We start from the raw sequence: 57,671 nt of genomic DNA, 5'->3' as shown, positions 1-57,671 counted from the left end.
GCAGACTTCGCTGGAAAGCTCGTCGCCGATCAATCTCACGATGGTGGGCATCGACGGCAAGCCGACGCAGAAGTCGCTGCGCCAGATGCTCAACGAGTGGATCGCCTTCCGCGAAGTCACGGTCGAGAAGCGCTCGCGCCATCGGCTCAACAAGGTGCTGGACCGCATCCACATCCTCGAAGGGCGGCAGCTGGTGCTGCTCAACATCGACGAGGTGATCGCCATCATCCGAGCGGCCGAGGACCCGAAGGCTGCATTGATCGCGCGCTTCAACCTGAGCGATCGGCAGGCCGAAGACATCCTTGAAATCCGCCTGCGCCAACTCGCACGGCTCGAGGCCATCAAGATCGAGCAGGAGCTCAAAGGGCTGCGCGAAGACCAGAAGAAGCTCGAAGAAATCCTTGGGAGCCCGGCCGCGCTGCGCCGACTGCTGGTGAAGGAGATCGAAGCCGACGCAAAGAACTTCGAAGACCCACGGCGCACGTTGATCCAGGCAGAGAAGCGCGCAGTCGCCGAGGTGCGCGTGATCGACGAGCCGGTCACCGTGATCGTCTCGCAGAAGGGCTGGGTCCGCACGCAGAAGGGTTGGGCGAGCGAACGTGCGGCCGGCGCCGCCGCGCCCGAATACAGCTTCAAGTCGGGTGACGCGCTGTATGGCGCCTTCGAGTGCCGCACGGTCGACACGCTGCTCGTCTTTGGAACGGCCAAGGACAAGAGCGTGCGCGTCTACAGCGTGCCGGTGGCCTCGCTGCCGGGCGGACGCGGCGACGGCCAACCGGTCACCACGCTGATCGATCTGGAAAGCGGCACGCACGTGGCGCACTACTTCGCGGGGCCGCTCGGCGCCAATCTGCTGCTGTCGAGCACGGGAGGCTTCGGCTTCATTGCCGCCGTGGAGAACATGATTTCGCGCCAGCGCGGCGGCAAGGCCTTCATCGACGTGGGCGAGGGCGAGCAGTTGTGCAGACCTTCGCTGGTGGGCGGCGCGGGTGGCGCCGAGCCGATGCCTGCGGCGACGCACGTCGCCTGCGCGTCGACGGGCGGACGCATCCTCACCTTCGAAATCGCCGAACTCAAGGCACTGCCGAAGGGCGGCCGCGGTCTCACGCTGATCGACCTGGAAGCCAAGGACACGCTCGCGGGCGCGGCGGCCTACACGCGCAGCGTGAAGATCGAAGGCGTCGGTCGCGGCGCGAAGGAACGTGAAGAGACGCTGGAGATCCGCACGCTGAACAACGCGCGCGCCACGCGTGCTCGCAAGGGCAAGGCAGCGGATCTGGGCTTCAAGCCCACGAGCATCGCGCGCGTGCTGTAACCCCAGTCACGAAAGAAAAAGATGGAAGCCGGCGTCATCGGACTTTTCATAGCGGTCGTGAGCGGCTTCGGGAGCTTCATGTTCGGCCGCTGGCTTTCGCGCAAGCGGCGCGAGAAAAAGGCGGCACAGGCGCGCGCGGCTGAACACGCATCGCAGAGCCGGCAGGTGCGGCGCGCCCGCGAGCGCCAGCGCCGCTGAAGGTGATGAAGGACCGCTAACGCAAGCCCTGCCACCAGCGGACGTTGGTCCGCGGCTGGCCGATCGTGAGCACTTCGCCGAGTGTCGGCGTCGCCAGGACGATGTGCTTGCCTTCTGCCGTGGCCGCGATGCGGTCAAGCGGGTCGTGCCAAGTGTGGAACGCGAGATCGAAGGTGCTGTTGTGCACCGGCAAGAGCACCTTGCCGTTCAGGTCTTCAAAAGCCTGCGCGCCCTGTTCGGGTGTCATGTGAATCGAGGGCCAATAGGCATCGTAGGCACCGTTCTCGATCATCACCAGATCGAAGCCGCCAAAGCGCTCGCCAATCTGCGCGAAGTGCTTCGAATAGCCGGAGTCGCCGCTGTAGTAAATGCGCTGATCGCCGCTCTGGACCACCCATGAAGCCCAGAGCGTCTTGTCGCGGTCATTGATGGTTCGCCCCGAGAAGTGCTGCGAGGGCGTGGCCGTCACTTGCACGCCGCCTTGGGTGCGGGTCTGCCACCAGTCCAGTTCGGTGATGCGATCCGCGGGGACGCCGAGCTCAATGAGCCGCGCCTTCACGCCAAGCGGAACGAAATAGCGCTGCACGCGCAGCGCGAGGTACTCGATGGTTCCGGCGTCGAGATGGTCATAGTGGTCATGCGAGATAACCACCCCTTCGATGGGTGGAAGTTGCTCCAGTGTGATGGGCGGCTTCTCGAAACGGTGCGGCCCGATCCACTGGAAGGGCGAAGCGCGTTCGCTGAACATCGGATCCGTCAGCCAGTATTTGCCATGCAGCTTGAGAAGGTTCGACGAATGCCCGATGCGCATCACATGATTGGCTTTGGGGTCCAGTGCTTCGAGCTCTTCGATGGTGACGGGTCGAACCGGAATGGGATCGACCGGCACTGCACCAGTCTTGGTCTCAAAGAGAAAGCGCGACCAGATCTTCCATTGGCTTTGGGTAGGTAACGCGTCTGGATTGGGCGGATTTCGAAAGCCACAGCAGTCGAATTGCGGCGATGCCGCGTAAGGGCTTTCGCAGGCGCCGTGCGTTGCGCAACTGGCGAGCAGCCCGCAGAAGGCAATCAGCAGGCTCGCAAACGCGCGGCGAGGCCATTCTGGGGGCAAGAGGAGTGGTTGCATTGGGTGCGGAGCTTAACCAACCTGGCGAGCACCACCCTGCGCTCCGGCATAGGCCGTTAGAGCCATTGATGCACGGCGTCAACCATGAAATATTGCAATCCACACGACGAGGAGCGGCATGGACGAGACCATCCAGAAGCTGGTTGCCGAGCGTCGCCGCGCACTCTATGGCGACGATGACGGACGACGGCCCTGGGGTTTGGCGCTCTCCGGCGGAGGCATTCGCAGCGCCACTTTTTGCCTTGGGCTTCTCAAGGCGCTGGCCAGCCATCGGCAACTGCTGAAGTTCGACCTGATCTCGACGGTGTCGGGCGGGGGCTACATCGGCGGGACGCTGGGGCGCTTGTGTACCAATGCCAATAGTCCCGACGAAGTGCGCGAGATCGAGCGCGCGCTCGGCGATGTCGATCGCTCCAGATTCGGATGGTGGCTGCGCGCCAATGGCCGCTACCTGATCCCCGGCGGCCTGCGCGACTCGCTCTTTGCGGGCGCGCTCTATCTTCGCAATCTGCTGGGCACGCACATCGAACTCGCGATCGCGGCGAGCCTGATCGGCATGGTGCTGGCTGCGACCAACCTGCTGCTGTGGGACGCGGTGTTCCGCGCGGTCGATCTCAACAGCGTGCCGCCCGACGTGGTGAGCAGCGTGGCCCAACTCGATTCGTTCCAGTACCTGCGATTGCTGGTGGAGTGGGCCACGTTATGGCCGACGCTGTGGTTCACGCTCGTGGGGCCTTTCCTTGCGTCTGTCGTGCTGGCATGCGCGTATTGGTCGGTGCGCGACAAGCCGTCTGCTTCGTCGATGCTTCTTCAGATCGCGATGTGGCTCGCACTCGGCGCGGGCGCGTGCTGGATCGGCGGGCCGCTGGTGGAGCGCTTCAGCGGACCCTTGTGGATTGCGCCCGCTTTCGTGGGTTTTGCGCTGTGCTGGGTGATTGCACTGCTCTGGGTGCTGTACTACAGCCGAAAAAAGAACGCGGCGGCCTTGCGCAATGAACTCACGGACCGCTTGGCGTCGGTGATCAACACGGCATTGCTGATCGTGATGCTGGGCCTTCTCGACCGCACGGCCTGGTGGTTGGCCGCCGAAGACCAGCAGCAGCGCGTCTCATACGGTGCGGCGTTGTTCGTGGTTGCCGCGGCGCTGCGGGGGGTGCTGCCAATGCTGCTGTCGCACCGGCAGGAAATCCCCGGGGTCGGCAAGACGCTCGTGTTGACGCTGGCAAGCCTGCTGGGGCTTGTCCTGGCCTTCTGCCTTGCGGCTTGGTGGGTGTCGGTGGTTTACGTGGCGGTGCTGCTCCCCGTGTTTACGCCCGCGGGACTTCAGTTCACGCGAGGCTGGGCCTGGCTCGGAACAATCGCGGTGATCATCGGCAGCTACGCGCTCGTGACAGGGCGCAACTTTGCCTTTCTCAACGTGTCGTCGTTGCACATGTTCTACAAGGCACGCATCGTCCGGGGCTATCTGGGCGCCGCCAATGCGAAGCGTCTCGGCGCCAGTCCGACCGATCAGGTGTCGGGGCTGGAGCCACCGGAAGTGCCGGTGGGCGAGGTCGATCCGCATGACGATATCTCGCAGCACGCATATGCACCGCAGACCCACGGCGGGCCCGTGCATCTCGCGAACGTCTGCATCAACCAGACGCACGACACCAAGGACCGGCTCTTCAACCGCGACCGCAAGAGCCAGCCGCTGACCATCGGTCCGCAGGGTTGGATGCAGGCCGGTGGCGCGAAGTGGATGCAGGCGCATGGCGATGGCGCGCTCACGCTCGGCGCGTGGATGGCGATCTCAGGCGCGGCCTTTGCACCGGCGATGGGCCGCCTGACCAAGCGCGGGCTTGCCGCGTTGTCGGTGTTCGCGGGCCTCCGGCTCGGCTACTGGTGGAACAGCGCCGAAGCCGGCATCGCACAGCGTGGGGCGGTCGTGCATGCGAGTCCGCTGCTGATGAAGACGCGGTTCCTGCTCCTGGAGTGCTTTGGCGCATTTCCAGGCAGCAGTTCGACCAACTGGTACCTGAGCGACGGCGGCCACTTCGAGAACACCGGCGCCTATACGTTGCTACGCCAGGAAGCCGCGTTGATCGTGATCGCGGATTGCGGCGCCGATCCCGAATATCGCTTCTGCGACCTCGAGGTCCTCATCCGGCGTGCGCGCATCGACCTCAATGCAGACATCACTTTCATGAAGCCGCGTCCCGGCGCGGAATGGACGCACCTGGAAGCCTTTGGCTCGCTCAATGATCTGTCGTCGCCGAGCAGCCAGGCCTGCCTCGCATTGGCTCAAGTGCGCTATGCGAGCGGGGCGACGGGGCAGATCGTGCTGGTCAAGCCCAACGTGTCGGCTTCGCTGCCGGTGGATCTGGTGAACTTCAAGGCGGCCAATCCGCTGTTTCCTCAACAGCCGACGACGGACCAGTTCTTCGACGAGGCGCAATGGGAGAGCTACTTCCGCCTGGGCGCGGAGATCGGCTACAGGCTCGAAGACGAGATGCTTGCGCACGTGGCCATGGGCGCGCCTGGCTTGTTCGTGCCCGACGACGGTCAGCCGAACGCCGCGGCGCATCCGGCCAAGGGCGACGACAAGGACAGCACTGCGGCGGCCGCTGTCGGATCGATGAGCCGCCTGCAGGCGCGAGTGCTCAGGGCGGGCGCCGTGACCGCCTCGATCGGCATCGGCACGGCTGCAACCTTCGGCGTAGCGGCCTGGCAAGGGATCGACAGCTGGCGCGTACAGCGCGCGGACCAGGAGAAGGCCGAGAACGCAGCCTTCAAGGACCTCACCGAGCGTTGGGCGCATCTGCATTCGGGCAACGCCACGGGCGACGCGCCTGCGTTGCTGGCGGCCGAATTGCTTCGCACGGGCGATCTGCTGTGCAGGGAAGGCAGCGACAACTTCATGGCCAAGTTCCGGTTGTCCGTGCGGATGGTGGACGACGCGAAGCAAGCCTGCTTCAACGAGGCGTTGCCGCAGCGCTCGCCCGCATGCGCTCGATTGCTCGATCCGGGCAATGGCATCGACTGCCTCCAGCCGGCGCAAGCGCCTCCGTGCGCACCGCTGTACTGGGCACGCGACTACAGCGGCCAGACGGGTTCGAAGCAGAACTGCAGCGGAATCCTGCCCGAGCCGTGGCCGATCGCGGCATGGGTGCGCGATGTGGTGACGGAATTGCGCGACAAAGTACAGGTGGCCGCGGCCCCGCCATCCCCGCCACCCCCGCAGCCTGCGCCTTCGGCCACGCCGCCGCTGGATTCGGCGAACGGCGTCCCATCGTACGGCTCGTCGTCGCCCGCCACGCCTGAGCCAGCACCTCCGGACGTCTGTGCCGGCGCGGTGATCTACATCCAGACCTACGGCACTGCACTGCGTGACAAGGCGCGCACGTGGCGAGGTCCCTGGCGCGCGTTGGGCGCTTCTGTACCGCCGATCGAAGATGTGCTGAGCACTTCGCGGCGTGCGGGCCGCTCGCCGCCGGTGGGGCATCCCGACCCGACGGTGGTCATTCGCGAGGAGTCGTCACGGGCTTGTGCGCAGGCACTGATCCGGACCGCGGCGTCGCCCACGGGCCAACCCTGGGTCATCAAGCTGCTGCCGAGGGCGATCACGGCCGATCCCGGTTCGATCGAAGTGTGGCTGCCCCGGATCAAGGATCCGGCAGCGAGTTGAAGTCGAACATCAGTCGGAGCCTTGTCGCCAGACCTTCGCCAGCACGCCCAGCTTGCTGCGGAAGGTGTGGCGTTCGTCGGAAAGCACGTCGATGAAGTCGGACAGCCGCCGCGATTTCACCATCGTGTAGACCGTGAGCCAGGTCGTGAACGCGAAAGTCACGCCGAACCAAAGCAGCTTGCGCCACATCGGCGAATCCGCTTCGGCCAGGAGGTTCATGCCGAGGAACCCGGTCGTGATGGTGCCGATCAGACCGAACAAGGTCACCACCGTGAGCCGCACGACCGTGTTGGCCTGCCGGCGAAGGCTGTCGGCTTCGAGGTAGGTGTTCATGTCCGCGATGCGCTCTTTGAGCTCGTCATAGAGCGGATCGAGGCCGAGGTGCGTGGTGCACAAATGCGATAGCGCACGCACTTGTGCCTGCTCGGAGATTTCGTGGAACCAGTAGCGATGCGTGAAGCGCAGGAAGCCTTCGAAGCTCCCGCGGATCGCACGCTTGAATCGCTTGACGCTGGCAATGTCGTGGATGTCCAGGTTGCGCAATGCTTCGACGAGCTTGTCCGAATACATCAGCAGCGCCGCCTTCTGGAAATGCGCGATGAGGAACAGCAGGAAGTGCTGGTGACGAAACTGCGCCAGAACGCCTCGGTCGCGGCAGCAGAAAAACTCCGAATCGGCTTGGCCCACCACGATGAGCGCGCGGCCATTGCACAGGTAGCGCGTGTTCGGTGCCGCTCCGGCGTTGACCCAAAAGCGGTCGTAGCAATAGCGCTGCTCGAAATCCACCATGAGATCGTCCGGCAAGGGCAGGGGGCCTGTGCCCGACACCGCGGGCTCCGCCGCGCCCGAAACGAGGGCGAGCCGGATGAAATCGGAACGCGACAGCCGTCTCGGATCATCGAGCGCCAGATACGCCATCACGGGCATGCGGTAGTACTCGATCTGCCGATAGCGCAACTCGCCGTGCTCATCGGAATGATCGATCACCAGCGGCCGCATCAGCCACGCCCAATGCGCGGCAATGCGGGGCGCACGGTGCTCCGCGACGTGAGACAGGAAGGGCTCGCGCTGCTGCGCGTCGGAGGCTGACAACACCGTGCCATCCGCGGCCAGCCACTCGACGCTGTGCATGCAATGCAGCGCAGCGCCTTTCGCGTCCCACCCGCCGGGGTATGCGCGGCCAAAGCGATAGAGGATCTCCTGCGCTTGCGGCAGGCTGAGGTTGTCGGCCCCGACTTCCATGTTGAGGATCACCACGTCGACGTCGAAGAAGAAGTAGAGATCGACGTGCACCATCTTCAGTGTGATGGGCGCGTCGCCCGATCGCGCCACCACCCGCACGGCTGCCACATCGCTGCGGCGAAATACGCGCATCGGCGAATCGCTCCCGGAGCCTGTGCCGCCGCCCTGTTGCCCCTTGCGCCCGTCGCCGTAAAGAAAACGCTGCACGTAGGGCAGGAAGCTCACGAACTCGTTGTAGTGCCGCTCGTGAAAGCGATCGCTGCCGCCGGTGTATTCGTCGATCTCTTCGCGCCATGGCGATGCATCGCCGAGATCGCGCAAGACCTGCCACGGGCCGCGATGCGCGTGGCGCGGCTGTGCCGTCGGCATCAGGCGCAAAGGCCAGAGCAGCGTCTGGCGAAGGTGATGCACCGCGGGCGCGTTTTCGCCGGCGGCGTGCTGCGTTTGCGCTTCCGATGTTTCGGTGATCAGCATCGCGCCAGTGTAGGCACGCCGGGGTCTTAGGGGAATCCCTAGGATGGTGCTGAAACCGGTTTCACATATACTGACTCGCACCGCGGCGACGTTCGCTCGACGCGCCAACGCACCATTCCGAACCCGCATTCAGTCGCCGCTCTTCCGTGCACTATCAATTCCAGTTCGACGCTGTTTTTGCGGCATGGCCGCTGCTGCTGAAGGGCACGTGGATCACCATCCAGCTCTCGCTGGTCGCCACGTTGCTGGGCCTGGTGGTCGCCATCTTCTGCGCCTGGGGCAAGACTTCAGGCCCTGGCTGGCTGCGCTTCATCGTCAACGCCTATATCGAGATCATCCGCAACACGCCATTCCTGGTGCAGTTGTTCTTCTTTTTCTTTGCGCTGCCGGCGATCGGCTTGCGTTGGTCGCCGTACACGGCGGCGCTCACGGCCATGGTGGTGAACCTTGGCGCCTACGCCGCCGAGATCGTCCGCGCCGGCATCGAATCCATTCCCAAGGGCCAGATCGAAGCGGGCAGGGCGCTCAATCTCAAGCCTTGGGAGATCTTTCGCTTCGTGATCATCAAGCCGGCCCTCAAGGCGATCTACCCGGCGCTCACGAGCCAGTTCATTCTGCTGATGCTGAGTTCGGCGGTGGTGTCGGTGATTTCGGCTGATGACCTCACATCGGTCGCCGCCAACCTGCAATCGCAAACGTTCCGCAGCTTCGAGATCTACATCGTCGTGGCGTGTATCTACCTGGCGCTGGCGCTGTCGTTCTCGGCGCTTTTCAAGCTGATCTACAGGCGCACCCTCAACTATCCGGATCGGCGCTGAGCACCATGCGTACCTTCGGTTTTCCAGAATTCTTTTTCATCCTCCAGGCCGCTCAATGGACGCTGGCGCTGTCGCTGATCGCGTTCATCGGCGGTGCGATCCTGGGGCTTGTGATCGCGCTCGCGCGCACGTCCGAGAACAAGATCGCGCGTGTGCTCTCGACGGGCTTCATCCAGATTTTCCAGGGCACGCCGCTGCTGCTGCAACTGTTCCTGATCTTCTTCGGCGCGCCAGTGCTGGGCCTGGACATCAATCCATGGATCGCCGCGGGCGTGGCGCTCATCCTGAACAGCGCGGCCTTCCTCGGCGAAATCTGGCGCGGGTGCATCGAAGCGATTCCGCGCGGCCAGTGGGAAGCCGCGCAGGCGCTCAATCTCAACTACACGTCACGCATGCGCGACGTGGTGCTGCCGCAGGCTTTCAAGATCGCGCTGCCGCCGACGGTGGGCTATGTGGTGCAGATCATCAAGGGCACCTCGCTCGCGGCCATCATCGGGTTCACCGAAATCACGCGGGCCGGGCAGATCATCAATAACGCGACCTTCCAGCCGCTGCAGGTCTTCACGACAGTCGCCGCGATCTATTTCGTCATCTGTTGGCCGCTGTCCTTGGTCGCCGCGCGCATGGAGCGCAAGCGAGCGCGGACCCTCGGTAGATGAAGTACTCCCCCATGCTTCGCGCACTTCGTGTCTCTGCGCAAACCCCCTCGCCGGGGGCAACACCAGCGGCCCGGCAAAGCCGGTTCCGCGGTGTTTCGTGAATTCCATTCTTCTCGTCCGTTCAATGAAGGAGCTTTTGACATGATCCGTTCTACTACCCGCCGCGCTGCCATTGCAGCGTTGGGCCTGGGCGCCGCGCTGACCGTATTCGCGCCCCTCGCATCCGCGCAGTCCGTGGCCGACATCAAGAAGAAGGGCGAAATCACCATCGGAATGCTGGTCGACTTTCCGCCTTACGGCACGACCAACGCGCAGAACCAGCCCGACGGCTATGACGCCGACGTCGCCAAGCTGCTCGCGAAGGACTGGGGCGTGAAGGCCAACATCGTGCCGGTCACCGGCCCCAATCGCATTCCCTTCCTGCTGACCAACAAGGTCGACTTGCTGGTTGCTTCCCTGGCGATCACGCCCGAGCGCGCCAAGCAGGTCCAGTTCTCGCAGCCTTATGCGGCGGCGACCATCGTGCTCTACGGCAAGACCAGCGCGCCTATCAAGAGCGCCGCCGATTTGAAGGGCGTGCGCGTGGGTGTCGCTCGCGCCAGCACGCAAGACGTCGCTGTGACCAAGGCCGCGCCCGAAGGCACGGAGATCCGCCGCTTCGACGACGACGCGTCGGCCATGCAAGCGCTGATGTCGGGGCAGGTCGATGCGATCGGTGCGTCCACCACCGTTGCCGCGCAGATCGCCAAGCGCGTGCCCGCCAACACCTACGAAAACAAGTTCACGCTGGTGCAGCAGAACATGGGCATCGCGATGCGCCCGGGCCAGGAAGACCTGCTCAAGAACGTGAATGAGTTCGTGCAGAAGAACACCGCCAATGGCGAGCTGAACAAGCTCTACCAGAAGTGGTTGCAGACCGACCTGCCCAAGCTGCAGTAAGCGCCAGGCCTTTCCAGGGAACATCCATGACCGACGCAGTCACGACCGACGCCGGCACCGATCCGATCATTCGGATGGATGCGGTGAACAAGTGGTACGGTACTTTCCAGGTGCTGACCGGCATCGACCTTTCGGTGCGCACCGGCGAACGCATCGTGATCTGCGGGCCTTCGGGCTCGGGAAAGTCGACGCTGATCCGCTGCATCAACCGGCTTGAGACAGTGCAGCAGGGGCGCATCGTCGTCGACGGCATCGATCTCACCGCCGGCGGCAAGAACGTCGATGCGGTCCGGGCCGAGGTCGGCATGGTGTTCCAGCAGTTCAACCTGTTTCCGCACCTCACCATCCTGCAGAACTGCACGCTCGCGCCCATGCGTTCGCGCGGCATGTCGAAGGCGCAGGCTGAAGAGGTCGCGATGAAGTACCTCACGCGCGTGCGCATTCCCGAGCAGGCGAACAAGTACCCGAGCCAACTCTCAGGTGGCCAGCAGCAGCGTGTCGCGATTGCACGCGCGCTTTGCATGTCGCCCAAGATCATGCTGTTCGACGAGCCCACTTCGGCGCTCGACCCCGAGATGGTCAAGGAAGTGCTCGACACCATGATCGGCTTGGCCGAAGACGGCATGACCATGCTGTGCGTGACGCATGAGATGGGTTTTGCGCGCAGCGTGGCTGATCGCGTGATCTTCATGGCCGACGGCAAGATCATCGAGCAGGCGCCACCGGCCGAGTTCTTCGGCAACCCCCAGAACGAAAAAACGCGCCAGTTCCTCGGCCAGATCCTCAGCTCGCACCAGGCGCATTGATGCGTCGATCACCCACGGTATGACGCAGGTACTGATTTCTCTCTCATCATTCGGCGCTGCCGAAATCGGCCGCCATGGCCAGCTCTGGTGCGCGCAACTTGCCAAGGCGGCCGGCGCCGACAGTGTCGAAGTGCGCGGCGAGATGCTGCGCGACCCTGCGACCGAACTCCCTGCGCTGGCGGGTCTGGCGTCGGTGTATTCGAGCCCTGAGGGCCTCTGGGCAGAAGGCGGGTGGCTCGACAGCGCAGCGCTGGCGCGGGGCATTGCAGCCGCCACGAGCGTAGGTGCCAAGCGGCTGAAGATGTCGATCGGCGCTTTCGGCTCGTCGTCGCACGGCTCGCTGTGGGGCCTCAAGGTTCAATTGGCCGAGACGCGCATCGAACTCGTCATCGAGAACGATCAAACCGTTTCTGCCGGGACGCTGCCCGCATTGCAAGCGTTCTTCGATGCTGCCGATCATGCCGGGCTCGATCTGGGCATGACCTTCGACATGGGCAATTGGCACTGGGTCGGCGAATGCCCCCTGCAGGCAGCTCAGGCGTTGGGACGCCGGGTGCGCTACGTGCATTGCAAGGGTGCGCAGCGCCTTCCGGCCAAATGGGTCGCTGTCCCTCTGGCCGAATCCGCGGCGCCTTGGCGGGCCGTGCTGCGCGCGCTGCCTGCCGACGTTCCCCACGCCATCGAATATCCGCTGATCGGCGACGATCTCCTGGCCGTCACGCGCGACCAGATCGCGCAGATCCGCGCCGCACGCGCCACGCCGTGAAGTCATGACCAATACCGAGTTCGATGTTGCGCTGTTCGGCGAAGCCATGTTGCTGCTGGTGGCCGATCAGCCCGGCCCGATCGAGAACGCCACCGCGTTCCACAAACGCACGGCCGGTGCGGAAACCAACGTCGCCATCGGCTTGTCTCGCCTCGGGCTCAAGGTCGGCTGGGCCAGCCGACTCGGCACTGATTCGATGGGCCGCGCGCTGCTCGCCGCCATGAAGGGCGAAGGCATCGATTGCTCGCACGTCATCTCCGACGCGACGCAGCGCACGGGCTTCCAGTTCAAAGGGCGCGTGCTCGACGGCAGCGATCCGCCGGTCGAATACCACCGCAAGGGCTCCGCCGCGAGCCACATGGGTCCCGGCGATGTCGATGAGGACTGGCTACGCTCCGCGCGCCACCTGCACGCGACAGGCGTGTTCGCAGCGATCTCGGACACCAGCCTGCCGGCCGCGATCAAGTCGATGGACGTGATGCGCAGCGCCGGCCGCACCATTTCGTTCGACCCCAACCTGCGGCCGACGCTCTGGTCGTCGACGGAGACGATGCGGCACTGGATCAACGAGCTCGCTTCGCGCGCCGACTGGGTCCTGCCGGGCATCGAGGAGGGCCTGATCCTCACCGGCGAAACGACGCCCGAAGGCATCGCGAAGTTCTATCGAAGGCTGGGCGCGAAGCTGGTGGTGGTCAAGCTGGGTGCGGGGGGCGCCTACTACGACAGCGACGTCGCTGGCGTCGGGCTTGTCGAAGGTTTTCCGGTCGCGGAAGTGGTCGATACCGTCGGCGCCGGAGACGGCTTTGCTGCGGGTGTCATCAGCGCGCTGCTCGAAGGCAAGTCAGTGCCTGATGCGGTTCGGCGCGGCGCCTGGATCGGCGCACGTGCGGTGCAAGTGCTCGGCGACACCGAAGGATTGCCGACGCGCGCTCAACTCGAAGAGGCTGGCATCGAAGGCTCCCAGGGGGCGGCAGCCGCCTTGGGGCGGCCCGGCGGCGGTTGGACTCGCAAGAAGGTTCTCGTCTTTCGCGAAATCCCGGACGATCAACTGGCTCGCCTGCAAGCCAGGCACGACGTTACCGTTGCCAATCCGCGCGTGCCCGCGCAGCTTGGGGCCTTCGATGCTGCGCTTGCGGAAGCGCAGGGGTTGATCGGCTCCAGCTATCCGATCGACGATGCGCTGCTCGCGCGCGCACCCAAGCTCGAAGTCGTGTCCAGTGTGTCGGTCGGTGTCGACAACTACGCGCTGCGGTCGATGCACGCCCGCGGGATCATGCTGTGCCATACGCCCGGCGTGCTCGATCAGACGGTGGCTGATACGGTGTTTGCACTGCTCATGGCGACCAGCCGTCGCGTTGTGGAGCTTTCAAATCTTGTTCGCGAGGGCGCCTGGACCAAGAACATCGGCGAAGACCTGTTCGGCTTCGACGTGCATGGCAAGACTCTGGGGCTACTGGGCTTTGGCCGCATCGGCCAGGCGATCGCGTGGCGCGGGGCCTTGGGCTTTGGCATGCCGGTGCTCTATCACTCGCGCCGGCCGGTCGATCTTGCCGCGCACGCGCCCGAACTGCAGGGGCGGGCAACTCACACGCCGCTCGATGCACTGCTTGCCCAGTCCGATTTCGTGGTCGCCATGCTGCCGCTGTCGGACAGCACGCGCGACATGATCGATGCCAAGGTGTTCGGCGCGATGAAGCCGGGCGCCATCTTCATCAACGGCGGTCGCGGTGCGACGGTTCGCGAAGATGCGCTGCTCGCGGCACTCGACCAAGGCACGCTGCGCGCCGCGGGCCTCGACGTGTTCGCGGCGGAACCACTGCCCATGGGTTCGCCGCTGCGTACCCATCCGCGCGTGACGCCATTGCCGCACATCGGCTCGGCAACGCACGAGACGCGCCACGCCATGGCCGAACTTGCCACCACCAATCTGCTTCGCGCACTGGCGGGCGAACGGCCGCTTGCCGTCTACGACACGGCTTCGGCTTGACCGCGCCAATCCCGATGCAGCGAACGGGGCGCGCGACCATTGCCGACGTGGCCAAGGCGGCCGGCGTTTCGAAGGCCACGGTCTCGCGATTCCTGAACCATCGGGAGCGATTGCTGAGCCCCGACATCGCGGTGCGGGTCGAAGCCGCCGTTGCGCAACTCGACTACACGCCGAGTCCGATGGCGCAGGCGCTGAGCCGGGGCCGCTCGCGACTCATCGGGTTGATCGTCGCGGACATCACCAATCCTTATTCGGTGGCCGTGTTGCGCGGCGCCGAGAAGGCCTGCCAGGATGCCGGCTACCTCGTGATGCTGTTCAACCTCGGCAACGATGTCGATCGCGAGCGCGAGGCGATCGACGCGCTGACGGGCTATCAGGTCGATGGCTTCATCCTCAACACACTCGGCCGCGGTGCCGGCCTCGTCGACGCCGATGCGCTGCACGGAAAGCCGGCGGTGCTCGTGGACCGTCGTCATGCCGGCATGCACACCGATTTCGTCTCGCTGGACAACGTGGACGCGATGAAGTCCGCGTGCGGCCATCTCGTCGACGGCGGCTTCCGCGAATTGCTGTACATCACTGAGCCGTTGAAAGGCGTGAGTTCGCGGCGCGAGCGCTCTGCGGCCTTCGGCGCCTGCATGAAGGCGCATGAGCCGCGTGTCTCCGGCGAGGTTTTCGAATGTGCCGGGGAAGACAGCGAGGGTCTCGACGCCGCGTTGCGTGCGCTGCACAAACGCGCTCGCCGTGGCCGCCGCGCTGCCGTGCTGGCTGGCAACGCGGTCGTGACACTGCGCGTTGCCACGGCCATGGCGCGGCTCGGATTGCGCTTCGGTGCGGACGTGGGCTTCGTCGGTTTCGACGACCCGGAATGGGCTCCGCTCATCGGGCCTGGGCTCACTGCTGTCGCGCAGCCGACCGATGCGATCGGCCGCACCGCCGCTGCTTGCCTGATCGAACGGCTGCAAGGCTTGGAGGGTCCGCCGCGGCAGCTGTTGCTGCCTGGCGAACTGGTGATTCGAGGCTCGTCGAGCCCGGTTTAAGACTCCACCAGCGCAAGCACGCGCAGCGGACTCCCCGAGCCTTCCTGGATCTTCAGCGGCGCCGACACGATCAGCGCTCCGGTCGGAGGAAGCTGATCGAGGTTCTTCAGGCACTGCAGCCCATACCGGTTGGCCCCGTGCATCAGCGTGTGGCATGGGTAGGGCACCGGCCAGCCGTAAGACTGACCGGCGTCGGTGTTGATGGTCTCCACGCCGAAGCCGTGCACGTTCCGCTCGCGGATCAGCCATTCGACAGCCGCCTGGGTTGGCCCCGGCGTGTGGGCGCCGTCTTCGCGCATGTTGACGAACGAAGCGGGATCACTGAGCCTCTTGGACCAGTCGGTGCGAAAGAGCACCCAGGCGCCTTCCGGAATGCGACCGTGGGTGGCTTCCCAGGCCTGGAGGAATTCGACCGTGAGCAGCCAGTCGGGGTTGCCCGCTACTTCGGCGCTGGCGTCGACGACGACTGCGGGTGCGATGAAGTTGTCAGGCGCGATGGTGTCGACCGTGTTGCTCTCATGGTCCTTGCCCGTGACCCAGTGCGCGGGCGCATCGAAGTGCGTTCCGGTGTGCTCGCCGCAAGAGAAGTTGTTCCAGTACCAGCCGGGGCCGGCCTCGTCGTAGCGCGAGATGCGCTCCATCTTGAACGCTGCCACCTGGCCGAACTGCGGCGGCAGTTGCAGGGGAGGAAAGTCTTCGCTCAAGGTGTGCGTGAGGTCGATCGTGCGAATCGTCTGGTTGCGCATGGCCTGCGCGAGTTCAGTCAGGATGGTCATCGGGTCCTCTGAAGAAAAAAGAGAAATCAAACGCTGCGCCGCGCGGTCACTTCGAGTTCGACCTTGGCGCCTTCGACGGCCAGGGCGCTGCAGAGTGTGGTGTTGGCCGGACGGTTGCCGCCGAAGCGTCGCCGCAGCACGTGGCTGACTGCGATGACATCGCCTCGATCCGGAATATAGACGCGTACGCGGACCACGTCAGCAAGGCTGGATCGCGCCTGGGCGAGTGCGTTTTCGATGGTGTCGAGAGCGACCTCGCACTGTTGCTCTGCGGTGGCGGGAAACTCGCCGGTCGCGAAGTCCTGTCCCAGCGTGCCGGAGACGAAGACCCACTCGCCGTCGATCACCGCGCGCGAGTAGCCGGCCAGTTCTTCCCAGCGCGAGCCGCTCTGGATGAATTCGCGTGCCATGCCAGAGGCTTCGGTCATTGCGGCTTGAAGCCCGACTCGCGGATCACTTTGCTCCAGGTGCGGTTGGCGTCGATCACCCATTGCGCGACCTCGCGGCCCGGCGCCGGATCGACCTCATTGCCCATCTTGGCGAGCCGTTCCTGCAGTTCGGGCTCCGCGAGCACGGTCTTCACCGCCTTGTCGAAAGACTCGACGAATTCCGGCGACATGCCCTTGGGGCCGAAGAAGGCCAGCCATGGATTCTTGTCGATGCCGCTGAAGCCGAGTTCATGGAAGGTCGGGATGTCCGGCGCCGTCTTGCTGCGTTCCTGGCCCGAACTGGCGAGGATGCGCACCTTGCCGTTGCGGTGGTACTCGATCAGCTCCGTCATGGAGGCAATGCCGATGGGGATCTGTCCGGCCAGCAGGTCCTGCACCATGGGCGCGCCGCCTTTGTACGGCACCGAGTTCATCGTCACGCCAAAGGACTTGCCGATGATGTGGCCGATGAACTGCGGCACGCTGCCGGCCGCGGGCACGCCGTAGTTGGCTTCGTTGGGGTGCGCCTTCACCCAGGTGCCGAGTTCGGCCATGCTTTTGACCCCGATGGCGGCGCTGACGGCAAGCACGTTGTAGTAGCCCGCCACGCCAGCCAGCGCGGTGAAGTCGTTCACCGGGTCGTAGCCGGCGGCGGCGACGGTAAGGGGAATGATCACCTGCGTATGGTCGATCGACAGCATGATCGTCGAGCCATCCGGGGGTGCCGCCTTGAGCAACTGCGCGGCAATCTGACCGCCGGCGCCGGGCTTGTTGTCGATGACGAAGACCTGTCCATTCATGGCTTTGCCCAGCTTGTCGACGATGGCGCGCGCGACGACGTCTGTGGCCCCGCCGGGAGGAAAGCCGACCAGCACGCGGATCGGGCCGCTGTAGGGCTTCGTCGCGGCGAACAAGGGTGACGAGAGCGTTGGCGCGAGCAGGGCGGCGGTGATCGCCTGGCCGAAGTGACGTCGTTTCATGGCTTCTTCCTCGTGGTGTCAATGAACTGGCGGTGCGATACGCGGTGCTATGCGCGGTGCTTCACTAGATCGAGCCGCGCCTGGATCAACAGCACCTCGACCTCGTGGCATCGGACGAGGCGCAGCCAGCGGTCGTCGTCCATGCCGGGCGTGCGCGACGCATGGAGGCTGATTCGGCAGCATTCGTTGTCTTGGCCGAAGATGGTGCCGCGCTCGACCACTGCGCTGATGCGCGGGCTCAAGGCATCAGGCGAACTGCCGACGTGATAGACCACCGTGAGCTGCGCAGCGTCTGCGACAGGGCGGACCCAGCTCGGTTGATCGTCGAACAGCGAGTGGCCCTGAACCACGTCGCCGCCGACCGACCTCGTCTGCCAGCAGCCCATCGCCCATTGGCCAAGTTGCAAGCCGTCGGCAAGAAATGCCAATGCGGCATCCGCGGGCACCCGGCAGACGGCCGAAGCGCAATGGGTTGAGGACGGATGTATGGCCATCAGCGAGTCAGGCGCGCCAGTTCGCGCAGTGCGCCGACGACGTCGTCTGCGGTGTTGTAGAAGTGCGGGGCGATTCGGATCACGTCATTGCGCGCTGAGACAACGTAGCCCCCTTGAAGCATCTGTGCCTCGACCTGAGCGGCATTGGGGATGCGGATTGCCGTGTTCGCGCCCTTGGCTGAAGGCATTGGCGGGCTCGCCACCGACAGGCCCAGGCGCGCAGCCTCTTCGAGCGCAACCGCGGACAGTTGCGCGAGGTAAGCCTCGATGGCGGGCACGCCGATCTCGTTGAGCAGGCCGATGCTGGCGCGCGCCACGCTCGCGCACATCATGGGCGGTGTACCGGTGTTGAAGCGCTGTGCACCGGCGGCGAAGTCGAGCTTTCCGGGATCGAATTCGAACGGGTTCACGCGGCCGAACCAGCCGGTCACTGTCGGCGTGAGCTGCTGGGCCAGTTCGGGCCGGACATAGAGAAAAGCGATACCCGGAATTCCGAGAAGGTACTTCTGTGCACCGGCGGCGAGCACGTCGACGTCCTGCGCGCGGACGTCGATGGCGATCGATCCGGCGGACTGGTAGGCGTCGACAAACTGAATGGCGCCGCGCTTGCGCGCCTCGCGTCCAGTGGCAGCAATGTCGACGATCTGCCCGTCATAGAAGCAGGCGTGCGAGACCGATACCAGCGCCGTCTGCGTGTCGATGGCGGCGGCAATGCGGCGCGTCGAATCTGTGCTGCCGGCATGGCCCTGCACGAAGCGCACTTGCGCGCCGCGCGGCTGCTGCGCCAGCCACACGTGGCAGAGCGATGGGAAATCGAGCGTGGTAGTGACGATGTCGCGGCGATCGCCCTCGAAACGGATCGCCGAAGCGATCGTCGATGCCGCGTCGGACACGCTGCCCAGCACGGCGATGTCGTCCGCATCGGCATGGATCATGCGAGCGAACTCGGCGCGCGCCAATGCCACCTGATCCATCCAGTAGCCCCAATCGGCGCCGCGCCGCACCCAGACGTCGAGGTATTCGTCGATCGCCTGCTTGACCGGCAGGCTGAGTGCGCTTTGTGAGCAACTGGACAGCTGGATCACGTTGTCCAGGATAGGGAAGAGCTTCCGGTACGAAGAGAATGGATGTTTCATGAACTTGCCTTGTGCAACGACAAGGCCTTGAGGCGATGAACAAGATTGCCGAGATGGCAGCTTCCCCTTCGGCATGGATCGAGGTGCCGCACTTCGGCTGGAACACGCTGGTCGCGGACGGTGCGCCCACGGTGTCGTTTCGCAAGGGGGAAACCCTGTATTCGCAGGGCGAGCCCGTCACGCACGTGTATGTGGTGGAAGAGGGCCGGGTGCGGCTGGTGCTGCTGTCGGAGGCCGGCCACGAGAAGCACATGGCGATCGTCGGCACGCACGGCATGGTCGGGGAGTGCAGCGCGTTTCTCGATGGCCGCCACTCTGTCAGCGCCGTCGCATCGTCCGACGTCATCGCGCGCCAAGTCGAGCGCGCGACGCTTTTGCAGCACATGGAACGCGATCCGGAATGCCTGCGGCAAGTGCTCTGGCTGATGAGCGTCAAGCTGCGCGTGCTGGCAAACCAGAACCTGCTGCTGAGCCAGGCGACAGCGGCCCAGCGGGTGATCCATCATCTCGTGCAGCTGGCCGACACGTATGGGGAGGTGCATGCGGCGGGTGTTGCCATCCGCATCTCCTTCACCCACCAGGAGATGGCCAACATCACGGGCCTCAGCCGCGTCATGACGTCGAACGTGCTGATCCAGCTTCAGGACGGGGGGCTGATCGAGATGGCCAAGTCGCATTGCGTGATTCGCGATATGCAGGGGTTGAGGCGTCGTGCGCCGGGTTTGTGAAGCGGTGAAGGCTTGCAGGCCAGTTTAGGAATGCGTCTGTGAGCCGTATGTCAACGGCTTTACATCGGCCTAAGTTTTTTTGGGGGCCGGGCTTTCGGCCCTTTCGACTGTCCTTGTCGTCGTTTCGTCCGAACAGCGCATGTCTTCGCCGCAATGTCAGCTTCCTTCTGCCAGCAGGCAGCTTTAGAGTTTCCTCAGCGCTCAAGAAAGTCGCGCGAGGAGGTCTCATGAACGCTTTCAATCCTCTGATCAACAAGGTGCTGGTGTTGGGGGCCGGCAAGGTCGGCACCACGGTGGCAGACATGCTCGCCGAGTACCACCACCTGCCGGTCACGCTGGCCGACCGTGTCCATCCGCCGCACGACCTGAGTGATGGGTTCGTGTCACGCGCGATCATCGACGTCGAGAACGAGCCGGCGCTCTCAGCGGCTGTCGCAGCTCACGACGTGGTGATCAGCGCGCTGCCCTTCTATCTGGCCGCGCCTGTTGCCGCCGCAGCCCGCGCCAACGACGTTCACTATTTCGACCTGACGGAGGACGTGGCTGCCACGGGCGCGATCCGTGCCATGGCTGTCGGCGCGAAGTCGATCTTCATGCCGCAAAGCGGGCTCGCACCCGGCGTGATCGGAATGCTCGGGAGTCACCTGGCTGGGCGCTTCGACGAACTCTACGACCTGCGCTTGCGCGTGGGCGCGCTCGCCCGTCATGCAACCAACGGCCTGCGCTACAACTTCACCTGGAGCATCGACGGGGTCATCAACGAATACTGCCAGCCGTGCGCGGCCATCGTGCAGGGAAGGCCAGTCTCGGTGCAGCCGCTGGAGGGCAACGAGACGCTGGTGCTCGATGGCGACACCTACGAAGCCTTCAACACCTCGGGCGGGTTGGGGACGCTCTGCGAGAGCCTCGCTGGCAAGGTACGGAATCTCGACTACAAGACGATCCGCTATCCCGGCCACCGCGATGCCATGGCCTTTCTGCTGCACGATTTGCGGCTGATCGAGCGCCGCGACCTGCTGCGACAGGTGCTCGACCAGGCCGTGCCGCACAGCCGCGAGGACGTGGTGATCGTGTTCGCATCGGCATCCGGCTTGCGAGGCGGACGCTTTGAGCAGGAAACCCGCATGGCACGCATCCACGGTGGGCGGCTGCGCGGCGTGGAGCGCACTGCCATCGAGCTGGCGACCGCGGCAGGCGTGGTCGGTGTGTTCGAGTTGCTTCGCAAGGGGCGTTTGCCGGCGAGCGGATTTGTCGGGCAGGAACAGGTGGAACTCGAAGAGTTCCTCGCGACGCGTGTCGGCGGTTGCTATGCCGCGCTGAGCTCGTTGCAAAACGGCGCGGCACCAGCGAGCACCCATCGCAGCCCGAGCTTCGCTCATACTTGGCCGCCACAGGCGCGGCGTCGCGCGAGGAAGGAGCCCAGCGCATGAATGATCTCCACGACATCTTCAAGCGAAGCGGAATCGCCGCGCACGAGCTTTCCGGCGGCACGCTGGCCGTGCGCTCGGCGGTCGACGGCGCCGGACTTGCCCGCTTGCACGAAACACCGATGGCGTCCATGCCGGACGTGATCGCGCGTTCGGCCGCCGCCTTTCGCAAGTGGCGCGAGGTGCCGGCGCCTGCACGCGGCGAGCTGGTCCGGCTGTGGGGCGAAGAGCTGCGTAGCGCAAAGGCCGACATCGGTCACATCGTGTCGGTCGAGGTCGGCAAGATCGCCCAGGAAGGCCTCGGTGAAGTGCAGGAGGGCGTCGACATCTGCGAATTCGCGCTCGGCTTGTCGCGGCAGCTTTACGGCAAGACCATCGTCTCGGAGCGGCCCGGGCACCGCATCATGGAGCAATACCACCCGCTGGGGCCGGTGGCGGTCATCACGGCTTTCAACTTTCCCACCGCAGTTTTCGCGTGGAACGCGGCCATTGCGCTGGTGTGCGGCGATCCGGTGATCTTCAAGCCTTCGGAGAAAGCGCCCTTGTCAGGGCTCGCGACGTTCAGGGCCTTGGAGCGCGCCATCGTGCGATTCGGCGATCGCGCGCCGGAAGGACTCGCGCAGATCGTCGTCGGCCGTGCGGCACAGGCGCAGGCACTCGTGGATAGCGTAGACGTCGCGCTCGTGTCCGCGACGGGATCGACCCGAATGGGCCGCGAAGTCGGGCCACGCGTCGCCGCGCGCTTCGGCCGCCGCATTCTCGAACTCGGTGGCAACAACGCGATGATCGTGACGCCTGCCGCCAATCTCGATATGGCGTTGCGGGCGATCCTGTTCAGTGCGGTGGGCACAGCGGGGCAGCGCTGCACGTCGCTGCGCCGGCTCATCGTCCATCGCACAGTCAAGGACGCTCTGCTTGCGAAGCTGCTTTCGGCCTATGAAAGTCTGCGGATCGGGCATCCGCTGGAAGAGGGCACGCTGGTCGGCCCGTTGATCGACGAGGCGGCCTACGACGCGTTGCGGCGAGCTATCGACGATGTCGAGGTGCAAGGCGGTCGCATCCTCACGGGCGGTGATCGCGTGCTGGCCGACCGCTTTCCGAAAGCCTTCTACGTGCGTCCGGCCATCGCCGAGATGCCGATGCAAACCGAACTGGTCCGCCGTGAAACTTTCGGGCCGTTGCTCTATGTGCTCGGCTACGACGATCTCGATTCGGCCATCGCCATGCACAACGATGTTCCGCAGGGGCTGTCGTCGTGCATCTTCTCGAATGACTTGCGCGAGGTGGAGCGCTTCATCTCGGCGTCGGGGTCGGACTGCGGCATGGCGAACGTCAACATCGGCCCGAGTGGTGCGGAAATCGGCGGTGCGTTCGGCGGCGAGAAGGAAACCGGCGGTGATCGCGAGAGCGGCTCGGATGCATGGAAGCAATACATGCGGCGCACGACCAACACCATCAACTTTTCGGCCGAGCTGCCGCTGGCACAGGGCATCCGGTTCGGGTGATCGTCCCAATCAACCTGGTGGCGGCACCGCGCTGCGGCGGTCGATCTTTCGGCTGAGGACCACCGAGGTGTGGGTGTGCTGAATTCCTTCGATCTGACCGATGCGGTCCAGCAGCGCATCGAGCTGTTCGTTCGTCTCGCACCGCAGGAAGACCATGTAGTCATACGGACCGCTGACTGCCGAAAGCTCCTCGACTTCGGGAAGGAGTTCAAGCGCTCGAACGACGGCAGCGCCAGTCTTCGGAGCCACCACGAGACCGCAATAGGCGCGCACCGCCGCGCGTTCGAGCCGCTGGCCGAGCCGCACGCCATAGCCGGCGATCACGCCTTCGCGCTCCAGCCGCGCGATGCGCGCAACGACAGTGGTTCGCGCCAGCTTGAGCTTGCGCGCCAGCGTTGCCGCCGGCTCACGTGCATTGGCCTGGAGCAGGCTCAGCAGATGGCGATCGGTGTCGTCCAAGACGGTCCAGAAAGGATGCGGCTTCAGTCCAGTTCAGCGATCAGATCGATTTCGACGCACGCGCCCATCGGGACCTGAGCGACGCCAAAAGCGCTGCGGGCATGGGCGCCTTTTTCGCTGCCGAAGACTTCGGCCAGCAATTCGCTCGCGCCGTTGGTCACGAGGTGCTGCTCGGTGAAGGTGCCGACGGAGTTGACCAGGCTCATGACCTTGACGATGCGCTTGACCTTGTTGAGGTCGCCGATGGCCGCGTGCAGTGTGCCGAGGAGATCGATCGCGATGGCACGCGCCGCCTGCTTGCCCTCCTCTGTGGTGAGCGTGGCGCCAAGTTGCCCCACCCATGGCTTGCCGTCCTTCTTGGCGATGTGGCCCGAGAGGAAGACCAGCTTGCCGGTCCGCACGAAAGGAACGTACGCTGCGGCAGGCGCCGACACGGGCGGCAGGGTGATTCCGAGGCTGGAGAGTTTGTCGTAGATGCTCATCAAGGCTCCTGGTTCTGGGATAGGGATTGGGCTTGTGTCTGGGATTGCGATTGTGTTTGCGTTTGCGTTTGCGTTTGCGCGACCTGCGCGGCTTCCTCCCGGCGCTCCTCCAGCGGCAGCACCGTGACGCCGACGTGCAGCGTATGCCGGGCGCCGCCGTGCAGCACGCCCCGCATCGGCGACACGTCGGAGTAGTCGCGGCCGATGGCCAGCGTCACGTAGTCTTCACCCGGCTGGCGGCCGTTTGTAGGGTCGAAATCGGCCCAATCGCCTGGGCCGTCTTCGCCCGGGAGATACACCGAAACCCACGCGTGCGAAGCATCGGCGCCGACCAGGCGCGGCTCGCCGGGCGGCGGTTGAGTAAGCAGATAGCCGCTGACGTAGCGCGCCGGCAAGCCCAGCGTGCGCAGGCAGGCAATCATGATGTGCGCGAAGTCCTGGCACACGCCCTTGCGCTGCGCCAGCGCCTCGATGGCGGGCGTGCTGATCTCGGTGCTCTCCGCGTCGTAGATGAAATCGTCGTACATGCGCATCGTCAGGTCCATCGCGGCATCGAAGGCCGGTCGGCCGGCCGGAAAACTGGCGCGCGCATAGGCTGCGAAGTCGTCATGGCGCGGCACGTAGCGAGAAGGGAAGACGAATTCCGATGCCGCGTCGTAGCTCGAATCCTTGACGTAGCGGAAGCGCTCCCGCACTTCTTCCCATGGCAGGTCGCGCGCCACGGCGGACGAAAGCGCCGGCTCCGAGGTCTCGACCACGCTCTCTGCCGTGACGATGAGTTCCTCGTGCGTCGACTCGAGCGCAAAGAATGCGCGCGTGTTGCCGTAGACGTCGGGCGATTCGCTGCTTTGCGCGGGCGTCGGACTGATGGTCAGGGCGTGGCTCACCAGCCGCTGCGACGCCGTGCTCATGGGTTTGAGGTGCGCGAGGTGCTGCGCCGTCTCCACCGGCGGCGTGTAGTCGTAGCGCGTCGAATGCGTAACGTGTAGCAGCATGGTCAGACTCCCACGGACCGCACGGATTCTGAAGTGAGCGTGAAGTAGCGCGTGCCGATCGCGTCGGACACGTGATAAGCGGCCGTCTCGCAAGCGGTAAACAGTTGGACCAGCGCAGGATACTGCCCTTCAGCCCCGGCTTCGCACAGCCGCTCCAGCTTCCATTCGTCCGGGTCGGGCAACTCGTAGGACAGCGCGGTAAGCCTGTCCGGCGCGCTGCCCGCCAATTTGGCGATGCGCTTGCGCAGTGTTTGCGCGACCCACGCCAGGGAGCGTGGGTTGTCGCCATCGAGCACCAGAAGGTCGACCAGTGTGGCGACATCGCGTCGCTGCTGATAGCGTGCGTGGAAGGTGATCGTGCTGTCGAAAAGCGCCACCATCGCCTCGAAGCCGCTCACTTCGTGGACCGAGCCTTGCTCGAATCCCGCCGTCAGCGCGCTCGCCAGGAACGCCAGCCGTTCGATGTGCCGCCCAATGGACAGCAGGCGCCAGGCGTCGTCGCGGGTCATGCGGTCGGTCTGGGCGCCGGTCATGGCCGAAAGCGCGCTGCTGGCCGATTCGAGCAGGCGCAGCGCGGCGCTGGCCTCGTAGCCGGCCTCGCCTTTTTCGCCGGCTTGCTCCGCGCTGCGGCGAAGGAAATCGCTCTCCGCGCGAACGATCTGGTTCCAGTGGTCCTGCGACAAGCGCTCGCGCACCGCAGCGGCGGCCTGCCGGATGCAGCGCAGGCTGTAGCCGACGCTGCCGCCCTGGTCGACATCACCCAGTTCGGCAATGAGCGCGCGTTCGAACACGCGGCGCGACTTGGGAAGGCTCGGCACACCGCGCGGCACCAGCGCATTGCGCAGCGCCAATTGGTGCAGCCAGAGCAGCAGGGCGTGGGACGACGCGTCTTCGCCGCCGAGCAGATCGAGCGTCACGCGCGCGAGCCTCACCGCGTTTTCCGCGCGTTCGGTGTAGCGGCCGAGCCAATACATGTTTTCCGCCGCTCGGCTGGTGACGGGCGCGCGGTGCCGCGCCAGCGATGCCGGCGTGGCGTGCGGCTGCAGCCGCGTGGTCCGGTCGACTTCACCCAGCGTTTGTACCCAGACGTCGGCACTGCTTCCGCCGCGCTGCATCGAAGCGATCTGCGCATCGCGCCCCGCCAGCCGGGCGAGCCCGCCAGGCAGCACGCGCCACGAACGCGGCCCATCGCTGACAGCGAAGACGCGCAGCAACACCGATCGCGGGGCGATGTGGCCGCGGCCGAGATCCTGCGTCCACGTCGGCATTTGCGAGAGCGGCAGGTAGCTTTGCACCGTGTGCTCGTCCCCTTGGCGCATGATGCGGCCCGCCCATTCGTCCAGCTCGCGGCGGGCCATGCGGCTGCCGAGCACGGCGTCGAAACTGGTGTGCGAATCATCGCCGGGATAGGTGGACTTGATCGCGCAGTCGGCCAGTTCCGGCAGTACCGCTTCCATGGCGGCGCGTTCGCCGCACCACCAGGTCGGCAGCGCGGGCAGTTGCAGCTTTTCGCCGATGAGGCGGCGCGACAACGCGGGCAGGAAGCCGAGCAGCGCCGGCGATTCGAGAAAAGCCGAACCAGGCATATTGGCCACCAGCACGTTGCCTGCGCGAATGGCCTGTAGCAGGCCCGGCACACCCAATGTCGAATCCGGCCTCAATTCCAGCGGATCGAGAAACTGGTCGTCGAGCCGCTTGATGAGCCCATGCACCGGCCGCAGCCCCTGCAGCGTCTTCAGGTAGAGCCGCTGGTCGCGCACCGTCAGGTCATTGCCTTCGACGAGCGTCACGCCCAGGTAGCGCGACAGGTAAGCGTGCTCGAAGTAGGTTTCGTTGTAAGGCCCCGGCGTCAGCAAAGCGATGTGCGGCGGCTGGCCGGCCGGGCACATCTGCTGAAGGCCCTCCATCATCGCGTTGTAGGTCGCGGCAAGGCGCTGTACCTGCAGGTTCTCGAAAGCCTGCGGAAACTGGCGTGCGATCGCGAGCCGGTTTTCAAGCAGGTAACCGAGGCCGGAAGGCGCTTGCGTGCGCTGCGAAACCACCCACCAGTTGCCGTCAGGTCCACGGGCAAGGTCGAAGCCGGTGATGTGCAGCCAGGTGTCGCCCGGCGGCGTGACGCCATGCATGGACCGCAAATAGCCCGGATGCCCCTGGACCAGTGCGGGCGGCAGCAGGCCTTCGGCCAGCAACTGCTGCGGCCCGTAGACGTCGGCCATCACCCGGTCGAGCACGCGCACGCGTTGCTGGATGCCGGCCTCGATCTGGGCCCAACTCTCCGGCGAGACGATCAGCGGAAAGAGGTCGAGCGACCAGGGCCGCTGTGGGCCGTTGGCATCGGCATAGACGTTGTAGGTCACGCCGTTGTCGCGAATCTGCCGTTCGAGGCTGACGGCCCGCCGCGGCAGATCGTCGAAGCCGTCGGGGCCGAGATGCTCGAAGAAGTCGGTCCAGGCGGGGGCGAGGGAGGCTTGCTGGCGGGGAGCGTTGTCGTCCTCCTCGGCGGCGGAAGCGCCGGCGGGAATGGATGCGGCATCGTGAAGCGGCGCAGGCGCCGATGGCGCACCGGTGCGATGCGTGCTTTCGGGTGTGGCTGCCCCTCGCAGTTCGTCGAAGTGGCCCGGCGAAGCCGGGGGAGCTAGCGCGGAAGCCAATTCGGCTGGCGCGTCGAGCGCTTGCGCGTCGAAGAGGGATTCGTTCTGTGGGTCCACGGCGTGATTGTCACTCGCCCCCAGGTTGCCCGCACTTCGTGTCGGGCGCCCACCCCCTGCCGGGGGCAATACCAGCGGCCCGGCGAAGCCGGTTCCGCGGTATTCCTGGCCTTAGCGGCGTAGGTCCAGCGTGAAGGGGAACTCGCGGCTGCCGGCGATTTCGATGGTGGCCGGCGGCGTGCTGAGCAAGCCCGGCGTGTGCCCCATGCGCGAGAAGCGCGAATGCCGCCGGCTTTCGGCCTCGTAGGCGTTGACGGGAAAGGTGTCGTAGTTGCGCCCCCCCGGATGCGCCACGAAGTACTGGCAGCCGCCCAGCGACCGCTTCATCCACGTGTCGACCAGATCGAAGGTCAACGGAGCGTGCGCGCCGATGCTCGGATGCAGCGCCGAAGGCGGGTTCCACGCCTTGTATCGCACCCCCGCCACGAACTCGCCCGTGACGCCGGTCGGTTGCAGTGGCAGCACCTTTCCATTGACGGTGACGACATGCCGGCTCTCGTTGAGCCCCGTGACGCGCACCTCGATGCGTTCGAGCGATGAGTCGACGTAGCGCACCGTACCGCCTGCAGAGCCTTCTTCGCCCATCACGTGCCACGGTTCCAGTGCATTGCGCAGCGACAGCTCGATGCCCATCGCCTGCACCTGGCCGACCAGCGGGAAGCGGAATTCGAAGTGCGGCGCGAACCAGTTGGCGTCGAAGGCGAAGCCCGCCTGACGCATCTCGCTGATGACGTCGTCGAAGTCCATCTTCACGAAGGTCGGGAGCAGGAAGCGGTCGTGCAGCTCGGTGCCCCAGCGGGTGGCCGGCGCCGCGTAGGGTGCATCCCAGAAGCGGGCGATGAAAGCGCGCAGGAGCAGTTGCTGCGCAATGCTCATGCGCGCATGCGGCGGCATTTCGAAGGCGCGCAATTCAAGCAGGCCCAGCCGGCCGGTGCTGGAGTCCGGCGAATAGAGCTTGTCGATGCAGAACTCGCTTCGGTGCGTGTTGCCGGTGACGTCGACGAGGATGTTGCGCAGTGTGCGGTCGACGAGCCAGGCCGGCATGTTCTGCCCGTAGATCTCGCGGTTACGCGCGATTTCCTTCAGTGCGATTTCGAGCTCGTAGACCTGGTCGTTGCGGGCTTCGTCCACGCGCGGCGCCTGGCTGGTCGGGCCGATGAACATGCCCGAGAACAAATAGCTCAGCGATGGGTGGTTGTGCCAGTAAAGCAGCAGGCTTGCGAGCAGTTCGGGCCGGCGCAGGAAGGGGCTGTCCGTCGGCACGGCGCCGCCCAGCACGAAGTGGTTGCCGCCGCCGGTGCCGGTGTGACGGCCGTCGGTCATGAACTTCTCAGCCGACAGGCGCGTCTCGAAAGCCGCGTTGTACAGAAACTCCGTGTGCTCGACGAGTTCATTCCAGCTGTGAGCCGGATGGATGTTGACTTCGATCACGCCGGGGTCGGGCGTGACCTGGAGCATCTTCAGGCGGGGATCGCGCGGCGGCGGATAACCTTCCATCACGATCTTCACGCCGAGTTGTTCTGCAGTCGCTTCAACGGCCGCGACGAGGTCGAGGTAGTCCTCCAGGCGCGCGAGCGGAGGCATGAAGACGTAGAGCACGCCCGAGCTGTCGCCGACCTTTTCGGCGGCGGGTCCGTTGGCGCGACGCGGATCGCGCACCTCGACGCACAGTGCCGTGCGCGTGACCCAGTGGGCCGACTCGCCGCGCCGGGGATGCCGCGCGCCGGGGTCTTGCGTCGCGCCTCGTTGATCGGCGCCTTCACCAACCGGGCTCTGCATGCGCAGTGTGGCCGGGCCGGCATCGGGATGGCCGAAGGCGTAAGGCACGGCGCCACGGTCGGCATCCGGTGCCGCGGGCGCGGTGGCATACCGCGCCCTGAAGTCGGCAGCGGTAGGCAGACTGCCGCGCGGTGCGGTCGGATCGCGCTCGACGAGATACGGGTAGTCGCCCTTGCTGGCCCACGGCTGCGAATCGAGCGGAAGGCGGTAGCCCATCGGCGAATCGCCGGGGATCAGGTACATGCGGTCGTCGCGCAGGAACCAGGGTCCGGTCTTCCAGCCGGGGCCTGCGAGCGCGGGGGCATCGGCGTCTGCATTCGAGGCCTCGATGGGCAGCATGTAGCCGATGACGGCATCGAGTTTCTGGGTGAACACGCGGCGCAGGCGCACGCGTTCCATCTCGTCTTCGAGCTTGGAATCGAAAGGATCGACGTTGACCGGCAGCCGGCGCTCGCGCCAGAGGTAGTAGTAGACGTCTTCGTAGCCGGGCTGGATGTAGCGTTCGGTCAAGCCGAGGCGATGGGCCAGCATGGTCGTGAAGCGGCGCGCATCTTCGCTCGTGTAGTGCGTGGGCGTGCGCTCGTCGGCAAACAGATCGGGGTTGTGCCACAGCGTTTCGCCGTCGGCGCGCCAGAAGATCGACAGCGCCCAGCGCGGCAACTGCTCGCCCGGATACCACTTGCCCTGCCCAAAGTGCAGGAAGCCGCCCTTGCCGTATTCGGCGCGCAGCTTGTGCACGAGCTCGGTCGCGTAGAAACGCTTGGTCGGGCCGAGGGCGTCGGTGTTCCATTCCGGCGCATCGCGGTCGCTGGTCGCAACGTAGGTCGGTTCGCCGCCCATGGTGAGTCGCACGTCGCCGGCTTTCAGGCGCTTGTCGACCGCTTCGCCGAGCGCGAGCACCTCGGCCCATTGCTCCTCGGTGTAGGGCTTGGTCACGCGCGGCGATTCGTGGATGCGCGTGACGTGCATTTCGTGGCCGAACTCGACCTCTGCGTCGTCCACCACGCCTTCGATGGGCGCCGCGCTGGAAGGCGTGGGCGTGCAGGCGAGGGGGATGTGCCCTTCGCCCGCCAGCAAGCCGGATGTAGCGTCGAGCCCGATCCACCCGGCGCCGGGCAGGTAGACCTCGCACCATGCATGCAGATCGGTGAAGTCGACCGTCGTGCCGCTCGGGCCGTCGAGGGCCTTCACGTCAGGTGTGAGCTGGATGAGATAGCCCGACACGAAGCGCGCCGCCAATCCGCAATGGCGCAGCAGTTGCACCAGCAGCCAGCCAGAGTCGCGGCACGAGCCGGAACCGCTGGCGAGCGTCTCTTCCGGCGTCTGCACGCCGGGCTCCATGCGGATCAGATAGTTGACGTCCTGCTGCACCTGCTGATTGATGCCCACCAGGAAATCGATGGTGCGCTGTTCCTTGCGCTCGATCTTTTCCAGATACGCCTGCACCAGCGGCGTGGCTTCGTCGGCGACGAGGTAGGGCGCAAGCTCCTGTGCCTGTGCCTCGGTGTACTTGAAAGGGAAGTTTTCGGCCTGCGGCTCGAGGAAGAAGTCGAAAGGGTTGTAGACCGCCATTTCGACCACGAGATCGACGGTGACCTTGAATTCCCGCGTTTTCTCGGGAAACACCAGCCGCGCCAGGTAGTTCGCGAAAGGGTCCTGCTGCCAGTTGACGAAGTGCTGCTCGGGCTCGACGCGCAGCGAATACGAGATGACGTTGCTTCGGCAGTGCGGCGCAGGGCGCAGGCGAATGACCTGAGGCCCTAGTTGCACCGGACGGTCGTACTTGTAGTGGGTGACGTGGTGGAGGGCGGCGTGAATTGACATTCTTTTTCCGTGCGTCGAGCGTGCCTCGGGTGAGACGCATACTAGCCGACACAGAAAGCAATTAGCGCGCCATTGAAGCGCGCAGGGAGTGGATTGCTATGCAAGCAGGGGTTGTCTCGTGACGCCGGGCGGGGATGCGCGCGGCTGGGTTGTTTTTGCCGCGATGGCGGGTTCGGTCTGGGGTGCGGCGTTGCAGTTGCAGCAGGCGGCGTTGTGGCCATGGCCCTCGTACGCGGGGATGGTCGCATCTGCGCTCATCGGCGCCTCGACACGGAGATGGCTTCCGCGCATCCGTTTCGGTGCTCTGGCGTCGGCGGTGCTGATGGGGGCCCTGGCTGGCGCGGGCCTCGCGGGCTGGCGTGCGGCTGCCTATGTGAACGATGCAATGCATCCGGCGATGGAGGGTCGTGATGTGTGGGTCACCGGCCTGGTGGCGCAGATGCCCCAGCACAGCGAAAGCGGTCTGCGCTTTGCATTCGAGGTCGAATCGGCGCGCTGGGCGGATGCATCGGTGGAGGGCACGCCGCCTCGAGTGCCGTCGCGCCTTGCGCTGGGCTGGTACGCGGATACGGTTGCCCCTGTCGCCCTCGCCCCTGTGCATGCGGGTGAACGCTGGCAGTTCGTTGTTCGCCTGAAGGCGCCGCACGGGCAGCTCAATCCGCACGGCTACGACCACGAGCTTCGACTATGGGAGCTGGGCGTGCAGGCGACGGGCTACGTGCGCACCGGCCCGCGTGATCCCCGCCCGGAGCGTCTTGGCGAGACGTGGCGCTATCCGATGGAACGTGCGCGCGAGTCCGTGCGCGATGCGATCTTCGAGCGCGTTGCGGACCGGCAGGCGGCCGGCGTGATCGCGGCGCTCGTCACCGGAGACCAGAACGCCATCGATCGGGCCGACTGGGACGTCTTCCGGGCAACTGGTGTTGCGCACCTGATGGCCATCTCCGGACTTCACGTCACGATGTTCGCCTGGCTCGCGGCGCGTGTGGTCGGCGTGCTTTGGCGCCGCAGCGGACGTTGGATGCTGACGTGGCCGGCCCAGCACGCTGGGCTGCTCGGCGGCGTTGCGCTCGCAACGCTGTACGCGCTGTTCAGCGGATGGGGCTTGCCTTCGCAGCGCACGGTGTGGATGCTCGCCGCCGTTGCCTTGCTGCGCTTGTCCGGCAGGCGCTGGCCATGGCCCTGCGTCTGGCTGCTGGCTTGCACGGTCGTGGTGCTGCTCGATCCATGGGCGCTGATGCAGGCCGGGTTCTGGCTGAGCTTCGTGGCAGTGGGCGTGCTGTTCGCCTCTGGGGTGGACGGCTTGGAGGGTGTGAACGGCGCGAATGGCGCTGCTCGGAGCCGACTGGGACGACTGCTTCGAGAGCAATGGGTCGTCACGCTGGGCCTGACGCCACTGACTCTGTTGTTCTTCCAGCAGATTTCAGTCGTCAGTCTGCCTGCCAATGCGGTGGCGATTCCCTGGGTCACGCTCGTCGTCACGCCGCTGGCGATGGTCGGCATGCTCGTGCCCCCGGTATGGGAAGCGGCCGCGTGGGCCGTGCAGGGGTTGTCGGTGCTGCTGCAATGGCTAGCGCGTTGGCCGTTCGCGACCGTGTCGATGGCCGCCCCGCCGCTCTGGATGGCCATCGGCGGAATCGCGGGCGGGCTCCTGCTCGTCATGCGATTGCCGTGGTCGATGCGCGCCCTGGGCTTGCCCTTGCTGCTGCCCGTGCTGCTATGGCAGGCGCCGCGCCCTGCAGCGGGCGAGTTCGAACTCCTCGCAGCCGACGTGGGGCAGGGCAACGCAGTGCTGGTGCGCACGGCCGCCCACAGCCTGCTGTATGACGCGGGGCCGCGCTACAGCCTCGAAACCGATGCCGGCAGCCGCGTGCTCGTGCCCCTGCTGAAAGCATTGGGCGAGCGCCTGGACACCGTCGTTCTGAGCCATCGCGACAGCGACCACACCGGCGGCGCGCCGACAGTACTTGCATCGCAAGCGCAGGCTGAACTGCTCAGCTCGATCGAGGCCGACCATCCGCTGCAGCAGCTGCGGCCCGCCCGGCGGTGCCTCTCGGGCCAGCGCTGGTCCTGGGACGGCGTGGATTTCGAAATCCTCCATCCGGGGGAAAACGAGTACATCTTTTTCACCCGGCCGAATGCGGTCTCGTGCGTGCTTCGCATCTCCAACGGCCGTGCGACTGCGTTGTTGGCGGGAGATATCGAGCGCCTGCAGGAAGCCGCCCTCGTCGTGCGCAACGCCGATCTGCGGGCGGACGTGCTGCTGGTTCCGCACCATGGCAGCAAGACCTCGTCGAGCCCGCTGCTGCTGGATGCGGTGAATCCGCGCATCGCGCTGGTCCAGGCCGGCTGGCGGAATCGATTTGGACATCCGGCGCCGGAAGTGGTGCAGCGCTATGCCCAGCGCGGCATCGCCCTGGTGGACACGCCGCACTGTGGGGCCGCGTTGTGGTCCAGCCTCGTGCCGGGCGAGGTGAGCTGTCGCCGCCAGGCTGCACGGCGCTATTGGCACCACGACGTTTCGTCATCTTCCGCCGTTGTTTGGCCTTGAACTTGCTAAGCTACGGGCAAGGAGATTGGTCGTCCATGCACAAATTCGACGAGATGTATGAGCAGCTGCCCTACAACGGCGCTGCCGTCAGGAGCCACTACAAGCGATACGACCAATGGCTCGCGAAGCAGCCCGCAGAGGTGATGCGATCGCGGCGCGAGGAGGCGGAAATGATCTTCCGCCGGGTCGGGATCACCTTTGCCGTCTATGGCGCGAAGGACGAGGACGGCTCGGGCACCGAGCGATTGATCCCGTTCGACCTGCTTCCGCGCATCATCCCCGCGCACGAGTGGGCCTCGATGGAAAAGGGCCTCGTGCAGCGCGTGACAGCGCTCAACCGCTTCATCCATGACGTCTACCACGGCCAGGAAATCATCAAGGCCGGCGTCATTCCGGCCGAGCAAATCCTGAACAACGCGCAATACCGCCCCGAAATGGCGGGCGTGAAGGTGCCGAACGACATCTACTCCCACATCTCCGGCATCGACATCGTGCGAGCGCCCGACTCGGCGGGCAACGGCGAGTACTACGTGCTCGAAGACAACCTCCGCGTACCCAGCGGCGTGAGCTACATGCTGGAAAACCGCAAGATGATGATGCGGCTTTTTCCGGAGTTGTTCAGCCAGAACCGCATCGCGCCGGTGGCGCATTACCCTGACCTTCTGCTCGAAACGCTGCGCGCCTCCGCGCCGCCCGCAACGGCCGAGCCGACGGTCGTGGTGCTCACCCCGGGCATGTACAACAGCGCCTATTTCGAACACGCCTTCCTCGCGCAGCAGATGGGCATCGAGCTGGTCGAGGGGCAGGACCTCTTCGTCAAGGACGACTTCGTCTACATGCGCACCACGCGCGGCCCCAAGCGCGTCGACGTCATCTACCGCCGGGTGGACGACGATTTCCTCGATCCCGAAGTCTTCAGGTCCACGTCCACGCTCGGCTGCCCCGGCCTGATGCGCGCCTACCGCGAAGGCAACGTCGTCATCTGCAACGCGGTGGGCACCGGCGTGGCGGACGACAAGTCGATCTACCCCTACGTCCCGAAGATGGTCGAGTTCTACCTCGGCGAAAAGCCGATCCTGAAGAACGTGCCCACCTACATGTGCCGCAACAAGGACGACCTCGACTACACGCTCGCCAACATGAAGGACCTCGTGGTCAAGGAAGTTCATGGCGCGGGTGGCTACGGGATGCTCATCGGGCCCGCTGCGACGCAGGCCGAGATCGAAGACTTCAAGAAGGCGGTGCTCGCAAAGCCCGACGGCTACATTGCCCAGCCGACGCTGAGCCTTTCGAGCTCGCCGACTTTCGTTGAATCGGGCATCGCGCCGCGCCACATCGACCTGCGGCCCTTCGTGCTGTCGGCCAAGGAAGTGCAGATGGTGCCGGGCGGCCTCACGCGGGTGGCTCTCAAGGAGGGCTCGCTGGTCGTCAACTCGTCGCAGGGCGGCGGCACCAAGGACACCTGGATTCTCGAAGCGGACCGCAACGGCGCCGCCCGGGCCGGAGCGGCGCAAACGCAAACCAAAACGCAAACCCAGACGCAGTCGTCCTGATCAACGGAGCCCTTCAGATCATGTTGTCACGCACCGCCGATCACCTCTACTGGATGTCCCGCTACACCGAGCGCGCCGAGAACACCGCGCGCATGCTGGACGTCAACTACCAGACATCGCTGCTGCCGCAATCTGCCGAAGTCGCCAAGTACGGTTGGCAGGGCCTTCTGTCGATCAGCGAACTGCTGCCGCTCTACAACGAGAAGCACGAGGGCTTCAAACCCGACGAGGTCATGGAGTTCATGGTCAAGGACGAGTCGAATCCATCGTCCATCCTCTCGTGCCTGCGCGCGGCGCGCGAGAACGCCCGTGCGGTGCGCGGCGCGCTCACCACCGAAGCCTGGGAAACGCAGAACACCACCTGGCTCGAAGTCAATCGCATGCTGCGCAACAGGGAGTTCGAGCGCGATCCGGCGCAGTTCTTCGAATGGGTCAAGTTCCGCTCGCATCTTTCACGCGGCGTGACGCTGGGCACCATGCTGCAGGACGAGGCCTTCTACTTCTCGCGCCTGGGCACCTTCATCGAACGCGCCGACAACACCGCAAGGCTGGTCGACGTGAAGTTCCATGCGCTCAACAGCGAGTTCTTCGGCACCGCCACCGAGGAAGACCAGGAATACGACTTCTATCACTGGAGCGCGATCCTGCGCAGCGTCTCGGCTTTCGAGGTCTATCGCAAGGTGTACCGCGACGTGATCAAGCCCGAGCGCGTGGCCGAACTGCTGATCCTGCGTGCGGACATGCCGCGTTCATTGCATGCGAGCCTGCATGAGGTGGTGAGCAACCTCGACAAGGTCAAGAACGAGCAGAGCTCCGAGACCCAGCGCCGAGCGGGCAAGCTGCTGGCGGACCTGCAGTACGCAACGGTCGATGAGATTCTTGCGACTGGTCTGCACGCGTACTTGACGCAGTTCCTCGACCGGGTGAATGAACTCGGCTGGCGGATCAGCCAGGACTTCCTGGTTCCTGCGCACTGAGAGCTATCCGCCGACGAGCAGCGCGCCTGGAAAAGCCCGGAGCAATGCCGAGGCCGCGTGCTCACCAGCGCCCAAGGTGTGCCGGGCGCCTGTGATGCAGTCTTCGAACAAAAGCGTGTCGATCTCCGGAGGCAGGACGACCCGCGTATCGCCCCATGCTTCGGCTGGCGGCACCGCGGTCGGGCCCGGAAAGCGCGGACGGCCCAGGTCGTTCAACGAAGCAAAGAGGCGCACCGTGAGCGAGATGGCAACGCGGCCTTCGTGGCAGCGCAGGAAGCCGATCAGGTGGTGTGACTGCGTGCCGCGGATTTCGAGCGGCACATAACTGCCTTCGCTGAGCAGGTCGGGTTCACGCGCGCGCAAGCCGAGAAGTCGCCAAGTCAGCCAGTGCTTGGCGCGCCCATCGGCTGCCGATTCTGCGAGGCCCCGCACCGCCGTCTCCAGATCGCCGCCCTGGGCGAGCGCTTCGAGTTCTTGCAGCCGGCGCTGGCGGTCCTCGTAGTCGACCGGACGCCGGTTGTCCGGATCCACGAGGCTGCGGTCGATGAGCTCGCAGCCCTGGTAAATGTCGGGCACCCCCGGCGAGCTGAACTTCAGCAGCGTCAGGCTGATGTCGTTGAGCGCACCGTACCGGTCCAGTGCGGCCACTCCGTGTTGCAGATCGGCGAGGAAGTCCGTGCGCGCGTCTTGCGCAAGGATTCCACGAACGAAGCTTTCCAGCGCTTCTTCATAGGCAGTGTCCGGACGGGTCCAACTCGTCGCGGCCTTGCCTTCGCGTGCCGCCTTCACCATGTAGCGGACGATGCGCGCCATGTAGGCTTCGAGGTCGGCTGCGTTGGCCTTCGCCGCCGGCAGGGTTCCAAGCAGCGTCTGGTAGAGCAGGTACTCGTGCACCGGCGTCACGCTGCCGCGCAGCGGGGCGTTCAACGCCCGCCACCTTCGCAGCGCGAGCCGCCAGAGACCGGGGCATTCCGACAGCACGTCGATGCGCAGCCGAACGTCTTCGGAGCGCTTGTTGTCGTGCGTGGAGGTTGCCAGCATCGTGTGCGGCCAACGCTTTCGCCGGTCGTCGCTGGCCACATGAAACTCCGCGACCGGCACGCCGATCTGGTTCGGCTCTCCGCCCACTTCATTGACTGCGCTCAGCGGAAAGTAGCGGTAGAAGGCCGTGTCTTCCACGCCCTTGGCCGCGACGGGTGCGGTGAACTGCTGAAACCGTCTCGCAAACCGCACTGCCGCGGTGCGCAGTGGTGATTCGCGTCCGTCGGGCGGCAGACCGAGCAGCGCATCGCGCAGGAACCCGAACACCGATGGGTCCGGCAATTGCAATCGCTCGCGGGCGGCATCGATGGCCTGGTCGATGTAGCGCAGGTCCTGTGCGCTCGCTTCCTCGGCGTTGTAGGTGCGATAGACGGTCATGCAGGCGGCCACGGTGGCAATGGCCTCGCGCAACGTGTTGAGCGTGTGGTCGCGGGTCCGGTGGTGGCTCTTCCCGATGTCGAGCAATGCATTCGCCAGGACTTCGAGATCGGAGGCGAGTGTGCCGTGGGCGACTTCACGCTTGGCGAAATACACCACGTCTTCGTAGCGTTCGTGCATGCCCGTGAAGCCGCGCCAGATCCGCGTCAGGCGATCCGCGGCCCGATGATCGACGAGCACTGCATTCGCCAGGTTCGCAAAGCGATAGCCTGTCGTGCCGTGGATGGCCCAGGACACCGGCACGTCTTCGTGCGGCGCGGCGATCTTCTCGGCGACCACGTAGAGTGGGCACTCGGGCCGGCCGTTGGCGTCCCGGCCGCGGGACTTCTTCCCGACGCGCGCCACGAAACCATCCTGCAGCCGATCGAAATAGCAGGCGGGGTCTTGCAGGCCATCGGGATGGTCGATGCGCAATCCGTCGACCCAGCCGCGCGCCGCAAGGTTCAGCGCGAGCGCGTGCGTCGCTTCGAACACTTCCACGCGCTCCGTGCGAAGCGCCGCGAGTTCGTTCACGTCGAAGAAGCGGCGGTAGTTGATCTCGTCGGCCGCTGTGCGCCAATGAGCGAGCCGATAGGACTGTGCCTCCAGCAACTCGTGCATGGCTTGGCGCTGATCGTGGCCGTTGAGCGCATGCACTGCTGCATCCACGGCCCGCGCGGCGGCGGGGGTTTCGGACTCCAGTGCGGCGAGTCGGTCCGCGAGGACCTTCTTGTCCCTTGCGCGCCGGGCGACAGCATCGGCGTCCTCGCCAGACACCGAGGGCATTTCGCGCGATGACTCCGCGATGGCACCCAGCAGTGCCGCGGCCTTCTGGTCGTGGACGCGCGTCGCGGCGCGGTCGAGGATGAGCGAGAAGGTCTGCGGCGCCAGCGGAAAGAAGTGATCGAAGTAGCAAACGCCGAACGCCCCTTTGGCCGGCTCCCAGCGCAACTGGAGTTCACCACGCTCCAGCACCGCGCCATAGTGATCGCCCAGCACCGGCAGCAGCACCTTGCCGGTCAGCCCCGGCGCCAGCGCCTCCCATTGAATGTCGAAGTGCGATGCGTACGGCGAGGCCGTTCCGTTTTCGAGCACGTCCATCCACCAGCGGTTGTCCGTGCCGAGCACGCCCATGTGATTGGGGACGAGGTCGATGAGCTGCCCCATCCCGTGGTCCTTGAGCACACGCGTGAAGCGTTCGAATGCAGGCATGCCGCCGAGTTCGGGATTGATCTCATCGTGCGCGACCACGTCATAGCCATGCATGCTGCCGGGCCGCGCCCGGTGAATCGGCGAGCAATAGACGTGGCTCACGCCCAGCTTCGAGAGATACGGAACGATGCGCGCCGCGTCGTCGAAGGTGAACCTGCTGTGCAACTGCAGCCGGTAGGTGGCGCGCGGCACGCGCAGCGGCAGGTTCGAAGTCTCCGCAGGGCGTTCGCGGGCGAGCGGGCGGGCTTGCGAGAGTGCGGCGCAGATCTTTTGGACGCCGGCCTCCCGCCAGAGCGCCTCGACAGTGGGGCCGTACTTGCGGCGCCAGTTCGGATGTTCGTCGACGGTGCCCGGCAGATTCGCCTGCTGGACGCTGCCCAGCGCATCTTCGAGCTGAAGCGCCATGAGCTTCGATGGGGCGCCCGCAAGAAAGGCGTGCACCGCTGTGATACCGCCGGAATCCAGCGGTCCATTGCCCGACGCCGTGCTCAGGCTGGCCGCGAGTTCGGGTGCGTGGCGTTGCATCGCCTCTTTGAGGCGCGCGCGCGAATGGGCGCGCTCCAGCGTCTGGTGCGCCAGGGTCTCCCGGTCGGCGATCAGGCCGAGTTCGAAGCGCGTCTGGAGATCGTGCGCCGACCACCAGCCTGCCAACGTCGCGAGATCGTGCGTGCTGACGGCCGCGATCGCGTCGCGCGGATAGTCCGCCGGTGCGCGAAATGCACCGTCGCTTTCCTGCTCGAAGTAGAGCACCCGATACGACAGCACGCCGAAGCGGCGCAGCGTCTCGCGCATGGCCTCGGGCACCGTGCCGAGGTCTTCGCCGATCACCAGGCAGCGGTGGCGCTGGCTCTCCAGTGCAAGCACCGCGAAGAGCTCTTCGACCGGATAGCTCACGTAGGCGCCATCGCGCGCGGCGCCGTCGGCGGGGATCCAGAAAAGGCGCATCAGGATCATCACGTGGTCGATGCGAATGGCGCCGGCCTCGTGCATGTTGGCGCGCAGCGCTTCGATGAAGGGCTTGTAGCCTCCCTCGCGCAAGCGGTCGGGCCGCAGCGGCGGCAAGCCCCAGTTCTGGCCTTCGAGGTTGAAGGCATCGGGCGGCGCGCCGACGCGAACGTCGCGTGCAAAGCTTTGCTGATGGCGCCAGGCGTCCGACCCGCTTCGATCGGCCGATACAGCGAGGTCGAGATAGAGGCCGATGGCCTTGCCCGATACGGCACACTGCGCTCCGACCGCCTGAAGCTGCCGCGCAGCCTGCCACTGGAGGTATTCGAAGTAGCCGACTTCAGCGCCGTGCTCTCTTGCGAAGTCCGCCACGGCCGGCGAGGCCGGATCGCGGTAGGGCTCAGGCCACACGGGCCAGCCCCAGACGTTCGCATCCGCAGCGTGGAAGTGCGCCTGCAGGGCTTCGAACAGCGCGTGCTGGCGCAATGCCTCTCCGCCCTGTTCACAAAATCGCGCGAAGGCCTGCGCCTCCGGGTCGCCGTCATCGCGTTCGCCGAAGCGGCTGTGGAGCATCGCCAGCACTTCGTGCTTCAGCGCCGCAACGCCGGCGTAATCGACGAGCGATGCGTCGCGCAGTTCCGCGAGGCGCGACTGGAACGCAGGCGACCGGACCCTTTGCCGGGCGCCGGCACAGTCGGCGAAATCCGGCACCGCTTCCACGTCGATGTAGAGCACGTTGAGCTGCGACCGCGACGAAGGGCTGTAGGGGCTCGTGCGAGCCGGATCGTGCGGAAAGAGCGCATGAAGCGGATTGAGTCCCACGAACTCGGCGCCTGCGTGTGCGGCCCGCGCGACGAAGTCCTTCAGGTCACTGAAATCGCCGATCCCCCAGTTGCGCGCGGAACGGAGCCCGTAGAGCTGGAGGGTGAATCCCCAGGCACGACCCTCTTCGAGAATCTGCGGACGATGACACTGCGCAGGCGCGCAGATCACCAGGCATTCGCTCTGCAGGCCACCGAGGCTCAGGCGGTGATAGCCGTCGGGCAGCGCCAGCGGAATCGAAAGCTCGTAGCGTGCATAGGCGATGCCGGCTATGTCGGCATGCTGCGCCGCGTGCAGATCCCTCGTCTCTGCCGCGCCTTCATGCACGGCACCTTGCTCGTCGACCAGCCGCCATTCGATGCGCCCTGTCGAGGTCGGCAGCCTCACGTCGGAGACGAACAATGACTGCGAGCCCGAAGCAACAATCAACGTCGGCGGCAACGCACGCTGCCATGTGGCGCGTTCGGCGGCCGCGTCGGCTGCGCTGAAATCGGCCCGCGGCTCGCGCTCGACGAAGCCTGCGTCGAGCAACAGCGCCGCCAACCCTTCGTTCGACACTGAATGGCGGTTGCCGAATGCGTCTTCGAATTCAGGCGCGATGCGGTAGCGCTCGCACAAGCGCCGGATGCTCGAGACCTCGTCGTCCGTGAAGCCGGGTTCAGGCATCCGGCAACTCCTCGATCGATGCGCAGACACCGCCAGGCACGAGCGGAAGCTGGGCCTCGCTTGCGGCCTCCTGGGTTGCGGGCAGCCTGTAGATGACGCGGCCGGGCGGCCATGCCACCTGAGCGTCCGTGGTCCCGAAGTTCGCAACGAGGTGCAGAAGCGATGGCTGGGCGTTTCCGTTGAGGCCTTTGCCCAGTGACCACACCAGCCGAAGCGCATCGCCTTCGACCGACCATTGCACCAGTTGAGTTCCATGGCCGAAGCGCGGCGCAAGCTCGGCATGGCGCACGGCAAGCACCGCGCGCGTGTGTTGGAGTTCCTTGGCGTGCTCAGGCTGCGCGCGTTCGGCGTCATCGAGTTTGGATGCGGTAAACGCCTCCATGCCATTGGGATCAGGAATCTTCAGGCGCGCCTTCTCGTCCGCAAAAGCTGCGAAGCGCCCGAATTCCTCGCGCCGCCCGGCCGATACCGCGGCAGCAAGCTCCGGGCCGAAATCGCAAAAATAAAGGAAGGGCGTATGCGCGCCGTATTCCTCTCCCATGAACAACATCGGCGTGTGCGGCGAAAGCAGGACGCAGGTTCGGGCGGCGCGAAGCAGGTCCGGCGCGGCAAGGACGTCGATGCGCTCACCCAGGGCGCGATTGCCGATCTGGTCGTGGGTCTGCAAAAACGATACGAACGCGCCAGGCGGCAGATGGTCGCAAGGCTCTCCGCGAGGTTCGCCCCCCCGAAACGCGGATGGCTGGCCTGCGTAGACAAAGCCCTGGGCAAGCGCCAGCCCGAACTTCTCGAGCGGATGCTGCGCATAGTCCGCGTAGTAGCCATCGGTTTCGCCCGTCAGCAGGACATGCGCGGCGTGGTGCAGGTCGTCGTTCCACTGTGCGGTGGCGGCAATCGGCTTGCCCTCGTCATCGCGGGTGAGCCGATGGGCCTGGTTCAGGTCGTTTTCGAGCACCACGTGCACTTGCCGATGCCGGCCCGGGCCTTGCTGCAGTGCGGCGCAGACCTCTTCGACGATGGGCGGCGTCGAGTCGTCGCGAATGGCATGGACCGCATCCATGCGCAGGCCGTCGAATCGATACTCCTCGACCCAGTACAGCGCGTTGTGCATGAAGAAGTCCCGCACCGTCCGCGAATCGGCTCCGTCGAAGTTGATCGCGGGGCCCCACGGCGTCTGGTGGGCCGCATTGAAGAACTGCGGGCAGTAGGCATGCAGGTAGTTTCCCTCCGGCCCGAAATGGTTGTAGACCACGTCGATCAGCACCATCAAGCCGAGTTCATGGGCAGTGTCCACGAAAGCCTTGAGCTGCTCGGGCGTGCCATAGCTGGTGTCGGGCGCGTAGGGGAGGACGCCGTCGTAGCCCCAGTTGCGGCGGCCGGGGAAGTCAGCAATCGGCATCAGCTCGATGGCGGTGATGCCTAGTTCGGCCAGCGCCGGAAGCCTCTGTCTCGCCGCTTCGAAGGTGCCCTCCTGGGTGAAGGCTCCCAGGTGCATTTCGTAGATGACCGCTTCCTGCCAGGGGCGGCCTGACCAGGCGTCGTCGCGCCACGTGTAGGCCTGCGGATCGATCACTTCGCTTGGGCCGTGGACGTCGTCGGGGTTGCGGCGTGAAGCGGGGTCGGGAACGCGCAGGCCGTCGGGCAGGCGGTAGCGGTAGCGATCGCCGGCAGCGGCCTCCGCCGCCGTGTGTTCGTGCCAGCCGTCGGCATCGCGCTGCATTGGAGCTTCACGCCAGTCTCCGCCTTTGGACCATTCGAGGACGACCTTTGGAACATCGGGCGCCCAGAGCTTGAAGCGGACGCCGTCCCGGCACACCTCCGCGCCGAAAGGCATCGAATGCTGGTGTTTCATATCGCGGTCCTCGTATGCCGCAGTAGCGCGAGCGACCGGTCCTGCAATGGATAGGCCGGCTCGTCGAGCGTCATCGAGAGGGCGCTCTCGCGCGCCGTATCGATCACGCGTGTCCAGGTTGCTCCCGGACGCGGCGGCAGCGTAAAGGGCAGGGGCTCGTGGTAGGCGTTGAGCAGCAGCAGGAAATCGTCATCGCGCTGGGATTCGCCGCGCGGCCCCACGTCGATGATGCCCGCGCCCGAGAACATCATGCCCAGGCAGCGCACGTGCTCGCCCCAGTCGGCCGGCGCCATTTCATCGCCATCGGGCTTGACCCAGACGACGTCCTTCTGCTGGCCATCGCCAACGGGCTGTCCCCGAAAGAAGCTGCGTCGGCGAAACGATGGATGCATGCGGCGCGTGCGAATCAGCAGCGCGACGAAATCGCGCAGGGAATCGGCTTCCGGAGAAGGGGTCCAATCGAGCCACGACAACTCGTTGTCCTGGCAATAGGCGTTGTTGTTGCCGTGTTGCGTGTTGCCGCGCTCGTCGCCCGCAAGCAGCATCGGCACGCCTTGCGACAGCAGCAGCGTCGCGAGGATGTTGCGCTTCTGGCGTTCGCGCAGCGCGAGGACTTCAGGGTCGTCCGTCGTGCCCTCGGCGCCGCAGTTCCACGACAGGTTGTTGTTGTTGCCGTCGCGGTTGTCTTCACCGTTGGCCTCGTTGTGCTTGTCGTTGTAGGAGACGAGGTCGTGCAGCGTGAAGCCGTCGTGCGCCGTGACGAAGTTGATGCTCGCGTGCGGCCCCTTGCCGGACCAGCCGTAGAGATCCTGCGAGCCCGAGAGCCGGTGTGCGGCTTCGCCGGCCACGCCCGCATCGCCTTTCCACCAGCCGCGGATGCCGTCGCGGTAGCGGTCATTCCATTCGGCCCAGCCCGGCGGAAAGTTGCCGACCTGGTAGCCGCCATGCCCCAGGTCCCAGGGCTCGGCGATCAGCTTGACCTGGTTGAGCGTCGGGTCCTGGCGGATCGCATCGAAGAACCCGCCCAGGTTCTCGACCTTGCCGGCCTCGCGGGCGAGTGCCGACGCAAGGTCGAAGCGAAAGCCGTCGACGTGCATTTCCTCGGCCCAATAGCGCAGTGAGTCCATGACGAGCTGCAGCGCGCGCGGCTGCTCCAGATTGACGGTGTTGCCGCAGCCGGTGAAGTCGTCGTAGTAGCGCGGCTGCGCGCCATTGGCGATGTAGTAGGACATGTTGTCCACGCCGCGCATCGAGAGCGTTGGCCCCAGGTGGTTGCCTTCGCACGTGTGGTTGTAGACCACGTCGAGGATCACCTCGATGCCTGCCGAGTGCAGGGTCTTGACCATGGTCTTGAATTCTTTCACCTTGCCGGAGGCGCTGTAGCGCACTTCCGGCGCGAAGTAGCCGAGCGTGTTGTAGCCCCAGTAGTTCTGAAGGCCCTTGTCGGCAAGATGGCGATCGTTGATGAACGCGTGCACCGGCAGCAGCTCGATGGTGGTCACGCCCAGGCGCTGCAGGTAGTCGATGACCGGCGAACACCCCAGTGCCGCATACGTGCCGCGCAGGTGCTCCGGAATGGCGGGATGCTGCATCGTGAAGCCGCGCACGTGCATTTCGTAGATGACCATGTCCTGCCAAGGAACCTCGGGCCGGCGGTCTTCGCCCCAGGTGAATGCGGTTTCGAGCACGCGGCTCTTGGGCATGAAGGCCGCGCTGTCGCGGCGGTCGAACGACAGATCCTGGCGCTTGCTGCCGACCGAGTAGCCGTAGAGGGCGTCGCTCCAGCGCAGTTCGCCGATCAGGTCCTTCGCATACGGGTCGAGCAGCAGCTTGTTGGGATTGAAGCGATGGCCTTCTTCGGGTTTGTAGCGCCCGTGGATGCGATAGCCATAGGCCATGCCCGGCCGAGCCTCTGGGAGATAGCAATGCCAAACGTCGTTGGTGCGCTCGCGCAGCACGATTCGTTGGCGCTCATGCCGCCCCTTGTCGTCGAAGATGCATAACTCCGCCTTTTCCGCGTGCTTGGAGAAGATCGCGAAGTTCACGCCCTGGCCATCCCAGGTTGCGCCAAGCGGGTAGGGACGCCCTGGCCAGACCGCGGTCAGGGCTACATGATTGCGTTTGGTCACGGGTGGGGCCGATCACGGTCTGTTCGGGGCGGCCACGCGGCGGTCGGGCGGTTCGCTCCGGGAAAATCACGGGTGGTCGTTTCGCGCACGACGGGCCGCGGCGGAGGCCGATCGCGCGGCCACCACTCCTCGATGCGGCGTGCGGCCCAATCCTTGCCCGCGAGCCCGAAGGCCAGTGCCAGTGCGAACACCACGCCGGCGAGGATGATCAGGAAGCTCTGCCGGACGATATCGCCACCGACCTTGATCTGGTCGAGCGCGATGAGCACCACGAAAAGCAGGATCGCGTATTGCGCCAGCTTGCCGAGCAGTTGCGCATCCTGCATGCCGGCGTTGCGGCTGTAGGCACTGATTCCGTCCCCGACGTACTTCGCGAAGAAGGCGCCGAAGACCAGGATCAGCAGCGCGACGAACACATTGGGCACGAACCACATCACGCGCCCGAGCATGTCGGCCGCATAAGTGAGCCCGAGCCCGTTGAAGGCAACGACCAGCGAAATCAGTATCACCAGCCAGTAGGCCAGCGCACCGAAGACGACGGTCGAGTCCTGCACCATGCCGCCCTTGCGGAGAAAGTCGTCGATGCCGGAGCGCTCGGTGAGCACGTGGAAGTTCAACGCATGCAGGCCGCGCACCACGGTGAAGCGCGCCGCCTTGGCCAGCAGCCAGCCGACGGCGACCGCCAGCACCGCAAAGAGCAGCCGGGGGAAGTACGCGCCGATCTGGAACAGGAAGGCGCGCAACGGCTCGAGATGAATGGAGAGGCTTTCCATGGACGTGCTCCGGGTGATGTGTGTGTCCGCGCTCAGCGAACGGCCGTTCGTTCAAGCAATGCGAGGATTCCCTGCAACGGAACGGGCACCCAGTCGATCCGGTTGTTCAGTTCGTAGCGCAGTTCGTAGAACGCCTTCTCCAGCTCGAAGAGTTCGAGAAGCTGCCTGTCGACCGGACCCGACTCCGGGGCCAGGACCTCCTGGTAGCCGGAAAGAAATGCGGCTCGCGTCTCGCCCTCCCAGGCGCGCGCCGCGGCGTCCAGGCGCACCAGCTCCTCGGCATTCTGGGCAGCGCGGCGCAATGCGCTCCAGCGCGCGTAGTTGAAGGAGCGCAGCATGCCGGCGACATCGCGCAGCGGCGATTGCTTGGTACGGCGCTCTTCGATCGGCCGTGCGGGTTCGCCTTCGAAATCGATGATTACGAAATCGTTTCGCGTCAGCAGCACCTGTCCGAGGTGATAGTCGCCATGGAATCGCGTTCGCCACGCTGTCTTGCCTGCAAGATACACGCCATCCACGAAGGTATCGACCGCCTTGCCCATGCCGAGCAGTCTCGTCGCGTCGTCCTGCGCGCTGGCGGGCAGCGTGGTGCGCACGAATTCGCCGAGCTGCCTGAGTGTGCCCGCGGCCTCGGAGCGCACGGTTTCGCGGATCTTTTGAAGGTCGGCATCCGCCATCGGCACCGGTTCGAAGGCGGCGTTGCCAGTGCGCTTGGCGAGCGCATTGTGCAGTTCGGCCGTGCGGGCGCCGAGGATGCGGATCAGCGCGAGAAATGCGCCGTGCAGCTCGGGCGTGGTTGCGCCGTCGGTATCACGCAGTTCGCCCAACACACGTTCGAGGTACGCCAGCGTGTATTCCCATCCGTCGCCCTGGTTCGGCACGTAGGCCTGCAGCAGCGCGAGCGTCATGACCGTGCCGTCCTCGCCCAGGTATTCGAGCGCGCCGGCAATCGGAACCCCATGCACGAAACCGGCTTCTTCCGTGAGGAAGCGGCCCATTTCCAATTCAGGATTGACGCCCGCGCGCAGTTGGCGGTAGCCCTTCAGGAACAGGGTTTCGCCGAGCGTGACCACCGTGTTGCTGCTGACCGGGCTGGGCGGACTCACGGGCAGCGTATCGATGACTTCAGCGGGAAACTCCCGCCCCAGCGATGTGGGCCGGAAGTGAAGCTCGCCGTGGTCGGTGCGAAGCCGCGTTTCATGCACGATGGCGCGAACGACTTGGCGGCAGAACGCCTCGTCGAAGAAGGCATCGCCCATGACGCCGACGTTCGCCTGCTGCCGCACCTTTGCGATGGCGGCCTGCTGCAGCGATTTCATGCGCTCTTCGTCGCGGTCTTCCCACGCGAGAGCCAGCGGCATGAAGTAGGTGGCACCGCCGGGCGGTCCTTGCAGAGCCAGCAGCGGCAGCATCCAGCTGTAGCCGTCGATGTTCCAGACTGCCTGGTCGCGAAACGCGGCGCGCTCGATGTGTGAACCCTTGGTGGCATACCAGCGCTGGGCTTCGATGTGCGGCGGCAGCGTGTCAGTCTCGATCTGCCGACTCAGCCGGTCGGCAAAGCCGATGCGCCAGGGCACCACGCGGTCCCTGAAGATGCTGGTCCAGCCGTCGAAGAGCACCAGCACGGGGCGGTCGAGAAGGGCGACACCTTCCTGGTGCCAGCTTGGCATGGGGGCCTCCTCGGCGAGCCTGAACCAATAGAAGCCATGCGACGTCAACGTGAGCAGATAGGGCAGTTCGCCGATCGGCGGAAACGATGTGCGGCCCAGCATCTCGACAGGCACCCGGCCCTTGAACGCCGAGAGATCCAGTTCGACCGGCTGCGCCGCGCGCGACAGGTTGAACACCGACAGGATCACGTCGTCGTCATGTTCGCTGATGTAGGCGAGGATCTTTCGATTGCCCGGCTTGAGGAACGTGCGGCGCCCGCGCCCGAAGGCCCGGCTCGTCTTGCGCACCGCGAGCATCCGGCGCGTCCAGTGCAGCAGCGAGCTCTTGTCGCGCAACTGCGCTTCGACGTTGACGGCCTCGTAGCCATACATCGCATCCATGATCGGCGGCAGGTACAGGCGCTGCGGGTCCGCGCGCGAGAAGCCTGCATTGCGGTCCGGGCTCCATTGCATGGGCGTCCGAACGCCGTTGCGGTCGCCGACGAAGACGTTGTCGCCCATGCCGATCTCGTCGCCGTAATAGATGATGGGCGACCCCGGCATCGACAGCAGCATGCTGTTCATCAGCTTGATGCGGTCCTTGTCGTTGTCCATCAACGGTGCGAGCCGCCGGCGAATGCCGAGGTTGATGCGCGCCTGCATGTCCGCGGCATAAGTCGTGTACATGTAGTCGCGCTCGCGGTTGGTCACCATCTCGAGCGTCAGTTCGTCATGGTTGCGCAAGAAGATGGCCCATTGGCAGTTCTCGGGAATGTCGGGCGTCTGCTGCAGGATCTCGACGATCGGGTCGCGGTCTTCCTGTGCGATGGCCATGTACATGCGCGGCATCAATGGGAAGTGATACGCCATGTGGCATTCGTCGCCTTCGCCGAAGTAGCCGCGCACGTCCTCCGGCCACATGTTGGCTTCGGCCAGCAGGAATCGGTTCTTGTAGTTGGCATCGATGGCTGCGCGCAGCTTCTTGATGACTTCGTGCGTCTCGGGCAGGTTCTCGTTGGTCGTGCCGTCGCGCTCGATGAGATAGGGGATGGCGTCCAGCCGGAAGCCGTCCACCCCCATGTCGAGCCAGAAGCGCATGGTGCGAAACACCGCTTCGAGCACCTGGGGGTTGTCGAAGTTGAGGTCGGGCTGATGGCTGAAGAACCGATGCCAGTAATACGCCTTGGCGACCGGATCCCACGTCCAGTTGGACTTCTCCGTGTCCGTGAAGATGATGCGGGTGCCCGCATAGAGCGTGTCGGTGTCGCTCCAGACATAGAAGTTGCGCTCTGGCGATCCGGGCGGCGCCGTGCGCGCGGCCTTGAACCACGGATGTTCGCTCGACGTGTGGTTGATGACCAGTTCGATGATCACGCGCAACTCGCGCTTGTGCGCCTCTTCCAGCATGTCGCGGAAGTCCTGCAGCGAGCCGTATTGCGGATGCACGTCTTCGTATTCGGCAATGTCGTAGCCGTCATCGCGCAGCGGCGAAGGATAGAAGGGCATCAGCCAGATGGTGTTGACGCCCAGGTCCTTCACGTAGTCGAGCTTGCTGGCCACGCCCTTGAAGTCGCCGACGCCGTCGGCATTGGAGTCCAGAAAGGCTTTGACGTTGAGCTGATAGATGACCGCATCGCGGTACCAGGTCGGATCGCCGGAGGTGTCGATCTCGGTGGTTTCGAGGACGAGTGTCGGCAGCGGGGCGTTCATGGGCGCCTATTGGAAATAATCGAAATCGCGCTCGTCTCGCACCCGCCGCCGCACCGCAAGGATGTGTGCGGGCAACCGGTTCGGATCGAGCAGGATGTAGTGCCATGCGCCGCGCCACGTGAAACGCTGGTCACTCAGGAGGTCGTGCATCTGGAAAGGCTTGTCGCCCTCCACGCCGACGAGCGCGGGATCGAGATGGACCCAGCCGGCCTGCACGTTGTGCGGATCGAGGTTCACCACCGTCACTACGACGTGCGAGCCGTCCGGCGTGGCCTTCATGTAGGCGATCAACTGGTCGTTGTCGATGTCCAGAAACCGCAGGCTCTCGTCGGCCTGCAAGGGTGCGTTGGTATGGCGGATCTGATTGACGCGCGCAATGAAAGGGCGCAGGCCGCGGTCGGGGCTCCAGTCCCAGTCGCGCAACTGGTACTTCTCGGAGTCGAGGTATTCCTCGCTCGAAGGCTCGCGCGGCTTGTATTCCATCAAATCGAAAGCCGGGCCATAGATGCCGTAGTTGGCCGACAGCGTGGCAGCGAGCACCAGCCGCGACTTGAATACGGCTTCTTCGCCCGTCTGGAGTGCGGCGTGAAGGATGTCAGGCGTGTTGGGCCACACGTTCGGCCTGAAGTAGTCCTTGCCGGGGCCGCGTGTGAGCTCGGTGAAATACTCCGTCAGCTCCTGCTTCGTATTGCGCCAGGTGAAGTAGGTGTACGACTGCGTGAACCCTAGCTTGGCGAGGCGATGCATCACCTTCGGCCGCGTGAAGGCCTCGGCCAGGAAGATCACCTCCGGGTGCTCGCGCTTGACCTCCGTGATCGCCCATTCCCAGAACCCGAAGGCCTTGGTGTGCGGGTTGTCGACGCGAAACACCGTGACGCCCTGCGCGATCCAGTGGTCCAGCACCGACTTGAGCTCACTCCAGAGCCCCCGCCAATCCGGGCTCTCGAAGTGAAAGGGATAGATGTCCTGGTACTTCTTCGGCGGGTTCTCCGCATACTGCACGGTGTTGTCGGGCCGCCATCGAAACCATGTCGGATGCGCCTTCACGTAGGGATGGTCCGGCGCGCACTGAAAGGCGATGTCCATGGCCACGTCGATGCCCATCTCCGCCGCCTTGGCCACCAGGCGCCGAAAATCTTCCGCCGTGCCGAGCGCGGGCAGGATGTCCTTGTGCCCGCCTTCAGCGGCACCAATGGCCCATGGACTGCCGACGTCGCCGGGCTCGGTCGCCAGCGCATTGTTGCGGCCCTTGCGTTGCAGGCGGCCAATTGGATGGATCGGCGGGAAGTACAGCACGTCGAAGCCCATCGACGCCACCAGCGGAAGGCGCTTCTCGACGTCACGAAAGGTGCCGTGCGCGCCCGGCGTGTCCGAGGCCGAGCGGGGAAAGAGCTCGTACCAGGTGCTGAAGCGGGCGCGCTCGCGATCCGCCACGAGCGGCAGTTCCGCCGCGAACCGGGCCTCCAGGCTGCGATCGGGATTGCGCGTGGCAATGGCGGCCAGTTCGTCGTCAAGCGCGAGCGCCTTGAGCTCGTTCGCATTCACGCCCGGGTTGGTGGCGCGTTCGTCAAGTGCGCGCGCCCATTTCGCAAGCGCCTGACGGTCATCGCCGTTCGCTCGGCCTGCCGCTGCGGAAATCTCGAGCGCTCCGGTGCGCGCGGCAACGCGGATGTCTTCCGGATCCACACGGCGAACGAGCTCGTGCCGCCACGATTCGAACGCGTCGACCCAAGCGACCACGGTGTAGAAGTAGCGCCCGGGCATGGGCGGCGTGAAGTCGGCATGCCACTCGTCGTTGTAGCGCAGCTTCATCGGCAGCTCGTGGCGTGAGGCATCGCCGTCCTTCCACCACTGGAGCATCACGCGGGGCACATCGTGCCCGTCGGTGAAGACATGTGCCGTCACCCGAAAGCTCTCGCCCGCGACGCGTTTGACCGCAAAACGGCCGCCGTCGACGACGGGCAGCACGGCATCGACTACAGCGCGGCGCCGGCCGTCCGCCGCATCGACGGGTTCGGGCATGTGCGGCGGCGACAGCAGGGCGCTAGGCATCGGACTGCACCTTGAAAAAGAGCGTGGAAAGCGGCGGCAGCGTCAGGCACACGGAGTACTTCTGTCCGTGCGAATGCATCGGTGCGGCTTGCACAGCGCCAAGATTCCCCCAGCCCGAGCCCCCGAACGTACTGGCATCGCTGTTGAGGATCTCCCGCCATGTGCCGTCCCGAGGCACGCCGACACAGTAGTTCTGACGCGGCACCGGTGTCAAGTTGCACACCACGAGAACCGAGTCGCCCGCGCGTGAGCGCCGCAGGAAGGCGACCACGCTCTGCTTGTTGTCGTTGGGTTCGAGCCACTGAAAGCCGTCCGCGGAGAAATCCAGCTCGTGCAGCGCCGGCTCCGCCCGGTAGACACGATTGAGTTCGCCCACCAGATGCTGAACGCCCCGGTGCTCGCTCGAATCGAGCGAGGCCCAGTCGAGCTGCCCTTCATGCGTCCACTCGCGCCGCTGACCGAACTCGCCGCCCATGAACAGCAGCTTCTTGCCCGGATGCGCCCACATGTAGGCAAAGAGCGAGCGCAGGTTCGCAAACTGCCGCCACGGATCGCCTGGCATCTTGCCGATGAGCGACCCCTTGCCATAGACGACTTCATCGTGCGACAACGGCAGCACGAAGTTCTCGCTGAAGGCATAGACCATCGAGAAAGTCAGCTGATGGTGATGGAAACGGCGATGCACCGGATCCTCGTGCATATAGGCGAGGGTGTCGTGCATCCAGCCCATGTTCCACTTCATTCCGAAACCGAGGCCGCCCATGTCGGTAGGCCGCGAGACCTTGGGCCATGCGGTCGACTCCTCCGCGATCGTGAAAGTGTCCGGCTGCTCGCGGTACACCGCGCGATTGAGTTCCTGAAGGAAACCGATCGCTTCGAGGTTTTCGCGCCCGCCGTGCTGATTGGGAATCCACTGCCCGCCCTGGCGCGCGTAGTCCAGGTAGAGCATGGACGCCACCGCATCCACCCGCAGGCCGTCGATGTGATAGCTGGCCAGCCAGAAGAGCGCCGATGAAATGAGGAAGCTGCGAACCTCGTCGCGCCCATAGTTGAAGATTGCCGAGTTCCACTCGGGATGAAAGCCCTGGCGCGGATCCGCGTGCTCGTAGAGATGCGTGCCGTCAAAGCTGGCGAGCCCGTGCGCGTCCGTCGGGAAGTGGGAGGGCACCCAGTCGAGGATGACGCCGATCCCGCGCTGGTGCAGGTGGTCGACGAAGTACATGAAGTCCTGGGGTGTGCCGTAGCGCGATGTCGGCGCGAAGTACCCCGTCGTCTGGTAGCCCCAGGAGCCGTAGAACGGGTGCTCCGTGATCGGCATCAGTTCGACGTGCGTGAAGCCGACCGAGACGACGTAGTCGGCCAGTGCATGCGTGAGCGCGCGGTAATCCATCGGACGGCCGTCTTCGCGACGCCAGGAGCCTGCATGCACTTCGTAGATCGAAATCGGCGCGTCGAGGCTGTTGCGGGCCGCGCGCGTGCGCATCCATTCGTCGTCGGCCCAGGTGTAGTCGAGCGACCAGAGCCTGGATGCGGTTGCCGGCGGTGTTTCGGCGAAGTACGCGAGCGGGTCCGCTTTCTCGATCACCCTTCCGGACTTGCACAGGATGCGGTACTTGTAGGCTTGACCGTGCCGCGCGGCTGCCACCTGTCCGTGCCAGACGCCCGTGGAGTCCGGGCGCGGAGACAGCGGGTCGGCATGGCCGTCCCAGTGGTTCCAGTCGCCGATGACGGCGACCGAGCTTGCGTTCGGCGCCCACACGGCAAAGAAGGCGCCGTCTTCTTCCTTGTCGGCCAGTCGGCCGCCCAGCCGTTCGTAGAGCCGCGAGTGCGTTCCCTCGCGAAAAAGATAGGCGTCGGTGTCGCCGAAGGTCACGGGGGAGTTCAAGGGAGTGGTCCGGTCAGCGGTCAAAGGAGCTTTGTAGTCCTGTGCGCCTGTGCTGCCACGAGCGAAAGCACGCGACCGCGTGTCGGACGGCACCTGACGAGCGTTCCGCCCGGAAGGACGACAAGCGCCTATGCAGATCGGGCCAGTGGATGCCTACAGTTGTGCGGCATGTACCCCGATGTCGTTCGGCACGCCTGCGCGAGATACCCGAACTCACCCTTTCATCCAACCAAGGAGACTTTCATGACCCCTGAATCGACCAGCGACGTCATCTCTTCCGAGCGCGTCGAGGGCACAAACGTCTACAACAAGGCGGGCGAGAAGCTCGGGTCCATCGACGACATCATGATCGACAAGCGCTCAGGCCAGGTCCGCTATGCCGTTCTCGAGTTCGGTGGCTTTCTCGGCATGGGCACGGACCGCTATCCATTGCCTTGGAACATGCTGACGTACGACACGTCGATGGACGGTTATGTCGTGCCGCTAGACAAGGCCAAGCTTGAAGGCGCACCGCGCTACGCCGAGACGCAGGCGCCGGAATACACGCCTGACTACAGTCGCAGCGTCAACGACTACTACGGGGTGAGCTGGTAAGCAGCCAGGCAAGTTGCCGACGCGAGCGACCGTTCGCGTCGGCACGCCAGAGCCGCCTCACATGCCCCAGCGGAGCGCTGCCGTGTGCACTGGCGCATCCCAGAGCGCCAGCGTCGCCTCGTCCATGGCGCTCACGGTGACCGAGCACCCGGCCATCTCGAGCGACGTCACATACGACCCGGTGAGGTAGCGCGCGACCTTGAGCTGCTGGCCGTCGAGCACCTTGCGCACCGCATTCACCATCAAATACAGCTCCATCAGCGGTGTGCCCCCGAAGCCATTGACCAGCAGCAGCACTTGCTGCCCAGGCTTGAGTGAAAGGTCCTTGAGGATTGCGCCGCTGAGTTCGGCCGCAATGTCGTCCGCCGACGAGAGCCTGACCCTTCGCCGGCCGGGTTCGCCGTGGATGCCGACGCCCATCTCCATTTCGTCCGCCCCGATCTGAAAGGTCGGCTTGCCGGCCGCAGGCACCGTGCAGGACGTGAGCGCCACACCCATCGAGGCGGTGGCCTTGTTGACGGAATCGCCAAGCGCCTTCAGGGCCGCGAGGCTGTCGCCCCGCTCGGCCGCGGCGCCGAGGATCTTCTCGACGATCAATGTGCCTGCGACGCCGCGCCGCCCGGTGGTGTAGGTGGAGTTTTCGACCGCAACGTCGTCGTTGACGATGACGGTTGCGTTGTCGCAATCGACCATCTCCGCGGCCATCTGGAAATTCATCATGTCGCCCGAATAGTTCTTGACGATGAACAGCACGCCCGCGCCTGTGTCCACCGCCTGCGCGGCCGCCAGCATCTGGTCGGGGGTTGGCGAGGTGAACACCTGCCCGGGACAGGCTGCATCGAGCATGCCGTGGCCGACGAAGCCCGTGTGCAGCGGCTCGTGGCCCGATCCACCGCCCGAGATCAGCGCAACCTTCCCGGGCTTCGGCGTGCGACGGCGCACGAAAGGCCCGGTCTCGCCGAGCGCCACGATGTCCGCATGCGCGGCTGCAAAGCCGTCCAGGGATTCGGTCAGCAGGGAATCGACGTCGTTGATGAGCTTCTTCATGTTGCGCTTTCAGGCGAAAGGTCAGGCGGAATGGAAGAGGTTTGCGCCGGCGAATCCAGGCTGTCACAGATCGCGGCGATGATCAATGCCACCGAACGCGAGCCCGGGTCTACATGGCCCAGCGCACGATCTCCGAGAAAGGATGCCCGGCCCTTGATCGCATCCATCGCGGCGGTCGAATCGGCGCTCGCGAAGGCGCAGTCGCGAACCCGGTCGAGCAGGTCGTCGCCGCCTTGCGCGAGCAGCTTCTGCACGGGATCGAGCACATCGAGCAATGTCTTCTGGCCCACTTCGGCCTTGCCAAGGCGGGTCAGGGCCTTGATGCCGGCATCGAGTGCGGCGGCCATGGCGCTGGCCGTCGGCGGGTCAGGCAATTCCTTGGCGAGCGTGATCATCAGCGTGCCGAACACCGGCCCGGACGAGCCGCCGATGGTCGACATGCAGGTCATGCCCATGGTGCGCAATGCCTCGTTGAGCGACTGACCCGCAAGCTCGCCGAGCTTGCCCTGAATGGCGAGCGCGCCCCGCCGCATGTTGAGCCCGTGGTCGCCGTCGCCGATCGCCTGGTCCAGGGCGGTCAGTTCATCGACGTGGTCGATCAGCGTCTGCGTCGCGTTGCGGATCATGTCGATGTCGGCCATGTGTGCTCCAGGTATTGGTTGCTTGCTTCATGCGCTGATGCGCCGGCCCTCGGCGTCGAACCACAGCGGGCGCGTCAGCTCGACCTGCACCGCGTCGTCGGGCTCAAAGCTCTCGTTCGCGGCTGCAGAGACGATGAGTTCCTGGTCACTGTCGTCGAGCCCGACGTGCACCAGGTGCAGGTCGCTCAGTCGTTCGATGCGCCTGACGCGCGCGGCACGGTGCGGCCTGCTGGCCGCGCCCGCAGCTTGCCCATGCAATCTCAGGTGCTCGGCGCGCGCGCCGACGGTGACGGCGCGCGGGGGTGCGTCCAGCTCCGGCAGCAGTGCCCGCGCAAAGAGATTGATGCGTGGCGAACCCAGTCTGGAGGCCACGTGGACGCTGCTCGGGTTTTCGTAGATCTGCTGCGGCGTACCGACCTGCACCAGCACGCCGGCATCGAGAACGCCGATGCGCGTGGCCATGGTCATTGCTTCGATCTGGTCGTGCGTCACATAGAGCATCGTGGCGCCCAGGTCCTGCTGGATTCGCTTGAGCTCCAGCCGGAGGTCGTTGCGCAGCTTGGCATCGAGTGACGACAGCGGCTCGTCCATGAGGTAGATCGACGGATTGCGTACCAGGGCGCGCCCGATTGCCACGCGCTGCATCTGGCCGCCCGAGAGGCGGGTCGCCGGGTTCTTCAGTTTGTCGTGGATCCGCAGCATTCGAGCCACTTCCTCCACCTTGCGGCGCACTTCGTTCTCCGGAAGGGGACGCAACGGAGAGCGGAGCGGAAAGGCAAGGTTGTCATAGACGTTCAGGTGCGGATAAAGCGAATACTGCTGGAAGACAAACGCCACGTCGCGCAGCGCTGGCGCGATAGCCGTGGCGTCGCGCCCGCCGATCGAGATGCGGCCCGCATCCGGCGTTTCGAGGCCGGACACCAGCCGCAGCGTGGTGGTCTTGCCCGCGCCGCTGGGGCCGAGCAGCACGAAGAACTCGCCGCTTGGCATGTCGAGCGTCAGCCCTTCGATGGCCCGCACGGCGCCGAAGCGCTTTTCGACGTTGGCGAGGCGAAGCTCAGCCATGGCGTGCTCCCTGCCGGCCGCGCTGCGGCGTCTCGTCGCGGGCGGTGCGCAAGGCTCGGCCCGATGCGGCGTCGAAGAGCGATATCACCGATGCGTCGAAGGCGAGCCCGACATGATCGCCGCGCGCGACCGGCAGCGTGACATCCACTTTGGCGCGCACCGTGGCGCCTTGTGCGGTGGCGAGCGTGACGACGGTGCGGGTGCCGAGGTATTCGGTCCCGAGCACCTCCGCGCGCAAGGTCGAAGCATCTTCGAGACGCAGATGCTCCGGCCGTATGCCGCAGAGCAGCGGGCGCGGTGCGACGTCTTCACGCAGTGTGGGCACTTCGATCTGCGTGGGTCCGATGCGGATCGCCTGTTCGCCGCTCGCGAGCCCCGCCTCGAAGGGCAGGAAGTTCATCGAAGGCGCGCCGATGAAGTCCGCGACGAAGACACTCGCGGGCCGCTCATACACCTCCAGAGGCGCACCGAGCTGCTCGATCACGCCTTCGTTCATGACGGCGATCACGTCGGCCATCGCCATCGCTTCCATCTGGTCATGCGTGACATACACGGTGGTGGCGTGCAGCCTGTCGTGCAGTGCGCGCAGCTCCTGGCACATCACTTCGCGGAATTCGGCATCGAGCGCGCCGAGCGGTTCGTCCATGAGAAAGGCCTTTGGCTGGCGCACGATCGCACGGCCGAGTGCCACGCGTTGCCGATCGCCGCTCGACAACTGCGACACCGGCTTGTCCAGAAGATGCGTGATGCGCAGCGTGCGTGCCGCCTTCTCGACCTCGCGGCGGACCTCCGCGCGCGCCATGCCTTGCGACACCAGCGGAAAACCGATGTTGCGACGCACGTTCATGTGCGGATAGAGGGCGAACATCTGGAACACGAAAGCAATGTCGCGTGCCGATGCCCGCTTGAAGCTGACGTCTTCGTCGCCGAGGAAGATTCGGCCCGAGGTCGGCAGCTCGAGGCCCGCGATCATCCGCAGCGTGGTGGTTTTGCCGCAGCCCGATGGGCCGAGGAGGCAGAAGAAATCGCCGTCCCGCACGGTGAAGCTGGAGTTCTTCACCGCCGTGAAGTCGGCGAAGGCTTTATGCAGCTGATGAACGCGTATCTCTGCCATGGCTCACTCGGGAAACTTGGAGACGACCATGAACAGCGCGGTGCCGAACAGCGTCGTGGTGAACGACCACGTGAACAGCGCCATTGCCAGCGGTTGCAACATCATCACGAGCCCGGCGGTGATCACGAGGCAGGCGACGATTTCCATCGGTCCGCGGCGCAGCCAGCGCGGCCAGCGGCGCCGATCGGGTGAGGCGGGGGAGAGCGAAGAGGCGGTCG

The 57,671-nt window shown here is 65.3% G+C and carries 41 protein-coding genes and 1 pseudogene (2 of these 42 cut by a window edge); 18 read left to right on the top strand and 24 right to left on the bottom strand.

The window, feature by feature from the left end; genetic code table 11:
* A protein-coding gene (parC, locus tag AC1DSF_RS05310) for a DNA topoisomerase IV subunit A (protein WP_478182429.1) crosses the window boundary here: on the top strand, window positions 1–1,315 show its 3' portion. The gene continues 1,070 nt to the left of window position 1, outside the view; 1,315 of the gene's 2,385 nt are visible here — the last part of the coding sequence; its start codon lies beyond the left edge, outside the window; its stop codon occupies window positions 1,313–1,315.
* A gap of 21 nt (window positions 1,316–1,336) precedes the next feature.
* Window positions 1,337–1,513: a hypothetical protein gene (locus AC1DSF_RS05305; RefSeq protein WP_478123812.1), complete on the top strand. Its 177-nt coding sequence runs from the start codon at window positions 1,337–1,339 to the stop codon at window positions 1,511–1,513.
* A 16-nt stretch (window positions 1,514–1,529) separates the two neighbouring features.
* Here AC1DSF_RS05305 and AC1DSF_RS05300 read toward each other — a convergent pair whose 3' ends face one another.
* Window positions 1,530–2,639: an MBL fold metallo-hydrolase gene (locus tag AC1DSF_RS05300; protein ID WP_478182428.1), complete on the bottom strand. Its 1,110-nt coding sequence runs from the start codon at window positions 2,637–2,639 to the stop codon at window positions 1,530–1,532.
* 118 nt (window positions 2,640–2,757) lie between these two features.
* Between AC1DSF_RS05300 and AC1DSF_RS05295 the strand changes: the two genes are divergently transcribed.
* Entirely contained in the window at window positions 2,758–6,306 is a 3,549-nt protein-coding gene (locus AC1DSF_RS05295) for a patatin-like phospholipase family protein (protein WP_478123810.1), read from the top strand.
* A 9-nt stretch (window positions 6,307–6,315) separates the two neighbouring features.
* Here the strand turns inward: AC1DSF_RS05295 and AC1DSF_RS05290 are convergent, their stop codons facing one another.
* The gene (locus tag AC1DSF_RS05290; protein ID WP_478123809.1) at window positions 6,316–8,022 is read right to left on the bottom strand and encodes a hypothetical protein; all 1,707 of its coding nucleotides are present in this window, start codon (window positions 8,020–8,022) and stop codon (window positions 6,316–6,318) included.
* A 146-nt stretch (window positions 8,023–8,168) separates the two neighbouring features.
* Between AC1DSF_RS05290 and AC1DSF_RS05285 the strand changes: the two genes are divergently transcribed.
* The 8 genes and pseudogenes from AC1DSF_RS05285 to AC1DSF_RS05250 all read left to right on the top strand — a co-directional run bounded on the left by AC1DSF_RS05285 (window position 8,169) and on the right by AC1DSF_RS05250 (window position 15,037).
* Window positions 8,169–8,840, top strand: coding sequence for an amino acid ABC transporter permease (locus AC1DSF_RS05285; protein WP_478123808.1), 672 nt, complete (start codon window positions 8,169–8,171; stop codon window positions 8,838–8,840).
* Between the two features lie 5 nt (window positions 8,841–8,845).
* On the top strand, window positions 8,846–9,499 hold the full coding sequence (locus AC1DSF_RS05280) for an amino acid ABC transporter permease (protein ID WP_478123807.1): 654 nt from the start codon (window positions 8,846–8,848) through the stop codon (window positions 9,497–9,499).
* Window positions 9,500–9,640: 141 nt separating this feature from the next.
* Entirely contained in the window at window positions 9,641–10,438 is a 798-nt protein-coding gene (locus tag AC1DSF_RS05275; RefSeq protein ID WP_478123806.1) for a transporter substrate-binding domain-containing protein, read from the top strand.
* Window positions 10,439–10,464: 26 nt separating this feature from the next.
* Window positions 10,465–11,244 carry an amino acid ABC transporter ATP-binding protein gene (locus AC1DSF_RS05270; RefSeq protein ID WP_478123805.1) on the top strand — a complete coding sequence of 260 codons (780 nt, stop codon included), beginning with the start codon at window positions 10,465–10,467 and terminating at the stop codon, window positions 11,242–11,244.
* A gap of 19 nt (window positions 11,245–11,263) precedes the next feature.
* Window positions 11,264–12,010, top strand: coding sequence for a sugar phosphate isomerase/epimerase family protein (locus AC1DSF_RS05265; protein ID WP_478123804.1), 747 nt, complete (start codon window positions 11,264–11,266; stop codon window positions 12,008–12,010).
* Window positions 12,011–12,014: 4 nt separating this feature from the next.
* Window positions 12,015–12,962, top strand: a pseudogene (locus AC1DSF_RS05260) (sugar kinase); the annotation flags it as partial.
* 27 nt (window positions 12,963–12,989) lie between these two features.
* Entirely contained in the window at window positions 12,990–13,997 is a 1,008-nt protein-coding gene (locus tag AC1DSF_RS05255) for a 2-hydroxyacid dehydrogenase (protein ID WP_478123993.1), read from the top strand.
* 14 nt (window positions 13,998–14,011) lie between these two features.
* Entirely contained in the window at window positions 14,012–15,037 is a 1,026-nt protein-coding gene (locus tag AC1DSF_RS05250) for a LacI family DNA-binding transcriptional regulator (protein WP_478123992.1), read from the top strand.
* On the opposite strand, the gene AC1DSF_RS05245 is transcribed toward AC1DSF_RS05250, so the two are convergent.
* The 5 genes from AC1DSF_RS05245 to AC1DSF_RS05225 form a co-directional block, all read right to left on the bottom strand.
* Complete coding sequence (locus AC1DSF_RS05245; protein WP_478123803.1) at window positions 15,034–15,813, bottom strand: cyclase family protein; 780 nt, start codon at window positions 15,811–15,813, stop codon at window positions 15,034–15,036. The two genes, AC1DSF_RS05250 and AC1DSF_RS05245, sit on opposite strands and share 4 nt — an antisense overlap.
* Window positions 15,814–15,839: 26 nt before the next feature.
* Complete coding sequence (locus AC1DSF_RS05240; RefSeq protein WP_478123802.1) at window positions 15,840–16,223, bottom strand: RidA family protein; 384 nt, start codon at window positions 16,221–16,223, stop codon at window positions 15,840–15,842.
* Window positions 16,224–16,237: 14 nt separating this feature from the next.
* The gene (locus tag AC1DSF_RS05235; protein WP_478123801.1) at window positions 16,238–17,221 is read right to left on the bottom strand and encodes a Bug family tripartite tricarboxylate transporter substrate binding protein; all 984 of its coding nucleotides are present in this window, start codon (window positions 17,219–17,221) and stop codon (window positions 16,238–16,240) included.
* A gap of 47 nt (window positions 17,222–17,268) precedes the next feature.
* A complete protein-coding gene (locus tag AC1DSF_RS05230) occupies window positions 17,269–17,649 on the bottom strand; it encodes a hypothetical protein (protein ID WP_478123800.1) in 381 nt (126 codons plus the stop codon).
* A 65-nt stretch (window positions 17,650–17,714) separates the two neighbouring features.
* A complete protein-coding gene (locus tag AC1DSF_RS05225; RefSeq protein WP_478123799.1) occupies window positions 17,715–18,851 on the bottom strand; it encodes an aminotransferase class V-fold PLP-dependent enzyme in 1,137 nt (378 codons plus the stop codon).
* Between the two features lie 35 nt (window positions 18,852–18,886).
* Between AC1DSF_RS05225 and AC1DSF_RS05220 the strand changes: the two genes are divergently transcribed.
* The 3 genes from AC1DSF_RS05220 (at window position 18,887) to amaB (ending at window position 22,511) form a co-directional block, all read left to right on the top strand.
* Window positions 18,887–19,579 carry a Crp/Fnr family transcriptional regulator gene (locus tag AC1DSF_RS05220; protein WP_478123798.1) on the top strand — a complete coding sequence of 231 codons (693 nt, stop codon included), beginning with the start codon at window positions 18,887–18,889 and terminating at the stop codon, window positions 19,577–19,579.
* Between the two features lie 227 nt (window positions 19,580–19,806).
* The gene (locus tag AC1DSF_RS05215) at window positions 19,807–21,009 is read left to right on the top strand and encodes a saccharopine dehydrogenase family protein (RefSeq protein ID WP_478123797.1); all 1,203 of its coding nucleotides are present in this window, start codon (window positions 19,807–19,809) and stop codon (window positions 21,007–21,009) included.
* Window positions 21,006–22,511, top strand: coding sequence for an L-piperidine-6-carboxylate dehydrogenase (gene amaB / locus AC1DSF_RS05210; protein ID WP_478182427.1), 1,506 nt, complete (start codon window positions 21,006–21,008; stop codon window positions 22,509–22,511). The genes AC1DSF_RS05215 and amaB overlap by 4 nt, the downstream gene beginning before the upstream one ends.
* A gap of 9 nt (window positions 22,512–22,520) precedes the next feature.
* On the opposite strand, the gene AC1DSF_RS05205 is transcribed toward amaB, so the two are convergent.
* The 5 genes from AC1DSF_RS05205 to AC1DSF_RS05185 form a co-directional block, all read right to left on the bottom strand.
* The gene (locus tag AC1DSF_RS05205) at window positions 22,521–22,970 is read right to left on the bottom strand and encodes an Lrp/AsnC family transcriptional regulator (protein ID WP_478123795.1); all 450 of its coding nucleotides are present in this window, start codon (window positions 22,968–22,970) and stop codon (window positions 22,521–22,523) included.
* Window positions 22,971–22,993: 23 nt separating this feature from the next.
* Window positions 22,994–23,452: a RidA family protein gene (locus tag AC1DSF_RS05200; protein WP_478123794.1), complete on the bottom strand. Its 459-nt coding sequence runs from the start codon at window positions 23,450–23,452 to the stop codon at window positions 22,994–22,996.
* The gene (locus AC1DSF_RS05195; RefSeq protein ID WP_478123793.1) at window positions 23,452–24,447 is read right to left on the bottom strand and encodes a transglutaminase family protein; all 996 of its coding nucleotides are present in this window, start codon (window positions 24,445–24,447) and stop codon (window positions 23,452–23,454) included. The genes AC1DSF_RS05200 and AC1DSF_RS05195 overlap by 1 nt, the downstream gene beginning before the upstream one ends.
* A 2-nt stretch (window positions 24,448–24,449) precedes the next feature.
* The gene (locus AC1DSF_RS05190; protein WP_478123792.1) at window positions 24,450–27,155 is read right to left on the bottom strand and encodes a circularly permuted type 2 ATP-grasp protein; all 2,706 of its coding nucleotides are present in this window, start codon (window positions 27,153–27,155) and stop codon (window positions 24,450–24,452) included.
* 111 nt (window positions 27,156–27,266) lie between these two features.
* A complete protein-coding gene (locus AC1DSF_RS05185) occupies window positions 27,267–30,758 on the bottom strand; it encodes a transglutaminase family protein (RefSeq protein WP_478123791.1) in 3,492 nt (1,163 codons plus the stop codon).
* 163 nt (window positions 30,759–30,921) lie between these two features.
* On the opposite strand from AC1DSF_RS05185, the gene AC1DSF_RS05180 reads away from it, so the two are divergent.
* The 3 genes from AC1DSF_RS05180 to AC1DSF_RS05170 are packed head-to-tail and all read left to right on the top strand — an operon-like array spanning window position 30,922 to window position 35,839.
* Window positions 30,922–33,309, top strand: coding sequence for a DNA internalization-related competence protein ComEC/Rec2 (locus tag AC1DSF_RS05180; protein ID WP_478123991.1), 2,388 nt, complete (start codon window positions 30,922–30,924; stop codon window positions 33,307–33,309).
* Between the two features lie 35 nt (window positions 33,310–33,344).
* Window positions 33,345–34,862, top strand: a complete 1,518-nt coding sequence (locus tag AC1DSF_RS05175; protein WP_478123790.1) for a circularly permuted type 2 ATP-grasp protein — start codon at window positions 33,345–33,347, stop codon at window positions 34,860–34,862.
* A 20-nt stretch (window positions 34,863–34,882) separates the two neighbouring features.
* Window positions 34,883–35,839, top strand: coding sequence for an alpha-E domain-containing protein (locus tag AC1DSF_RS05170; RefSeq protein ID WP_478123789.1), 957 nt, complete (start codon window positions 34,883–34,885; stop codon window positions 35,837–35,839).
* A 3-nt stretch (window positions 35,840–35,842) separates the two neighbouring features.
* Here the strand turns inward: AC1DSF_RS05170 and treY are convergent, their stop codons facing one another.
* The 7 genes from treY to glgB are packed head-to-tail and all read right to left on the bottom strand — an operon-like array spanning window position 35,843 to window position 53,016.
* Window positions 35,843–40,942, bottom strand: a complete 5,100-nt coding sequence (treY, locus tag AC1DSF_RS05165; protein WP_478182426.1) for a malto-oligosyltrehalose synthase — start codon at window positions 40,940–40,942, stop codon at window positions 35,843–35,845.
* Window positions 40,935–42,794, bottom strand: coding sequence for a malto-oligosyltrehalose trehalohydrolase (treZ, locus tag AC1DSF_RS05160; RefSeq protein ID WP_478123787.1), 1,860 nt, complete (start codon window positions 42,792–42,794; stop codon window positions 40,935–40,937). The genes treY and treZ overlap by 8 nt, the downstream gene beginning before the upstream one ends.
* Window positions 42,791–44,923: a glycogen debranching protein GlgX gene (gene glgX, locus AC1DSF_RS05155; protein WP_478123786.1), complete on the bottom strand. Its 2,133-nt coding sequence runs from the start codon at window positions 44,921–44,923 to the stop codon at window positions 42,791–42,793. The genes treZ and glgX overlap by 4 nt, the downstream gene beginning before the upstream one ends.
* Entirely contained in the window at window positions 44,920–45,696 is a 777-nt protein-coding gene (locus tag AC1DSF_RS05150) for a mechanosensitive ion channel family protein (protein WP_478123785.1), read from the bottom strand. The genes glgX and AC1DSF_RS05150 overlap by 4 nt, the downstream gene beginning before the upstream one ends.
* Window positions 45,697–45,728: 32 nt before the next feature.
* Window positions 45,729–49,055, bottom strand: a complete 3,327-nt coding sequence (gene treS / locus AC1DSF_RS05145) for a maltose alpha-D-glucosyltransferase (protein ID WP_478123784.1) — start codon at window positions 49,053–49,055, stop codon at window positions 45,729–45,731.
* 6 nt (window positions 49,056–49,061) lie between these two features.
* Entirely contained in the window at window positions 49,062–51,107 is a 2,046-nt protein-coding gene (locus tag AC1DSF_RS05140) for an alpha-1,4-glucan--maltose-1-phosphate maltosyltransferase (protein WP_478123783.1), read from the bottom strand.
* Window positions 51,100–53,016 carry a 1,4-alpha-glucan branching protein GlgB gene (gene glgB, locus AC1DSF_RS05135; protein WP_478123782.1) on the bottom strand — a complete coding sequence of 639 codons (1,917 nt, stop codon included), beginning with the start codon at window positions 53,014–53,016 and terminating at the stop codon, window positions 51,100–51,102. Before glgB ends, AC1DSF_RS05140 begins: the two co-directional genes overlap by 8 nt.
* 219 nt (window positions 53,017–53,235) lie before the next feature.
* Between glgB and AC1DSF_RS05130 the strand changes: the two genes are divergently transcribed.
* Window positions 53,236–53,586: a PRC-barrel domain-containing protein gene (locus AC1DSF_RS05130; protein ID WP_478123781.1), complete on the top strand. Its 351-nt coding sequence runs from the start codon at window positions 53,236–53,238 to the stop codon at window positions 53,584–53,586.
* Between the two features lie 57 nt (window positions 53,587–53,643).
* Here the strand turns inward: AC1DSF_RS05130 and dhaK are convergent, their stop codons facing one another.
* The 5 genes in view from dhaK to AC1DSF_RS05105 are tightly spaced (at most 27 nt apart) and all read right to left on the bottom strand, a layout consistent with a single transcriptional unit that may run on beyond the window.
* Window positions 53,644–54,633 (bottom strand): dihydroxyacetone kinase subunit DhaK, encoded by a 990-nt coding sequence (gene dhaK / locus AC1DSF_RS05125; RefSeq protein WP_478123780.1) that lies wholly within the window; start codon window positions 54,631–54,633, stop codon window positions 53,644–53,646.
* Window positions 54,630–55,274, bottom strand: coding sequence for a dihydroxyacetone kinase subunit DhaL (gene dhaL / locus AC1DSF_RS05120; protein ID WP_478182425.1), 645 nt, complete (start codon window positions 55,272–55,274; stop codon window positions 54,630–54,632). The genes dhaK and dhaL overlap by 4 nt, the downstream gene beginning before the upstream one ends.
* 27 nt (window positions 55,275–55,301) lie before the next feature.
* Window positions 55,302–56,339 (bottom strand): ABC transporter ATP-binding protein, encoded by a 1,038-nt coding sequence (locus AC1DSF_RS05115; protein ID WP_478123778.1) that lies wholly within the window; start codon window positions 56,337–56,339, stop codon window positions 55,302–55,304.
* Window positions 56,332–57,453, bottom strand: coding sequence for an ABC transporter ATP-binding protein (locus AC1DSF_RS05110; RefSeq protein WP_478123777.1), 1,122 nt, complete (start codon window positions 57,451–57,453; stop codon window positions 56,332–56,334). The genes AC1DSF_RS05115 and AC1DSF_RS05110 overlap by 8 nt, the downstream gene beginning before the upstream one ends.
* Before the next feature lie 3 nt (window positions 57,454–57,456).
* Window positions 57,457–57,671 carry the 3' portion of a hypothetical protein gene (locus tag AC1DSF_RS05105; RefSeq protein WP_478123776.1) on the bottom strand. 13 nt of this gene lie beyond the right edge of the window, so only the last 215 of its 228 coding nucleotides appear in the window; its start codon lies beyond the right edge, outside the window; its stop codon occupies window positions 57,457–57,459.

The organism is Variovorax sp. 01N429, assembly GCF_056399425.1.
Note: the sequence above shows the minus strand (reverse complement) of the source record. Positions and strands in the feature narration are given on the sequence as shown.

Excerpts from the sequence above, each read along its gene's own strand:
- AC1DSF_RS05295 (WP_478123810.1), top strand. The coding sequence starts at position 2,758 with ATGGACGAGACCATCCAGAAGCTGGTTGCCGAGCGTCGCCGCGCACTC.
- treZ (WP_478123787.1), bottom strand. The coding sequence starts at position 42,794 with ATGAAACACCAGCATTCGATGCCTTTCGGCGCGGAGGTGTGCCGGGAC.
- AC1DSF_RS05195 (WP_478123793.1), bottom strand. The coding sequence starts at position 24,447 with ATGCTGCTACACGTTACGCATTCGACGCGCTACGACTACACGCCGCCG.
- amaB (WP_478182427.1), top strand. The coding sequence starts at position 21,006 with ATGAATGATCTCCACGACATCTTCAAGCGAAGCGGAATCGCCGCGCAC.
- AC1DSF_RS05110 (WP_478123777.1), bottom strand. The coding sequence starts at position 57,453 with ATGGCAGAGATACGCGTTCATCAGCTGCATAAAGCCTTCGCCGACTTC.
- AC1DSF_RS05225 (WP_478123799.1), bottom strand. The coding sequence starts at position 18,851 with ATGAAACATCCATTCTCTTCGTACCGGAAGCTCTTCCCTATCCTGGAC.
- AC1DSF_RS05215 (WP_478123797.1), top strand. The coding sequence starts at position 19,807 with ATGAACGCTTTCAATCCTCTGATCAACAAGGTGCTGGTGTTGGGGGCC.
- AC1DSF_RS05115 (WP_478123778.1), bottom strand. The coding sequence starts at position 56,339 with ATGGCTGAGCTTCGCCTCGCCAACGTCGAAAAGCGCTTCGGCGCCGTG.
- AC1DSF_RS05290 (WP_478123809.1), bottom strand. The coding sequence starts at position 8,022 with ATGCTGATCACCGAAACATCGGAAGCGCAAACGCAGCACGCCGCCGGC.
- AC1DSF_RS05200 (WP_478123794.1), bottom strand. The coding sequence starts at position 23,452 with ATGAGCATCTACGACAAACTCTCCAGCCTCGGAATCACCCTGCCGCCC.
- AC1DSF_RS05275 (WP_478123806.1), top strand. The coding sequence starts at position 9,641 with ATGATCCGTTCTACTACCCGCCGCGCTGCCATTGCAGCGTTGGGCCTG.
- treY (WP_478182426.1), bottom strand. The coding sequence starts at position 40,942 with ATGCCTGAACCCGGCTTCACGGACGACGAGGTCTCGAGCATCCGGCGC.
- AC1DSF_RS05140 (WP_478123783.1), bottom strand. The coding sequence starts at position 51,107 with ATGCCTAGCGCCCTGCTGTCGCCGCCGCACATGCCCGAACCCGTCGAT.
- dhaK (WP_478123780.1), bottom strand. The coding sequence starts at position 54,633 with ATGAAGAAGCTCATCAACGACGTCGATTCCCTGCTGACCGAATCCCTG.
- AC1DSF_RS05185 (WP_478123791.1), bottom strand. The coding sequence starts at position 30,758 with ATGTCAATTCACGCCGCCCTCCACCACGTCACCCACTACAAGTACGAC.
- AC1DSF_RS05300 (WP_478182428.1), bottom strand. The coding sequence starts at position 2,639 with ATGCAACCACTCCTCTTGCCCCCAGAATGGCCTCGCCGCGCGTTTGCG.
- AC1DSF_RS05130 (WP_478123781.1), top strand. The coding sequence starts at position 53,236 with ATGACCCCTGAATCGACCAGCGACGTCATCTCTTCCGAGCGCGTCGAG.
- AC1DSF_RS05175 (WP_478123790.1), top strand. The coding sequence starts at position 33,345 with ATGCACAAATTCGACGAGATGTATGAGCAGCTGCCCTACAACGGCGCT.
- AC1DSF_RS05240 (WP_478123802.1), bottom strand. The coding sequence starts at position 16,223 with ATGGCACGCGAATTCATCCAGAGCGGCTCGCGCTGGGAAGAACTGGCC.
- AC1DSF_RS05280 (WP_478123807.1), top strand. The coding sequence starts at position 8,846 with ATGCGTACCTTCGGTTTTCCAGAATTCTTTTTCATCCTCCAGGCCGCT.
- AC1DSF_RS05180 (WP_478123991.1), top strand. The coding sequence starts at position 30,922 with ATGGCGGGTTCGGTCTGGGGTGCGGCGTTGCAGTTGCAGCAGGCGGCG.
- AC1DSF_RS05235 (WP_478123801.1), bottom strand. The coding sequence starts at position 17,221 with ATGAAACGACGTCACTTCGGCCAGGCGATCACCGCCGCCCTGCTCGCG.
- AC1DSF_RS05170 (WP_478123789.1), top strand. The coding sequence starts at position 34,883 with ATGTTGTCACGCACCGCCGATCACCTCTACTGGATGTCCCGCTACACC.
- AC1DSF_RS05265 (WP_478123804.1), top strand. The coding sequence starts at position 11,264 with ATGACGCAGGTACTGATTTCTCTCTCATCATTCGGCGCTGCCGAAATC.
- AC1DSF_RS05245 (WP_478123803.1), bottom strand. The coding sequence starts at position 15,813 with ATGACCATCCTGACTGAACTCGCGCAGGCCATGCGCAACCAGACGATT.
- AC1DSF_RS05220 (WP_478123798.1), top strand. The coding sequence starts at position 18,887 with ATGAACAAGATTGCCGAGATGGCAGCTTCCCCTTCGGCATGGATCGAG.
- dhaL (WP_478182425.1), bottom strand. The coding sequence starts at position 55,274 with ATGGCCGACATCGACATGATCCGCAACGCGACGCAGACGCTGATCGAC.
- treS (WP_478123784.1), bottom strand. The coding sequence starts at position 49,055 with ATGAACGCCCCGCTGCCGACACTCGTCCTCGAAACCACCGAGATCGAC.
- AC1DSF_RS05150 (WP_478123785.1), bottom strand. The coding sequence starts at position 45,696 with ATGGAAAGCCTCTCCATTCATCTCGAGCCGTTGCGCGCCTTCCTGTTC.
- AC1DSF_RS05250 (WP_478123992.1), top strand. The coding sequence starts at position 14,012 with ATGCAGCGAACGGGGCGCGCGACCATTGCCGACGTGGCCAAGGCGGCC.
- AC1DSF_RS05270 (WP_478123805.1), top strand. The coding sequence starts at position 10,465 with ATGACCGACGCAGTCACGACCGACGCCGGCACCGATCCGATCATTCGG.
- AC1DSF_RS05305 (WP_478123812.1), top strand. The coding sequence starts at position 1,337 with ATGGAAGCCGGCGTCATCGGACTTTTCATAGCGGTCGTGAGCGGCTTC.